The organism is Methylomonas defluvii (assembly GCF_033949435.1).
GTDB classification, from domain to species: domain Bacteria; phylum Pseudomonadota; class Gammaproteobacteria; order Methylococcales; family Methylomonadaceae; genus Methylomonas; species Methylomonas defluvii.
Window position 1 is genome coordinate 1 of sequence record NZ_JAXARY010000028.1, and the last position, 57,671, is coordinate 57,671.

Annotated in this window: 49 protein-coding genes (1 of these 49 running past the window's edge); 20 read left to right on the top strand and 29 right to left on the bottom strand. The window is 52.2% G+C overall.

Annotated features, from left to right (window positions below; translation table 11 throughout):
- Positions 1-125: 125 nt before the first annotated feature.
- From QLH52_RS21615 to QLH52_RS21625, 3 genes are all read right to left on the bottom strand, one after another.
- Positions 126-1,289, bottom strand: coding sequence for a two-component system response regulator (locus QLH52_RS21615; protein WP_319962921.1), 1,164 nt, complete (start codon positions 1,287-1,289; stop codon positions 126-128).
- Positions 1,282-5,355: a response regulator gene (locus QLH52_RS21620; protein ID WP_319962922.1), complete on the bottom strand. Its 4,074-nt coding sequence runs from the start codon at positions 5,353-5,355 to the stop codon at positions 1,282-1,284. Before QLH52_RS21620 ends, QLH52_RS21615 begins: the two co-directional genes overlap by 8 nt.
- Before the next feature lie 244 nt (positions 5,356-5,599).
- Positions 5,600-6,145 carry a DUF1415 domain-containing protein gene (locus tag QLH52_RS21625; protein WP_319962923.1) on the bottom strand — a complete coding sequence of 182 codons (546 nt, stop codon included), beginning with the start codon at positions 6,143-6,145 and terminating at the stop codon, positions 5,600-5,602.
- A gap of 14 nt (positions 6,146-6,159) precedes the next feature.
- Here QLH52_RS21625 and QLH52_RS21630 point away from each other — a divergent pair, with 14 nt between their 5' ends.
- Positions 6,160-6,981, top strand: coding sequence for a thermonuclease family protein (locus QLH52_RS21630; RefSeq protein WP_319962924.1), 822 nt, complete (start codon positions 6,160-6,162; stop codon positions 6,979-6,981).
- 18 nt (positions 6,982-6,999) lie between these two features.
- Here QLH52_RS21630 and QLH52_RS21635 read toward each other — a convergent pair whose 3' ends face one another.
- The 3 genes from QLH52_RS21635 to QLH52_RS21645 form a co-directional block, all read right to left on the bottom strand.
- A complete protein-coding gene (locus tag QLH52_RS21635) occupies positions 7,000-7,311 on the bottom strand; it encodes a hypothetical protein (RefSeq protein WP_051669669.1) in 312 nt (103 codons plus the stop codon).
- Positions 7,312-8,056: 745 nt separating this feature from the next.
- Entirely contained in the window at positions 8,057-8,665 is a 609-nt protein-coding gene (locus QLH52_RS21640; RefSeq protein ID WP_319962925.1) for a response regulator transcription factor, read from the bottom strand.
- Positions 8,662-12,156 (bottom strand): PAS domain S-box protein, encoded by a 3,495-nt coding sequence (locus tag QLH52_RS21645; RefSeq protein ID WP_319962926.1) that lies wholly within the window; start codon positions 12,154-12,156, stop codon positions 8,662-8,664. Before QLH52_RS21645 ends, QLH52_RS21640 begins: the two co-directional genes overlap by 4 nt.
- 506 nt (positions 12,157-12,662) lie before the next feature.
- Here QLH52_RS21645 and QLH52_RS21650 point away from each other — a divergent pair.
- The 3 genes from QLH52_RS21650 to QLH52_RS21660 all read left to right on the top strand — a co-directional run bounded on the left by QLH52_RS21650 (position 12,663) and on the right by QLH52_RS21660 (position 16,154).
- Positions 12,663-13,472, top strand: a complete 810-nt coding sequence (locus QLH52_RS21650; protein ID WP_033155560.1) for a Crp/Fnr family transcriptional regulator — start codon at positions 12,663-12,665, stop codon at positions 13,470-13,472.
- 88 nt (positions 13,473-13,560) lie between these two features.
- Positions 13,561-15,429 (top strand): diguanylate cyclase domain-containing protein, encoded by a 1,869-nt coding sequence (locus QLH52_RS21655; RefSeq protein WP_319962927.1) that lies wholly within the window; start codon positions 13,561-13,563, stop codon positions 15,427-15,429.
- A 215-nt stretch (positions 15,430-15,644) separates the two neighbouring features.
- Positions 15,645-16,154 carry an aspartate carbamoyltransferase gene (locus QLH52_RS21660; RefSeq protein ID WP_319962928.1) on the top strand — a complete coding sequence of 170 codons (510 nt, stop codon included), beginning with the start codon at positions 15,645-15,647 and terminating at the stop codon, positions 16,152-16,154.
- Between the two features lie 189 nt (positions 16,155-16,343).
- Here the strand turns inward: QLH52_RS21660 and QLH52_RS21665 are convergent, their stop codons facing one another.
- Positions 16,344-16,847: a YkgJ family cysteine cluster protein gene (locus tag QLH52_RS21665; protein ID WP_319962929.1), complete on the bottom strand. Its 504-nt coding sequence runs from the start codon at positions 16,845-16,847 to the stop codon at positions 16,344-16,346.
- Positions 16,848-17,018: 171 nt separating this feature from the next.
- Here QLH52_RS21665 and QLH52_RS21670 point away from each other — a divergent pair, with 171 nt between their 5' ends.
- From QLH52_RS21670 to QLH52_RS21680, 3 genes are all read left to right on the top strand, one after another.
- Positions 17,019-17,204 (top strand): hypothetical protein, encoded by a 186-nt coding sequence (locus QLH52_RS21670; RefSeq protein ID WP_319962930.1) that lies wholly within the window; start codon positions 17,019-17,021, stop codon positions 17,202-17,204.
- Between the two features lie 100 nt (positions 17,205-17,304).
- Positions 17,305-17,694, top strand: a complete 390-nt coding sequence (locus tag QLH52_RS21675) for a glycine zipper family protein (RefSeq protein WP_033155556.1) — start codon at positions 17,305-17,307, stop codon at positions 17,692-17,694.
- A gap of 151 nt (positions 17,695-17,845) precedes the next feature.
- On the top strand, positions 17,846-18,403 hold the full coding sequence (locus QLH52_RS21680; RefSeq protein WP_319962931.1) for a hypothetical protein: 558 nt from the start codon (positions 17,846-17,848) through the stop codon (positions 18,401-18,403).
- A gap of 85 nt (positions 18,404-18,488) precedes the next feature.
- On the opposite strand, the gene tpx is transcribed toward QLH52_RS21680, so the two are convergent.
- The 13 genes from tpx to queF form a co-directional block, all read right to left on the bottom strand.
- Positions 18,489-18,986, bottom strand: a complete 498-nt coding sequence (gene tpx, locus QLH52_RS21685) for a thiol peroxidase (protein ID WP_319962932.1) — start codon at positions 18,984-18,986, stop codon at positions 18,489-18,491.
- 20 nt (positions 18,987-19,006) lie between these two features.
- The gene (gene der, locus QLH52_RS21690; protein WP_319962933.1) at positions 19,007-20,398 is read right to left on the bottom strand and encodes a ribosome biogenesis GTPase Der; all 1,392 of its coding nucleotides are present in this window, start codon (positions 20,396-20,398) and stop codon (positions 19,007-19,009) included.
- 4 nt (positions 20,399-20,402) lie between these two features.
- On the bottom strand, positions 20,403-21,614 hold the full coding sequence (bamB, locus tag QLH52_RS21695; RefSeq protein WP_033155552.1) for an outer membrane protein assembly factor BamB: 1,212 nt from the start codon (positions 21,612-21,614) through the stop codon (positions 20,403-20,405).
- 28 nt (positions 21,615-21,642) lie between these two features.
- Positions 21,643-22,299, bottom strand: a complete 657-nt coding sequence (locus QLH52_RS21700) for a YfgM family protein (protein WP_033155551.1) — start codon at positions 22,297-22,299, stop codon at positions 21,643-21,645.
- A gap of 33 nt (positions 22,300-22,332) precedes the next feature.
- Positions 22,333-23,619 (bottom strand): histidine--tRNA ligase, encoded by a 1,287-nt coding sequence (hisS, locus tag QLH52_RS21705; RefSeq protein WP_319962934.1) that lies wholly within the window; start codon positions 23,617-23,619, stop codon positions 22,333-22,335.
- Between the two features lie 19 nt (positions 23,620-23,638).
- Positions 23,639-24,400 carry a type IV pilus biogenesis/stability protein PilW gene (gene pilW / locus QLH52_RS21710; RefSeq protein WP_033155549.1) on the bottom strand — a complete coding sequence of 254 codons (762 nt, stop codon included), beginning with the start codon at positions 24,398-24,400 and terminating at the stop codon, positions 23,639-23,641.
- A complete protein-coding gene (gene rlmN / locus QLH52_RS21715) occupies positions 24,390-25,502 on the bottom strand; it encodes a dual-specificity RNA methyltransferase RlmN (RefSeq protein WP_319962935.1) in 1,113 nt (370 codons plus the stop codon). Before rlmN ends, pilW begins: the two co-directional genes overlap by 11 nt.
- Positions 25,477-25,908, bottom strand: coding sequence for a nucleoside-diphosphate kinase (gene ndk, locus QLH52_RS21720; RefSeq protein ID WP_033155547.1), 432 nt, complete (start codon positions 25,906-25,908; stop codon positions 25,477-25,479). Before ndk ends, rlmN begins: the two co-directional genes overlap by 26 nt.
- Positions 25,909-26,056: 148 nt before the next feature.
- Positions 26,057-27,904 (bottom strand): protein translocase subunit SecD, encoded by a 1,848-nt coding sequence (gene secD, locus QLH52_RS21725; RefSeq protein ID WP_319962936.1) that lies wholly within the window; start codon positions 27,902-27,904, stop codon positions 26,057-26,059.
- Positions 27,905-27,979: 75 nt separating this feature from the next.
- Positions 27,980-28,330, bottom strand: coding sequence for a preprotein translocase subunit YajC (yajC, locus tag QLH52_RS21730; protein WP_084153212.1), 351 nt, complete (start codon positions 28,328-28,330; stop codon positions 27,980-27,982).
- A gap of 108 nt (positions 28,331-28,438) precedes the next feature.
- The gene (asd, locus tag QLH52_RS21735) at positions 28,439-29,299 is read right to left on the bottom strand and encodes an archaetidylserine decarboxylase (RefSeq protein WP_319962937.1); all 861 of its coding nucleotides are present in this window, start codon (positions 29,297-29,299) and stop codon (positions 28,439-28,441) included.
- Positions 29,296-29,580 carry an EscU/YscU/HrcU family type III secretion system export apparatus switch protein gene (locus QLH52_RS21740; RefSeq protein ID WP_026603899.1) on the bottom strand — a complete coding sequence of 95 codons (285 nt, stop codon included), beginning with the start codon at positions 29,578-29,580 and terminating at the stop codon, positions 29,296-29,298. Before QLH52_RS21740 ends, asd begins: the two co-directional genes overlap by 4 nt.
- Before the next feature lie 6 nt (positions 29,581-29,586).
- Positions 29,587-29,976 carry a preQ(1) synthase gene (queF, locus tag QLH52_RS21745; protein ID WP_020485282.1) on the bottom strand — a complete coding sequence of 130 codons (390 nt, stop codon included), beginning with the start codon at positions 29,974-29,976 and terminating at the stop codon, positions 29,587-29,589.
- 295 nt (positions 29,977-30,271) lie between these two features.
- On the opposite strand from queF, the gene QLH52_RS21750 reads away from it, so the two are divergent.
- Positions 30,272-30,631, top strand: coding sequence for a hypothetical protein (locus QLH52_RS21750; protein WP_319962938.1), 360 nt, complete (start codon positions 30,272-30,274; stop codon positions 30,629-30,631).
- A gap of 277 nt (positions 30,632-30,908) precedes the next feature.
- On the opposite strand, the gene QLH52_RS21755 is transcribed toward QLH52_RS21750, so the two are convergent.
- The 3 genes from QLH52_RS21755 to nhaD are packed head-to-tail and all read right to left on the bottom strand — an operon-like array spanning position 30,909 to position 34,629.
- The gene (locus QLH52_RS21755) at positions 30,909-31,607 is read right to left on the bottom strand and encodes a response regulator (RefSeq protein ID WP_319962939.1); all 699 of its coding nucleotides are present in this window, start codon (positions 31,605-31,607) and stop codon (positions 30,909-30,911) included.
- Positions 31,604-33,172, bottom strand: a complete 1,569-nt coding sequence (locus tag QLH52_RS21760) for a DUF4118 domain-containing protein (RefSeq protein ID WP_319962940.1) — start codon at positions 33,170-33,172, stop codon at positions 31,604-31,606. Before QLH52_RS21760 ends, QLH52_RS21755 begins: the two co-directional genes overlap by 4 nt.
- An 8-nt stretch (positions 33,173-33,180) precedes the next feature.
- Positions 33,181-34,629 carry a sodium:proton antiporter NhaD gene (nhaD, locus tag QLH52_RS21765; RefSeq protein WP_319962941.1) on the bottom strand — a complete coding sequence of 483 codons (1,449 nt, stop codon included), beginning with the start codon at positions 34,627-34,629 and terminating at the stop codon, positions 33,181-33,183.
- A gap of 380 nt (positions 34,630-35,009) precedes the next feature.
- On the opposite strand from nhaD, the gene smc reads away from it, so the two are divergent.
- From smc to QLH52_RS21815, 10 genes are all read left to right on the top strand, one after another.
- Positions 35,010-38,510: a chromosome segregation protein SMC gene (gene smc, locus QLH52_RS21770; protein ID WP_319962942.1), complete on the top strand. Its 3,501-nt coding sequence runs from the start codon at positions 35,010-35,012 to the stop codon at positions 38,508-38,510.
- A complete protein-coding gene (locus QLH52_RS21775) occupies positions 38,510-39,247 on the top strand; it encodes a cell division protein ZipA C-terminal FtsZ-binding domain-containing protein (RefSeq protein WP_033155538.1) in 738 nt (245 codons plus the stop codon). The genes smc and QLH52_RS21775 overlap by 1 nt, the downstream gene beginning before the upstream one ends.
- Before the next feature lie 71 nt (positions 39,248-39,318).
- On the top strand, positions 39,319-41,118 hold the full coding sequence (gene lepA, locus QLH52_RS21780; protein ID WP_101054918.1) for a translation elongation factor 4: 1,800 nt from the start codon (positions 39,319-39,321) through the stop codon (positions 41,116-41,118).
- Between the two features lie 12 nt (positions 41,119-41,130).
- Entirely contained in the window at positions 41,131-41,907 is a 777-nt protein-coding gene (gene lepB, locus QLH52_RS21785) for a signal peptidase I (RefSeq protein WP_033155536.1), read from the top strand.
- Between the two features lie 96 nt (positions 41,908-42,003).
- Entirely contained in the window at positions 42,004-42,381 is a 378-nt protein-coding gene (locus tag QLH52_RS21790) for a DUF4845 domain-containing protein (protein ID WP_033155535.1), read from the top strand.
- The gene (rnc, locus tag QLH52_RS21795) at positions 42,378-43,061 is read left to right on the top strand and encodes a ribonuclease III (RefSeq protein ID WP_033155534.1); all 684 of its coding nucleotides are present in this window, start codon (positions 42,378-42,380) and stop codon (positions 43,059-43,061) included. The genes QLH52_RS21790 and rnc overlap by 4 nt, the downstream gene beginning before the upstream one ends.
- Positions 43,058-43,948: a GTPase Era gene (gene era / locus QLH52_RS21800; RefSeq protein WP_101054920.1), complete on the top strand. Its 891-nt coding sequence runs from the start codon at positions 43,058-43,060 to the stop codon at positions 43,946-43,948. Before rnc ends, era begins: the two co-directional genes overlap by 4 nt.
- Entirely contained in the window at positions 43,948-44,649 is a 702-nt protein-coding gene (gene recO / locus QLH52_RS21805) for a DNA repair protein RecO (protein WP_101054922.1), read from the top strand. Before era ends, recO begins: the two co-directional genes overlap by 1 nt.
- Before the next feature lie 73 nt (positions 44,650-44,722).
- Positions 44,723-45,466, top strand: coding sequence for a pyridoxine 5'-phosphate synthase (gene pdxJ / locus QLH52_RS21810; protein ID WP_319962943.1), 744 nt, complete (start codon positions 44,723-44,725; stop codon positions 45,464-45,466).
- Positions 45,467-45,470: 4 nt separating this feature from the next.
- Entirely contained in the window at positions 45,471-46,217 is a 747-nt protein-coding gene (locus QLH52_RS21815) for a PP2C family protein-serine/threonine phosphatase (RefSeq protein WP_319962944.1), read from the top strand.
- Positions 46,218-46,271: 54 nt separating this feature from the next.
- On the opposite strand, the gene QLH52_RS21820 is transcribed toward QLH52_RS21815, so the two are convergent.
- The 5 genes from QLH52_RS21820 to epmB all read right to left on the bottom strand — a co-directional run bounded on the left by QLH52_RS21820 (position 46,272) and on the right by epmB (position 54,064).
- Positions 46,272-47,225, bottom strand: a complete 954-nt coding sequence (locus QLH52_RS21820) for a sigma-54 interaction domain-containing protein (RefSeq protein ID WP_033155529.1) — start codon at positions 47,223-47,225, stop codon at positions 46,272-46,274.
- Between the two features lie 11 nt (positions 47,226-47,236).
- Complete coding sequence (locus QLH52_RS21825) at positions 47,237-47,962, bottom strand: sulfite exporter TauE/SafE family protein (protein WP_020485298.1); 726 nt, start codon at positions 47,960-47,962, stop codon at positions 47,237-47,239.
- 89 nt (positions 47,963-48,051) lie between these two features.
- Complete coding sequence (locus tag QLH52_RS21830) at positions 48,052-48,975, bottom strand: diguanylate cyclase domain-containing protein (RefSeq protein ID WP_033155528.1); 924 nt, start codon at positions 48,973-48,975, stop codon at positions 48,052-48,054.
- A 4-nt stretch (positions 48,976-48,979) separates the two neighbouring features.
- Positions 48,980-52,978: a PAS domain-containing protein gene (locus QLH52_RS21835; RefSeq protein WP_319962945.1), complete on the bottom strand. Its 3,999-nt coding sequence runs from the start codon at positions 52,976-52,978 to the stop codon at positions 48,980-48,982.
- A gap of 99 nt (positions 52,979-53,077) precedes the next feature.
- The gene (epmB, locus tag QLH52_RS21840; protein WP_319962946.1) at positions 53,078-54,064 is read right to left on the bottom strand and encodes an EF-P beta-lysylation protein EpmB; all 987 of its coding nucleotides are present in this window, start codon (positions 54,062-54,064) and stop codon (positions 53,078-53,080) included.
- A 73-nt stretch (positions 54,065-54,137) separates the two neighbouring features.
- Between epmB and efp the strand changes: the two genes are divergently transcribed.
- Positions 54,138-54,707, top strand: coding sequence for an elongation factor P (efp, locus tag QLH52_RS21845; protein ID WP_033155525.1), 570 nt, complete (start codon positions 54,138-54,140; stop codon positions 54,705-54,707).
- Positions 54,704-55,681, top strand: a complete 978-nt coding sequence (gene epmA, locus QLH52_RS21850) for an EF-P lysine aminoacylase EpmA (protein ID WP_033155524.1) — start codon at positions 54,704-54,706, stop codon at positions 55,679-55,681. The genes efp and epmA overlap by 4 nt, the downstream gene beginning before the upstream one ends.
- A 612-nt stretch (positions 55,682-56,293) precedes the next feature.
- On the opposite strand, the gene aspS is transcribed toward epmA, so the two are convergent.
- Positions 56,294-57,671, bottom strand: the 3' portion of a protein-coding gene (aspS, locus tag QLH52_RS21855) for an aspartate--tRNA ligase (RefSeq protein ID WP_033155522.1). Its footprint extends 413 nt past the window's final position; only the last 1,378 of its 1,791 coding nucleotides appear in the window; its start codon lies beyond the right edge, outside the window — the gene reads right to left on this strand; the stop codon is at positions 56,294-56,296.

The window sequence follows — 57,671 nt, forward strand, 5'->3', positions numbered from 1 at the left end:
AGCGCGTCTACATCAATTCTCAAGACCGGCTGAGTAACTTTACGACAGCTTGAGGGCTTCGATCATTTGGCTGACGCCAAATTTTCGGCTTAAAAAAACTTAAGTCCGACGGGCTCCTAGGTCTTTCAGGATTTAGCTGATAGCGAATGCGCTTTGGTTTCCATGGCAGGCTTGGCGTCGCCGACATCCTTGTAGCGCTGAGCGGTTTCATCGAATGCCTCGGCGATAGCCAAAAAGGCATCGGTGACATCCGGATCGAAGTGCGTTCCCCGGCCTTTAGCGATCAGCCGCACCGCTTCTTCGTGGGGATACGCTTCTTTATAAACCCGTTTGCTGATCAGAGCGTCGTAAACGTCGGCGACTGCCATCAAACGGGCGCTCAGCGGGATTTGCTCTCCCGAAAGCCCTTGCGGATAACCGGCGCCATCCCATCTTTCATGGTGGCAATAAGCGATCTCCACCGCGTAATTTAAAAACGACCAGTCACTGTCGCCAAAATCCCGCGCCGCCGACAAGATGGCAGACCTTCCCTCGGCGCAGTGCGTTTTCATAATTGTCCATTCATCCGGCGATAGTTTTCCCGGCTTAAGCAGTATCGCATCGGGAATGGCAACCTTGCCGATGTCGTGCAGAGGCGCGGATTTAAACAACAGTTCGATGTCGCCATCGGTGAGACTATAGCGAGCATTGGTGCGCAACCGTTCAGCCAACAACTGCACGTATCGTTGGGTACGGCGTATATGGTTGCCGGTCTCGTTGTCCCTGACCTCTGCCAAGGCACAAAAAGCCGCGATGATGGAGCTTTGCGCGGCGATTAGCTGCCGATCTTTGCGGAACAACTCTGCCGTGCGCTCGGCCACCAATTGCTCAAGATTTTCGTTATGCTGTTTCAGCTCGCGCCTGGTGGTGGCCAGGGCCAGATGATTACGGACCCGTGCCAACACCACCGGCGCGGATGCCGGTTTGTGAATAAAATCCTCGGCGCCCAGAGACAGACCGCACTCCTCATCAACGGCGCTATCCAAGCTGGTCAGAAAAATCACCGGAATATCGCGAGTCGCGAGGTTGGCTTTAAGTTGCTTACAAACCTCGAAGCCGTCGATGCCCGGCATGACGACATCCAGTAATATCAGGTCCGGCGCGTCGCGGCCGATCAGCGCCAAAGCCTCGGAGCCATCGCTGGCAAAGCGGGTGCTGTATCCCTTGCCCAAGATGTTGCTCAACACCTCGATATTATTTAAGGAGTCGTCTACGATCAGTATTTTCGGTCGTTTATCTTGGCTATTCATGGTCTGTCCAGCTATTGCGCTCTAAGAGTTTCTCTAATGCAATCAATGCTGCATCGTAGCGCAATTTTTGTGTCGCTTGCGCAATTTCCGCAAATTCCAAGGCGAGTTCATGATCGCCTATCTTGTCGGCGAGATCGGTGACCGAATACCGGGCATCCAGATTCTTGGTTTTCAATTGGCGAAGCAATTTCTGTAGGTCGGGCAGCAGATTGGCATGTTTAAACAGTTTTTCTGAATTAACCGATAAGGCAAGCCGCCTATCGTCAGCATCTTCTAATGACTGACTCAATAACAGGAGTGCCGCCTCGCATTCCTGAGCAAGTAGTTCCGTTTGCGCCGTCAAATTCCTCTCCTCTCCGCCTTTGAGCATCCGGCACAGTCGGTCGGCTGAGGCTTGAAGCGCGCCGAGACCTAAATTGCCGGCCTCGCCTTTCAGGCTGTGAGCGAGTAAAAACAGTTGCTCCGAATCGCCATCGGCAAGCCGTTGGTGCAATAGCGTTGCAGCGTTCCGATGCTGCTCGGCAAACGCCAGCAATAGGCGCCGGTAAAGGCCAATGTTGCCTCCCAGCCGGGCCAAAGCCGCTTGCACCGCCACGCCTGGCAGATTGCTCTCGAGTTGGGCAATCGCCTTGGTATCCGGGCGAATGTCGGCAGCTTTTTCCTGCTGCGCCGTAGCGGGTTTGGGCTTGATCCACCTCGCCAGCGCATTGGCGAGTTCTTCCGGTTCGACCGGCTTGGCGATGTGGTCATTCATGCCGGCCGCTACGCAGGCCTCTTTATCCTGATTCATCGCCGCCGCAGTCATGGCAATGATGGGCAATTCCTTTAACGCCGGCAATTGGCGAATCTTACGGGTGGCCTCCAGGCCATCCAGCACCGGCATATGCAGGTCCATCAACACCGCATCGAAATGGGATTTCTCCAGGCATGCCAAGGCCTCCAGGCCATTGTTGGCAGTCGTGACCGCCAAGCCGCCTTTAATCAGAAATTCCTGTGCCACCTGTTGATTGAGTTGATTATCCTCGACCAGCAAAATCCGCGCGCCGCGGATAGCTGCCAGCGTGGTTCGGGTGGCGTTGAATACTTCGGCGGCGGGTACAGGTTGGCTGGTTTCGTTTCGTTGTAGTTGGATCAGGGTGTTGAGCAGGTTGGAGGGCGTTACCGGCTTGGCGATGATCGCGTCCACTGGAATGTTGCCCGCCGACTTGGCCAGCGCCTCGCGCTCATAAGCCGTGATCATGATGGATATTGGCGGCCGGCTGTTATGCTCGTCGTGGGCTATGGTCTCGGCTAGTTCCAGACCGTTCATGCCGGGCATTTTCCAATCCAATAACAACAGCTCAAAGGGTTTTCCGCATCGCGCCGCTTCGGCGAACAAGCGTAAACCTGTTTCGCCCGAATCGGCCGTCGCCACTTCGAATTGCCAACTTTCCAAAATCGAGCGCAGTATCGTCAGTGAAGTTTCCTGATCGTCGACCACCAGGGTGCGCATGGGGCATAAACCCTGCAAACGCCAGCCCTGTGTCTGCTCGCTGGACGAAACGCCGGCCGGCAGGCCTAGTCTAACCGTAAAGGCAAAGGTACTGCCGGATTCGGGTTCGCTCTCCAGGGTGATTTCTCCCGCCATCAATTCCACCAGGCGTTTCGAGATCGTTAGCCCCAAGCCGGTGCCGCCGAATTTACGGGTGATGCCGGCGTCGGCTTGCGCGAAAGGCTGAAACAGTTGGCCGGCTTGTTCGGCCGTGATGCCGATGCCGGTATCTCTCACCGCAAAACGCAGGCGTATGGCATTGTCCGTTCTTTCCTGCGTCTCGACGCGAAGGTGGACTTCGCCTTGATGGGTGAATTTAATGGCGTTGCCGACCAGGTTGTTAATGATTTGGCTGAGGCGGAGCGGATCGCCCTGCAACTGATCGGGCACATCCTGTGCTATATCGATGAACAGCTCTAGGCCTTTTTCATCGGCACGGATGGAGAACAAGTCTGCCGTCGCCCGCAGTATGTCTTCCAAGCTGAATTCGATGGCCTCAATGTCTATGCGCCCGGCTTCGATTTTTGAGTAATCGAGAATGTCATTCAGAATACCCAGCAAGGCTCGCGATGAATTCAATACCTTGCTGAGATAATCGTGTTGCTTCCGGTTTAGCTCGGTATCCAGTGCCAGTTGCGTCAGGCCGATGATGGCGTTCATCGGGGTACGTATCTCGTGGCTCATGTTCGCTAAGAAATCGGATTTGGCCAGATTGGCACTTTCGGCTTGTTTCCTGGCGTCCAACAACTCCGTCGTGCGCTCGTTTACCAGGTGTTCGAGATGATTTTTGTAGTGCTCCAATTCGACTTCGTAGCGTTTGCTGTCGGTGATGTCCATACGTATGCCCAGGATACGGCTAACCATGCCGTCTTCGCCGCGCTGCACGCAGAATGCTTTAACACTGATCCAGCGATAGCTGCCGTTGGCATGGCGCATCCTGGCTTCGTAACTGTAGGCATTGGCGCGTTTCGACAGTACGGCCGCAATTTTTTCGGCGATGCCGGCTCTGTCGTCGGGATGGAGGCGCTCCAGCCATTCGTTACGATCACCGGGGCCGGGTTTTGCTTGATAGCCCAGCATCGTGAAATAAATCGGTGACATCTCGAAACTGTCCTTTTTGACATCCCAATCGAAAATGCCGATTTGTGCCACATCCATCGTCAAGCGCAGACGCTCTTCCGATGTTTTGAGCTGCTCTTCGACTTGCTTACGTTCGGTAATGTCAAGCGTAAAACCGTTGATCTGTCCGTTTTCTTCATCCAGATAAGCGGACATCGAGAACCATTTAGTTTGCCCGGTGACGAGCACCGCTTGCGCTTCAAAGCCGCGTACCTCTTTATTTGTCTGCAGCAACTGATAAAACAACTTCAATTGATCGAGATCGGCCCACAGCTTCTCGGCCGGCACATACCGTTGCAGAAAGGTATCGACGGAGTCGCAATCCAATTGGCGTGCCAAAGTGAGATTCAGAAAGCTAAACTGACCTGCAAAGTTTCTCTGAAAAATGCCGACCGGTGCATTCTCGATAATGTAGCGGTAATTTCTTTCGTCGTTCTGCCATTTCAAACGGCTGTGCCGCGCAACCAAGGCTAATACTAACGAAGCGATCAAAATGACGAGTCCGGCCGTGCCGTACCAGGCCAAATGTTTCCGCCATTCGGCCAGATAGTCCTGTTCGGCGATGGCGGCCAGCACGTACAAAGGATAATCGCCGACCCGCCGAAAACTATAGAGGCGTTTGACGCCATCGCCAGGGCCGGGCTGTAGATAGGAGCCGTGGGTCATACCCTGGGCGATGTATTGGTGCAGGGGGTGGTTAGGCATGGTTTTGCCTAGATTGGCTTCCAGATGCGGATGGCGAGCCCAAAGCCTCATCTGTTCGTCGCGGAGTAACACCGCGCCGTGTTCGCCAAGGTTCAACGTCGCGTAAAAACTTTCGAACGAACTCAATTGCACGATGACGTTAACGTATCCGGCAAAGCCGCCATCGGGAAAATCGATACGCCGGGTCAGGGAGATATGCCAGATTTCCAGAGTACGTGATATTTCCGGCGGGGAAATGTGTAAGCCAGTCTGGCGATGATCCCTATGAAATTGAAAGCTTTCTTTGTCGGCGACATTGATGGCTGGCTGAGCATCGATAGAACTGTAGATACAATCGCCGTTGGTATTGAATATCTGGATTCCGCCGATCTCGATCACCGCCGCTTGCTGAATATCGTTGGCCTTTTCCTGCAGCAAGGCTTGCATAGCATGGTTTTCAACGGCGTTATCGAATTGGCTGCTGCGCATGTCCTCGGGTCGAATATGCCCCTGAATATCTTTCAGAATCAGATCGATTTTTTGTAGGGTGGTCAGCGCATGCCCCTCCAGAACCAGAGCGATATTTGCTGTTTCGATACGCGCGTGTTCTATGTGGTTATCGCGCTCTTGCTGCAGGCTCAAGCCCATCAGCGCCACAAATCCCAAGATACCGACCAAGCCAGCGGCGATTGCCAACCCAAATGCCGATATTCTTGGAAAACGTTGTTTCATGTGCCCACTCCCGGCTATAAATTATCACCTAAATTCGGCAATTGCTAAAAAGCCGAGGACTCAAAGTGAGCCGCTGAGATGGCCGCGCATAAACCGGCGCGAGTCGAGTTCCATCGTGAACGGCTCTATGCAATCCTGACGTAACAACAATTCGAAAGACTTATTTTGCGCCGCCGCTTTGCCGTATCAGAACTCGGCTAATCTTGAAACGAGAAAACCGAACGCATACGGGTAAAGGTTTTCGCTACTGTTGGTAGCAGGCATTGACAATCGCCCGCAATTTTTCCAGGCCCAATTCACGGGTCAGCGCAATATTTTGGTCTGGAATACCCTCCGGGTCGGGATGGCCGGCGACGGCTTTTTCGATGCTGTCTTCGCGAATCAGATGCAGCATGGGGTAGGGGGAACGGTTGGTGTAATTGCTGGGGTCGTTTGTCGGTGTTTGCGCAAAGCAATAGTCCGGGTGAAAACTAGCCAATTGGTAGATGCCTTCGTAGCCTTGATCAATCAGCAATTGCTCGGCGATAGCCAGCAAATCCAGGAAATCTTCGAAGTCGGCAAACGCCTCATTAAATATCAGCAAGGTGGTTTCGGTGTCCGGCTCGGAATCGAGATGCTCGCACTCGGCAATGACCGCTTCCAGGCTATCCTGAATGCTGTTGCTCGACACGACCTGATAGCGAATACTGCCTTTCTCCTGTTCGCGGCGGGCAAACGGGCAAATATTGTATTCAATAACAAAAGTTTTTAGCCAGGCCTGCGTAGCGGCGATAATCTGTTGGTTAGTCATGGTGATCGAAAAAAATGAAGAAAAGCACTAAACACTGTCTCTGGCTGTTGGCGATATTGCCGGCTTTGCTATCTGCCGAAGTCTATCAATGGACCGATCCGCAAGGTCGCCGCCATTATGCCGATCATGGCAATGAAAACGCCAAAGTCTTAAGCATCGATCCCGGCGTCGCCTCCTATCGGGTAGAAAAGGTGTTCGATGGCGATACTATCTTACTAAGCGACGGCCAGAAAGTCCGTTTTTTGGGGATCAATACCCCGGAGGTTGCCGGCCGTAACAAGTCAGCAGAAGCCGGCGGCGAGCAGGCCAAGGCCTGGTTGAAGCAAAAGTTGGAGCATCAGAAGGTATTCCTGCAAGGCGATGTGGAAAAACAGGACAAATATCAGCGCACTTTGGCTTACGTGTTTACCGAGGACAAGGAGCATATCAATCTGGAATTGGTGAAACGCGGATTGGCCACGGTTAACATTTTTCCGCCGAATTTCAAATATCTCGACAGCTTGTTGGCGGCTCAGCGCAGTGCCGAGCAAGCCAGGCTAGGGATTTGGGGTGAACAGGCCTATGCGCCACTGGCTGCGGAACGGCTAGACGAGAACAATTACCAGGGTTGGAAGCGCTTAACCGGACGCATCCGCGCGCTCAAAAACACAGCGAAACACAGCTACTTGCAACTCTCCGATGCGGTATCTATCAGTGTCGAGCCAATATCGGCCGGCTTGTTTCCGCCGCTGGAAACCTATGTGGGTAAGGATGTGGAAGTGCGGGGGTGGGTGCGGCGCTCGAAACAGCGTTTTGCCGTGCAGCTGCGGCATCCGGCGGACATCGTGTTGCGTTGATGTTGGCAGCCGGGCCGCTTACTCTTCTTCGGCGAATAACGCTTGGATCATTTGCTTTTCCTCGTCGTCGAGGATGTGCTCTGCGGAAAACCAGCGAGTGCGTTGAAACGGGATTTCCCGCTCCGCGTCGCGCAGTCCGGCGCGACGATCAATCTCGCGGCGCTCGGCCCGCCGGCGATCTAAAACCCGCCGGTCTTGTTTTGGCCACAGCACATATTGTTGCTGAACGAAAGCGATCCACTCCGCTGAGTTGAAGGCGAACGGATTAGTCCGGCGTTCTTGCTGACGGCGCGCGCCTCGGCGGCGTGCCGAATCATCGCTAGTCATCATAGTGGCTACCACTGACCTATGCCGCCGCATACACGCATGCTGTAGAGGACAACCGGCGAATTGATGTAAAAAAAATACGACCTAAATAACATTCGACCAAAATAATAAGCTTCTCAAGAAAATCTGAGTATCTAGGTAGGGATTTTAAATGTACCGGCCCAAATGCTCAATCAAACTTAGTTTTCGGATGTCATTTTACTGGACAAAGTTCCCGGTAACCGCAGCAGTTGATCAATCATTACCTGTAATTTGGATGGCGATCCAAAAATCCGGGAGACATTTTTGGCTATGTCTTATTCCGCCGAACAACGCAGGCCTGCAAGCGCTTTTTATTGTTTTGGCGGCTATGGCGCTATGCGCCATTCGCACCTGGACAGCTCAGGGAACAATGTATTGATTAATAGCCGCGAATCGACCAGGCCTTTTTTCATGAGCGCAATCAATGTTTTATTAGTGGATCCAACCGGTACGACAGCCCATTCCTTAGGGCATTTATTCAGCAGATTTATTTGAGCAGTAGTCAGTTTTTCTCTAGCCATCGTTACACCTATTTTCGGATTTGGTATTGCTAACGGGTCTTGTATATGGGGTTTTACTTGACGCCGGCATACGGTAAGTCAAAAAACAGGATTTGTTAAATTAGTAATATTCATCAGCTCTATTAATAACGTGCATTTGGGGCTATCGGCCTTCCGCCGGCATAGAAACAAGGGTAGTGAAGGGCGGGGTAACGGGATAGATAAATTCAAAGCCGGCAGGCCGCATAGATGCGGGCGAGTTCCAGCAGATTCGGCGCGCCGGTTTTCTCCATCACTTTGGCGCGATGGATTTCAACGGTGCGGTGACTAATCCCCAAACGCCTGGCTATTTCTTTGTTGGTTAGACCAGCCACCACCATCCCCATAATCTCAAGTTCGCGTGACGTCAGCCCGCTTAGCCGATTACACAGCGCTTGTCCTTTATTGGCCTGTGCGTGAGTGTTGACTTCAAGCTGTAGCGCGGCCTGTACTCTGTCGAGCAATAGTTCGGTGCTGACCGGTTTGGTCAGAAAATCAACAGCTCCCGCCTTCATCGCGCGCACTGTCATCGGTATGTCGCCATAGGCGGTCAGGAAAATAATGGGAAGGTGGATGTGGCGGCGGATAAGTTCGGCTTGCAGTTCGTGACCATCCAGACCCGGCATGTTGACATCCAGCACCAGACAGCCTGGCTGCTCCGGAGAATAGCTTTCCAGAAAGCACTCGGCACTGGCAAAAGTTTGATACGGGAGGCCCGCGGTTTCAAATACCAAACCCAAGCTGTCGCGGACCGCATCGTCGTCGTCCACCACGAATACGCAGGGCTGAGTATTCATTTCGCAAACGGTAAGGTAAAGAACAGGCTAAGGCCGTCGCCGACATTCCGCTCCGCCCACAGTTGGCCGCCATGGGCTTGAATCAAGGCACGGCTGATGGCCAAGCCCATTCCCAGTCCCGCGGGTTTAGTCGAGTAAAAGGGTTGAAACAGCATTTTCAGGGCAGTGGCGTCCGCCAGGCCTTTACCGCTGTCACAAACACAGACTACCGCCATATCAGGATCGTCGGCGTATCGGCCGGTGGTAATGCGCAATACCTCGGATAGCTTACCGTGTTCTTGCATCGCTTCCAGACCATTAATGATCAGATTGACCAGCACCTTTTGAATTTGCAGCGCATTGACCGTGGTCTGCGGTAAGTCGGCGGCAAGGTCCAGTTCTATGTTTAAAGTGTCTAGGGTTTTGTCGTTTTTTATAAACGCGCAGGCTTCTGTCACGAGAAAGTTAATATCGACCCGTTCACCGACGGCCTCGGTTTTATTCAAATGGCTAAATAATTGTCTGATGACTTCGCCGGCACGCTGAGCTTGTTGCACACAGGCTTCCAGTACGTGGTTGAGTTTTTGGGAATCCGGTTTTTCCGATTGGTAGAGGCGCAACGCCACGTCGGCATAAGAGGAAATAGCGGCCAGGGGTTGGTTTAATTCGTGGGCAATCGCCGCTATCGTCTGCGTCGCCAACGATACTCGAAATGACTGTTCCATCCGATTTCGGCGTTCGCTCAATTCCCGGGTCAGTTTATAGTCGGTGATGTCGAAATTGATGCCCAGCAAGCGATAAGGCCGATTATTTTTATCATGCAATAAGCTGCCGCGCGAATGTATCCAGCGGTAGGAGCCATTCTTGTGGCGTAAGCGGAATTCCAGTTCGTAAGCGGATACATGCCCGGACAGGTAGTCTTTGGTGGCTGCCAGGACCCATACCCGATCATCCGGATGCAAGCGAGATTCCCATTCCTCCCAGCGGTTTTGCATCTCATGGTCGTCAAAACCGATTTGCCGTTTCCATTCCGGCGAGAGAAATAAGGTTTGCGAGACCAAATCCCAGTCCCAATAACCGGCATTCACTTCGTCGATGATCAGTGCCAGGCGGGTCTCGGTATGCCGCAATTCCGCGTGGGTGCGTTTCAGTTCGGTAATGTCTACATGGGTAATAATCATGCCCTGGAAACCTTGGGTAATGCGTTTGGCATGCATCATAAACCAAAGCTCACCCAGCGCGGTTCGACAGGGATATTCCATCATAAATTCCTGTTGATGGCCCGCTATCAGGCTCTCAAGGCCGGTCAAAGCCTTCTGTGCGTCCCGGTCGCCTGCTGCCGACGAGCGGCGGCAAACTTCAAGGTAATTGGCGCCTTCCGACAATTGACTGGACGAACCGCCGTTCTCGATAGCAAAGCAATCCCAGGGCGCGTTGACCGTCGTCACCAAGCCGCTATTATCCAGTACTGCCACATGTGCGGGCAGCGAATTCAGAACGCAGCGTACGAAAGCCTCGTTACGGCGCAGGGCGTCATCAGCGACTTTCAGCGGTGTAATGTCCAAAAATGCGCCAACGGCCCCGCGCGGCTGCCCATTATTGTCCAGCAAGGGCGATGCATTGGATACCACGGTAATCACTTTGCCGTCCGGGCGGACTATATCCAGCGTCTCGTCGCTCACCACTTCTCCCCGGCAAGCACGCTGAATCGGCAGATCTTCAGCGGCCAGCGGATAGCCGTTTTGCAATACTGTGATGGCCGGCGGGGTTGGGCTCGATAGTGAAAGTTCCGAGGTGGGGGGCACGCCCAGCATCTGCTCATTCGCCCGATTTCCGCGGATATGTTGTCCGCTATTGTCATTGGCGATGGCGAGTCCAATGGGTACCGTGTTGTAAATAACCTGCATTTCCTCCAGACGGCGTTCCAAGCGTTGGTTCAATAGGGCAATTTTCTGCTCTGACAGTTTGCGCTCTTCGATGTCGATCACATGCACCACAATACCTTTCAACCTGCCGGCTTCATCGGCATTGGGAATATAGGTCGCATGCACCCAGCGGGGTTTGCCGTTGCCATAAGGAATTTGCTGGTCAAAACTAACCGGCTCGCCCGCCAAAGCCCGCTCCAGATAAGGACGGACTATGTCCCAGGCCGCGCCACCCAGAATTTCCGGCACGGTGCGGCCGATAACCTGTTCCGGAGAGATGCCGAACCAGTGTTCATATGTCGCATTCACCCGTACATAGCGAAAATCGACATCCAAATAGGCGATCAGCGCCGGCGTGGCATCCATGATCAGTTGCAGTTCCCTATCCTGGTCGCGATAGACCGATTCAGCCTGTTTTCGCGCGGTAATATCTTGGAGATAGCCATGCCACAAAATGCTGCCGCCCTGTTCCCGCATCGGCATGGAATGACCTTCTATCCAGATTTCGCCTTTACTAGGGTGTTGGTAGCAAAAGGTGTCGCGCCAAGGCGTCAGGCTGCGCGCCGATTCGCTGATGGTTTCGTTGATCAGTTTGATGTCGTCGGGATGCACCCTGGCAAATACCGGACTAAAGTCCTCGGCTACCGCTTCGGGCGGCAGTCCGTACAAAGATTCAAGCGCCTGACTGGCATAAGGCATGCTGGCTGAGCCATCCGCAGCCAAACGAAAAGAGCAAATAACGCCGGGTACGGAAGCCGCCACTTTGGACAGTTGATCCTGTAAATGATGTTCGGCTGGTAGTGGGCTGCGTCCGTCTGCATCGCGCAGGACAAGGGAATACAAGGTTTGCTCGCCAATGTCTATCTCGGAAATGATGGCTTCCATTAGAAATTCTTCGCCGTTAGCGCGCACACCGGTCACTGTGCGAAGTTCTTTAGACTGATGATCGCTATCGCCTGTTGGTGCTAAATAAATGGCCGGAAAACCAGCCGGAATAAAGCATGCGATCGCGTTGCCAATGGCTTGATCTGCGCGGCAGCCGAACAACTTGCCGGCTGCGGGATTGCATAATACGACACGGTGTTTTGCGTCGATGCAGACAATGGCATCCCGCGCGGCTTGTATAAGTGCCGCGCACAGTGCCGGGCTTTGCGCCTGCACCGAGGATTCTGCTTGTGATTGTCGACTGGGATCGGTGAGGGTAATACGTAGTTCCGGCTGGTCGGCGAGACCGGTGAGCATCAGGCAGTCGAGTCTGGTAGGAAATGCAGCGTTATCGCCACGCAGCATTGGCAATTCGCAAGGCTGAATTTCGCTACGTTGCTGAATCTGCGATAAATGCCGTTGCCAAAAGTCGCGGCTTTGATCGGCAATCAAGCTTGAAAAATGACGGCCAATTAAGTGTTGACGCTCACCACCCAATAAGGCGGCGGCCGCAAAGTTGATGGTAGATATTCGCTGGTCCGGGCTGAGTGTGAGGCAGGCGTGCGGGGCGAAATCGTAAAGATGCTGGAAGCGGTCTCGCGCCTGAATCAGCGATTGATTTTGGGTTTCTAATTCAAGCAGTCGTACTTGCAGCTCATGCAAAATTTTCTCCGGAGCATCCAGGGAACAGTTGGTTTTGCTTGAGTTTGGGTGTCTGTTCTGAGCTTTTTGTCGAACAGTATTGTCAGGGTGTGCAGACTTACAGCGCTCGTCAGTCATGAGACATCTTCTATTTTGGACAGAATTTAGACCGCTTCAGGCATTCTTTCGATGGTTGTAACACAAGCCCTATTATACGGATGTGGCTAGCCGAGAAGCCCTGTTTCGGCAACAGCGGGAGTTGGCAACCGGGTCTTAACCCGGGCATAAGCCGAAATAGCCGGCCTTAGTTTGTGAAAATCTCTGCCTAGAGTTGGCTTCTTGCCCCAGGTCGCGCGGAAGTATGCTGGCGAAAAATTAGCCCTGTCAATCTTATCTTCAATCTAAGTAGCAGTACGTATTTTTAGCGGATAGCGGCTGTGTTAAAACGCGCTATGTTGGTATGGCTTTACCGTTTCAGCAATATGAATACTTGATTTACCCCTCGCCAAACAATCCGGAAATAACTGATGAGTGAATTGGACCATCCAAGACAAAACCAGCTTCTCGCTATGCTGCCTGAACCCGAGTATGCCCGTGTTTCAAGTTTACTGGAACGGGTTGAAATGGAGTGTGGCGACGCGCTTTGTGAACCGGATGAGTCTTTGCGTTATGTCTACTTCCCTGTGACCGGCGTGATAGCGGAGCTTTACTTTACTGAGAATGGAGCCTCCCGCGAACTGGCTTTGATTGGCAACGAAGGCATGCTGGGTATATCGCTGTTCATGGGCGGTGAATCCATACCGTATCAAGCCTTAGTAGTGATGCCGGGCTACGCCTATCGTTTGCGCAGGAGTCTGGTTGATGAGGAAATTGGGCGGATAGGCGGACAGCACAGTGGGCTGCAAGGTGTGTTACTCCGCTATACCCAGGCACTACTGACGCATATGACGCAAATAGCGGCTTGCAAGCGGCATCATTCCATTGAACAACAATTCTCGCGTTGGCTGTTGATGATCCTGGACCGGCAGAGCGGGAGCGAGATAGCAATAACGCAGCAATCCATCGCCAGTCTGTTGGGCGTGCGCCGCGAAGGCATCACCGAGGTTGCCGGGAAATTACAGCAAGCCGGGGTAATTCGGTATTGCCGTGGTCAAATCAGCGTGCTGGAGCGCGCCGGCCTGGAAGCGCAAAGTTGCGAGTGTTACCCGATCATCAAAAACGAGTTTGCTCGGCTGCTTGCTGTCAGTGCCAATCCGTCGCCGCTGTCCAAACCTATTACCGCCATTACCACTTATGGACATGCCAAAGATCTCAGGAGACGCTACGCATTTGGCTGATCAAGTCTACCGGCGCTGAAATATAGCCCCGTGGTTTTATCTGGTCAGTCCGGCTATTGAAACCCAGTCACCGATAGGGGGCGATTTTATGAACACTGCATCAGCCAAAGCCCATAGCTGCTCACTTGTTATAGACCACGATCCAGCCAGCCGGATGGCGAACAAACACTCCCTGGCGGCGTTTCGGGATCATGATGCGGCGTTTTGCGAGGGAGAACCCAGTCATCACGGTCTTAAACTCGCCGAAGACCGCCAGCCCGAACAAGTGCGCGGGGATTGGCAATCACCGGATATGCTGGATGCCGGCTACATCGCCAATCAAGTGGAAACGGTCAAACAGGCTAATGTCTCCATCCTGATGCCGATAGAATGCGATGATGCGGCCTTTGTCACGGTCCAATCTAACAACTGCGCCAGCAACGCGGACGCGGCATCGTCCACTGAAGTCAGCCGAGAGTTGCAGGGACAGCACCTGCTGGCGGAGAAAACCGAAACCCTGGCGCAATTGCGTGAGGCGGAAGCTAAGTACCGGGCCTTGGTGGAACAAATGCCGGTGATCACTTATATCGCATCGTTGGAAACGCCGGTAAAGCTGTTATATGTCAGTCCGCAAATTGCTCAATTGGGCTTGCCCGAGCAAGATTGGCTTGATGACCCGCAAGGTATACTGAAGCGGGTGCACCCGGACGATCTGGCAGTGGCGGTAGAAGCCTATGCCTATACCTATAAACATCATGCGCCGCTGAGGTGCGAATACCGATTACGTAAACAGGATGGAAGCCATCGCTGGTTTCTCGACGAAGCCAACGTAGTGAGGAATGAAGCCGGCGAAAGTTTGTTTTTGCAAGGTGTCCTGATTGATATTACCAAAGACAAAGAAACCGAACAGGAGCTGAGCTATTACCGGCAACGTTTGGAGGAGTTGGTGTTTAGGCGTACGGAACAACTGGAAAAACAATGCGCCATCCTAAAGTCCGCCAATGCCAGTCTTGACACCACTTTGGTAAAGCTCAAACACGCCAATACCGAGGCGCGCAACAGCGAGAGGCGCTTTCGCTTACTGCTGGATTCTGCCGGCGAAGGTATTGTCGGTCTTGATGTGGATGGCCGTTGCAGCTTCGTTAACCGGGCCGCGTTGCAGGTTTTGGGTTACGCCGAGATAGACGTGCTGGGACAAGACATCGTTGCCATGATAGCCGGGGATTTGATCTTAGCACTGGAAGCGCTCAAGTTGCCTGATATGGCCCGCGACATAATCGCTCAGCGTAGTACCGCTAATTTTAAACGCAAGGATGGCCGGTCATTTCCGGTCGAATATTCGTTTTATCCGGTCGCGTTGGATGGATTTGTCGATAGCTTGGTGCTGGTGTTTTGGGATATGTCGGCATCTCAAACCAAACGTCAGAGTTTGGCCTATCAGGCCAGCCACGACCCCTTGACCGGGCTGGTTAATCGGACAGCTTTTGAACAACGGGTGGCAAGGGTATTGGCTAGCACCCGCCCCGGCTATTTTCACCATGCGCTTTGTTATCTCGATCTGGATCATTTTAAGCAGGTCAACGATACCTGTGGACAAGCGGCAGGGGATGAATTACTGCGTAGAATCAGTAGCGTTTTGTCCTCCAAACTGCGGCAACGCGACACGCTGGCCCGATTGGGCGGTGACGAGTTCGCGTTGTTGCTGGAACACACCACACTTGATCAAGCGCGAAATATCGCCCATGAACTATGCAATAGCCTGCGCAATTTCAAATTCAACTGGGGTGATGCCGAATTTACGGTGAGCGCTAGCATTGGCGTAGCTGCGGTGACGTGTACCGTTCGGGATGTTGATGAGTTTTTACGTAACGCCGATAGCGCGTGCTACAGAGCCAAGGAAAAAGGCCGGAACCAGGTACATGTGTTTTTACCTGATAACGTCGAGCGCCTCGATCAATTCCTGCAATGGAAAGCTTGAGGATTTTGCTAAAACGCATTTTGTGTATGAAGAACGGAGCCAGCGAATCACTGAGTGGCAAATCCGGCTCTATTGATTACCGGCATCCCGCTCCGGCTATGTTTGTCGAAGCCAATTAGGGTGCTTCGCCAACAGGTCCGGAGCGAAAGGTATTAATCGACCGGATAAAAAAGCTCAGTGTTCAGGATGAATGTCAATCTACTCGGAGTATCGCCATGAAACACTACCTATTGATAATACTGGGTATTTTACAATGCCTGATCGTCGTGCAAGCTATTGAGCATGCGCCTGCCAAACCCATCAATCAAGAACAGTTACAGACAATAGTGCCTTACGCGGTGCAGGGGACGGTACAAACCTTTACCAAAACGGTGCACGGCGGTGTCCAGCATGTGGTGATCAAATCCACGGACAATGCCTCGCAAATCAAATTAATTCAGGGGCATTTGCAAAAAAGGGCGGAACAATACCAGGCGGGCAATTATGCGGCGACGGAGCGTTTGCATGGTGCGGAAATGCCGGGGCTGGCGCAGTTAAAAAAGGCAAAAGTCGATGATATTAAAGTTCAATATCAAGCTTTGGATAACGGCGGACAGATTCATTTTTCTACCGAATACCCCCAATTCGTTCAGGCCCTGCACGAATGGTTCGATGCCCAAGCCGAGGACCACGGCAATCCAGGCATACCTGATCACGATAGCCATCATTCGCCGGCTGCTGAATGATGGCAGAGGCGTGTCTGTTCCGGGCATCCCAGGCGCGCTATAGGGCTTACTGAGTCGGCTCGGTTCTTTGAGCGGTATGAGTCGCGGAGCCTCCGCTCTGCGGACTGGCGACTGCTACTCTTTGAGCGGCGTGTTAGGTCTTTTTACTATCAAAAACAAACCTCTGCGTGTCGGGGCTATAGCCTCGATTCAATCAGCATCCCGCTGCCAATCCGCAAACCACTCCGGCAATTCGCGCGACTCGCCTAGAGCAAGTAACCGATGATCAATGCCGTCATGGTTGCCCCACACCACTTCGCTCAGCGCGCCATCACTTACGCGCGCTTCGATGTCTTTACAGTACAGCCCCTGATCGCGCTGAACATAAAAACCGTAAGTTCGGCAAGCGATAGGGCGGTGTGCATAGACCAGGCAAGCGCCATTGGCTTTGTCCAGCAGCGGGCAGATGACTGGGCGCGCTATTTGGCCGGCCAGAGCGGCTATCTCCCCACCCATTTTCCGAAATCGCTCCGGCGTTAAGGCCATCAGGCCTTGTTGCAGACAATGCCATTCGTCCGCGGTGATCTTAGGTACTGCGGCAAGCCTGCGGCAACAGCCGTCGCAACCCTGGCGGCATAGCCAATCGGGTTGGTTGTCGCGGATGATTTTTACCCGCGTGTCGATATCTGCATGGAGTTGGGTGAGGGTTTTCATTGGAACATACTGCCTGTTTAAGCGGGGTTTGCAAAGCCTTTCCGAACATGACGCCGATTCCTGTGTGCTGAGCAGCCGGCGGCGTTTTAACCGGATTCTAATCAAAGCTTAAGTAGATTTTAAGTCGCCAAACTTAGAATTTTTCGCAAGTGAACAACTGACGGAGTGATTATGCGCGACTTGAATACTGCTATAAATCAACAGCTTGGCGAAAAACACATCGGCGGCGGCATCTATGTTGCCATTGACGGTCTTTTAAAACACTGCATCACCGCGCCCCTACTCGAGCTGCCGATAGATTTTAAGGAATGGTACATACCCGTCGGCAACAATATCTCGCAACTTTATCAACTCTAATGCGTGCCGGAGCAATCCTCCGCAGCACCAGTCGCTCAATATCTCAAACAGCAATGATGAGATTTTAGCTAAGAATTTAAACATGCCCTTTGGAGAAAAAATGACACAAAAATATTTCGGCAGTATGTTGCTACTTGCCACATTAACCAGCGGCTGCGCATCCATGAGTGGTTGGCATCCGATCATCGACCCGCGTTTGGACCAACAGCCGCAAACCACGCAACGCGACATGGTCGAGTGTAAGTCTCTTGCGGAACAAGCGTCGGATATTACCAAGGAAATCGGCATGGGCGCCGGTGTCGGTGCGGTTACCGGTGCCGCGGGCGGCGCGGCAGTCGGTGCGATAGCCGGCAGCGCCGCCACCGGCGCAGCCGGTGGTGCAATATTGGCTATCCCCGCGGGGTTGTGGGAAGGCTATAAAGCGAACGAAAGCTTTAAACGGGCATTTAAAACCTGCATGCGTCAACGCGGCCATACCCTGGTTAACTGAAGAAAATTTCTGAAAATGCCTGATTTTCACCATGGAAGGCGAGGATATTTAAAGGCCGGTTCAATTGGCCATATACTATAAATATCCTTTATCAGGCATGGGCTTGATAATATATCGCCTGGATATTTATCGAACTTAGTTAGAACCGACGATGCGTGAATTAACCGACCGAGAGCTGTATCAGGCCCTGCAATACGCCAAAAGCCAGGATGAAAATGCCGGCCGCAGCATACTTCAGCAATTCCAAACCGAGCAGAGCGCGTTGGCGCAAACGATCTTTGGCGTGTTTTCGGCTTTGATTGCCGACAAGGATAAAAATTTGGCAAATCTGTTCATGGATCTTTGTTTCGATGTGATTTGTGTATTCCGGCATGCCTTCGGCGATTTGCCGGACCAAAGGGTATTGGACATGGAATGGTTACAGAATACGGCCGCCTTACTCGATGCGGAATTGCAGGCATTCATGCCTGGCAACAAGATGGATACGAAATTTCGCGACAAATTTCAGAATCGATTTACCGAGCGCCTGACCGAGAGCGATTCGCAAGCCGGCTTGGTTAAATTCATGGATGATGCCATCAGCGCCTATGTTGCCGACAGCCCGGCGGAGCCTGATGCGGTTCGTGTTGCCAGAACCATGATTTATGTCGTTATTCAGCTATTTGGCGCGATGTATGATCGGGCGGAACGCCAAGCGACGGCTTCATGATTCCGGAGATTTAGAAAAATATTAGACTTTAGCTTGTCGCTTCGCGCCGAGTTGAAAAATCTGAACTCGGCGCTCTGTGTCACGGTTAATGCAGGGCGGCCAAGGCGCTGACGTAGTCAGGCTCGTCGGCAATTTCGCTGACCAACTGGGTGTAGATGACTGTGTCGTTTTCGTCGATGATGACGATAGCGCGGGCGGTCAAGCCTGCCAGGATGCTGTCCAACAGCTCGACGCCGTAATCGTGGGCGAAGCTGGAACGGAAGGTCGAGAGCGGCACGACGTGTTTGATGCCTTCGACTTCGCAAAACCGCACTTGCGCGAAGGGTAGGTCAGCCGATACCACTAACACCACGGTATTATGCAAATGCGCGGCTTTTTCGTTGAATTTGCGGGTCGAGGTAGCGCAGGTCGGCGTATCCAGGCTGGGGACTATGTTCAACACTTTACGTTTGCCGGCAAATTCAGCCAAACCCACGTCCTGCATTTTACGATTGGTTAATTGGAAATCCGGCGCTTGCGTACCTACCGCCGGTAAATCGCCGATAGTGTTGATCGGTTTGCCTTGGAAAGTGATGGTTGCCATGTGTTGCTCCCTGGGTGTTTTTATTTTTTGCGTTTGCTGAAATCGATCAGACGCTTGCGTTTTTTCATCTGACGATCGCTTAGCGGGTTTTTCTGGCCTTGAAACGGGTTCTCCGGCGACTTGAATACCAAGCGTATCGGCGTGCCTGTCAGCCGCAACTGATCGCGGAAATAATTCATCAAATAGCGTTTGTACGCACCGGGCAGGGCATCGGTCTGGGTGCCGTGGATCACGACAACCGGTGGATTGCGGCCACCCTGATGTGCGTACTTCAATTTGATGCGGCGACCACCGACCAGCGGCGGCTGATGCGCGGCCAGCGCGTCGGTCAAAATCCGGGTCAGCAAGGGCGTCGACATATCAGTCATCGCCGAATCGTACAAGGTATGCACCACGTCGAACAACTTGCCGACGCCGCTGCCGTGCAGCGCGGAGATCGGATGCTTTTCGGCAAAATCCAAAAACGACAATTTGATCTCGATTTGCTTTTTCACGAAATCGCGGTGTTCGGCGTTCAGGCCGTCCCATTTGTTCAAACCAATAATCAAAGCCCGGCCGGCTTCCAACACCAAGCCCAAAATGTGCGCATCCTGATCGGTGACACCCTCGCGGGCGTCGATCAAATAAATCACCACATGGGCTTTCTCGATGGCTTGCAGCGATTTGATGATGCTGAATTTTTCCACGGTCAGCGATACCCGGGAGCGGCGGCGCATACCGGCGGTATCGATTAAGGTAAATTTCTGGCCGTTGCGTTCGAACGGAATATAGATACTGTCACGGGTCGTGCCGGCTTCGTCGAACACCACCACACGTTCTTCGCCGAGCAGCCGATTCACTAAAGTCGATTTGCCGACGTTAGGACGGCCGACGATGGCAATGGCGATACCCGGATCCTGCTCTTCCAATTCGTCCTCGACTACTGGCAATAACTCGTCGATACGATCCAGTAAGTCGTGGACATTGCGGCCGTGGGTAGCGGCAATCCCGATGGGTTCGCCGAGGGCCAGGCTATAAAAATCGTTTGTTACAGTATTGCTGTCGATGCCGTCGACTTTATTCACCACCAGCACCACCGGTTTGCCCAGCTTGCGCAGCATGTCGGCGATGGTTTCGTCGGTGGCGTTCAAACCGTCGCGGGCGTCGACCAGGAAGAACACCACGTCGGCTTCCTGTAGAGCGATTTCCACCTGCTTTTTGGCGAAGACGTCTATGCCTTCCTGTTCGTCAGTGATACCGCCGGTATCGACTACCAGACAGTCGCGCTCGCCGCGTTTGACCCGACCGTACTGGCGGTCGCGGGTCAGGCCGGGATAATCGGCAACTAATGCTTCGCGACTGCGCGTCAAGTAATTAAATAGCGTAGATTTGCCCACATTGGGGCGGCCCACCAGGGCGATAACAGGTAACATGAATTTATTTTGCTCTCAAAGCGGCCAGGGTGCCGTCTTTGGCGTAAATGAAAACCGTATCGTCCACGACTACCGGCTTGGCTTCTATTGCCGCTTTACTGACCTGAATCCGGCCCAATTGGCGGCCGTCGCTATTGGACAGCCAATGTACATAACCTTCGAAATCGCCGACTACGACATAATTTTGATAAACCACCGCCGCCGTCAATTGGCGGTTGTGTAAGTCTTTTTGTTTCCACAGCGAGGCGCCGCTGCGTTGATCGAGTTGCCAGACATGGCTTTGGGTATCGCTGACATAAAGGTAACGGTAATCCAGGCTCAGGCCGGTGTAGGAAGACACCGCTTCGTTGCGCCACAGCACATCGCCGTCCACTTCGGAGACCGAAGACGCGCCGCCGGTGAAGCCGGCAATATAAATGGCGCCGCGTGCCGCGACCGGATCGACATCGAGATCGACCAAGCGTTCGACTTCGGACCGACCGCTGGGTATCGCGATAGTGGCTTCCCAGATGGATTTGCCGTCTTTCAATTGCAGGGCTTCCAGCTTGCCATTAGCCGAGCCGGCGATCACGTTGTCGTCGACAATGATGGGCGCGCCGGTGCCGCGGATGCTCAGGGCCGGTACGCTGTGTTCGAAGGTCCAGAGTTGCGCGCCATTATCTTCTTTGAGGCCGATGATTTTGCCGTCGGTGGTCCGGACGATGACAATACCGTGACTCACCACTGGAGCCGCCAATACTTCGCTGGGTACATCGATTTTCCAGCGCTGTTCGCCGTTGGCTTTGTCAAAACCTATGACTTCGCCGGTGCTGGTACCCATTACCACGGTATGCACCCCCAGACCGGGGCCGGCTGAGAAGCTGTAATCGGTGTTGTTTTCCCAGCTCAGACTACCGTTGCCGGCGCCACGCGCCTGCAAATGGCCTTTGTTGTCGCCGACGTATACAGTGCCTTCGGCGACTGCCGGTATCAGTTTCAGATATTTTTCATCCGCGCCATTACCGATTGATTCCTTCCACAGCACCTCGACTTGCACTTCCGGGGTATATTCCTGCAAGGCGGCCGGCGGATCGGCATTGTCGTCGTCGCCGGTGATATATTCCGTTAAGCCCGAGATAAAGTCGCGTCCGGCATCCAAGCCCGCGCAGCCGGCTAGCATCGGCAGGCAGGCAAGCAGCGGGAGAAGTGAGCGGTATCTGATGTTCCTGATTAACATGCTAAAGCGTGTATCCGTTGGCGTGGGCTTAATTGGCAGCCGCCGTGGCAGCGTTGCCAGGCGTTGCGACGTCGTCCAGCTTGAACTGCGTCAGCGGGGTGGCTTGACCGGTTCTGATTGCGCTTTGGTACGCGCTACGGGCTTCGTCCAAGCGGTCCAGCGCCACGTACAGGTCGCCCTGCAATTCGTCGTAACTGGCAGAAAAGCCTTCGGATTTGGCCGGATCGACCGCAGCGATCAGTTGCAAACCTTGTTCGTATTGGCCGGTAGCCAGCATCAGTTGAATCAGGCGTAGACGGGCAACATGTCTCAACTCATCGCTGTCGGCTTCCTTGATGGACTTTTCCAGAATCGCTTTAGCGCCTTCCAGATCGCCTTTTTGCACTTTGCTTTTGGCCAATTGCAGGCCGGCATAGTGGGCGTAAGCGGTGCCCGGAAATTCGATAGGCAAGCGTTCCGCCAGTTTTTCGGTGGATTCGCTGTTGTCCTTGGCCGCGCTATCCAACAATTGTTGGTACATTTGCGAGGCTTGGGCGCGTTTTTCCAGTTGGTGGTTTTGCCAGAGATTCCAGCCGCTCACCAATACTATTGCGGTGACAACACCGGCGATCAATGAAGTCTGATTGGCTTCCCACCATTTTTTCAACTGTTCCAGTTGTTCTTCTTCGGTATCGTAAATTGCCACGGTAGTTCTCTTCTATTAGCAGGTTATAAGGGATTATCGGCGGTGCCAGTCTTGCAGGGTTTGCAGGAGCTGGTCGTGATTGTGTGTGCTTTGCTCAGCGTCGATGCGCAAGGGTTTCAAGGCCACTTCGCCGCGTTGGGCTTCGTCGTCGCCAATGATGATGGCGTACTCGGCACCGGACTTATCGGCTTTTTTAAACTGGCTCTTGAAGCTGCCGCCGCCGCAATTGACTTGCAATTTCAAGCCGGGAAGCGCATCGCGAATGCGTTCCGCCAAGCGCATGCCGGCTGCTTCGGCGTTGGTGCCGACGCGAATCATGTAGACATCGGTGCTAGCTGCGACTGGGACATTATCCAGTAATTCAAGCAAGGCCAGAATGCGCTCCATGCCCATCGCAAAGCCGATGGCGTGATTGGCTTTGCCGCCCAGTTGCTCGATCAAGCCGTCGTAGCGGCCGCCAGCGCAGATGGTGCCTTGCGAGCCTAAGTGCTCTGTGACCCATTCGAATACGGTCTTACCGTAATAATCCAAGCCGCGCACCAAGCGAGTATTCAGTTGGTAGGTAATACCCAGATCGTCCAGCGTGGCTTTCAGACTATTGAAATGCGCCAAACTTTCTTCTCCAAGATGCTCAAGTAGTACCGGGGCCTGTTGCAACATAGCCTGCATATCCGGATTTTTACTATCCAGGATGCGTAGCGGATTGGTTTCCAGGCGGCGCAAGCTGTCTTCGTCTAAAACTGCCAGATGTTGTTGGAAATATTCGACCAGTTTGCCGCGATAAGCCAGACGTTCTTCGCTGGTACCCAGGGAATTGATTTGCAGCTCGACTTTATCGCGGATGCCCAGTTGCTTCCAGAGCCGGTCGGTCAGCGCGATGATTTCCGCGTCGATGTCCGGGCCGGGCATGCCGTAGGTTTCCACACCCAGTTGGTAGAACTGCCGGTAACGGCCTTTCTGTGGGCGTTCGTGGCGGAACATGGGGCCGTAATACCACAAACGGTGGCTTTGATTGTGCAATAAACCGTGTTCCAGGCAGGCGCGCAAACAGCCGGCGGTGCCTTCGGGGCGGAGGGTTAACGAATCGCCGTTGCGGTCGTCGAAGGTATACATTTCTTTTTCGACGATGTCAGTGACTTCACCGATCGAACGCTTGAACAGTTCGGTCTTTTCGACGATAGGCAATCTGATTTCCTGATAGCCGTAGGCGCTCAATACCTGTTTGGCCTGGCTTTCCAGCCATTGCCATAGAGGCGATTGTTCAGGAAGGATGTCGTGCATGCCGCGGATGGCTTGGATAGCCTGTTGTTGTTTTGCCATGATCTTATTTGTTGCCGGATTATTTGCTGATCGCGGTTTTGACTTGTTGTGCTTCTTTGGAAGCAGGAAAAGAGCTAATCAATTGCTCGCGGTATTCTTCGGATATTTTGCTGTTACCCAGCGCCCGTTCGGTTTGAAACGCGATCCACAGCGTTTCCGGGGTGTGTTTAGCAACGCCCAGGTAGCGCTCCAGAAACGCCCTGGCCGACATGAACTGACCATTCTGATAGCTGATGCGCTGCATCTCCTGCAAGGCCGGCGAGTAATCGGGCTGAGATTGCAAGGCTTGGCGAAAATACTCTTCGGCGCGCTGCATGTCGTTCTGCTTAACGTAACAAACGCCCAGATTGGTTAATGCAAACCAGGGCCGGTTGTTCATTGGCGATGCCATCGAATCTTGCAACAGAGCTATACCCTTGTCGAATTTGCCTTGCTCGCACAAGAATCGGCCGTAGTTATTCTTGATGCTGAAGTTATCCGAGTCTTTATTTAGCGCAGTTTGATAGCTGTCGCTGGCTGCTTCGGTTTGTTTGATGCGCTCGTAGAAGACCGCCAAGGCGTTATGAGTTTCCGGGTTGCTGGAATCCAGCCGCACCGCAGTTTCCAGCTTTTCCTTGGCGACGTCGAGCATGCCCATGTCCAGATAACGCGCGCCCATTTGTAGATTGAGCTTGGCTTTTTCGGCATTGCTCATCGTCTCGCGGGTGTCCGGCAGCAGGCCGCAAGCGCCTAGCAATAGGCTCATCAGCACTAATCCGCGAGCGGCTTGCCTATTGGCCATGCGAGAGTCCTTGTGCTTGCAGTTTTAAATGTCTGCGGCTTTTATCTTGTACTTGACCGACCAATTGCCCGCAGGCTGCATCGATGTCCTCGCCGCGGGTCTTGCGAACGGTAGTGACGATGCCGGCATTATGCAGAATATCCCGAAATTTCAGGATAGCGGCGTTACTGGAGCAACGGTAAGGCGATTGCGGAAACGGATTGAACGGAATCAAATTCAGTTTGGACGGCACGGTTTTCAATAGCTTGACTAAGGTGCGCGCATCTTCCGGGCTGTCGTTGATGCTGTCCAGCATCACGTATTCAAAGGTAATGTGCTTGCGCGGGCCGGTTTTGGCGTATTCGCGGCAGGCTTCCATCAATTCCTTCAGCGGATATTTGACGTTGATCGGTACGATTTGGTCGCGCAAGGCGTCGTTGGGGGCGTGCAGCGAGACGGCCACGCTGACGTCGCAGACTTCGTTCAGGCGCTTCATTGCCGGGACAATCCCCGAGGTGCTGATGGTGACGCGGCGCTTGGACAGGCCGTAACAAAAGTCATCCATCATTAAATTCATGGCTGCCACGACATTGTCGAAATTCAATAGCGGCTCGCCCATACCCATCATCACAACATTGGTGATGCGGCGTTCCGGTCCTAGTCTTTGTTGTGCCAGATAAAGCTGGCCGATGATTTCGGCGGTAGACAGGTTGCGGTTGAAGCCTTGTTTGGCGGTCGAGCAAAAGGTGCAGGCGAGTGCGCAGCCCACTTGCGAGGACACGCATAGCGTGGCGCGGCGTTCTTCCGGGATGTAAACGGTCTCCACCCGATTGCCGCAGTGCATCTGCACCGCCCACTTGCAAGTGCCGTCGGACGCCAATTGTTCGGCGACGATTTCCGGGACTTTGATTTGGCAGTGTTCTTTTAAATGATTGCGTAGCGATTTGCTCAGGTTGGTCATCTCGTCAAAATCCGAGATGCCTTCCTGATAAATCCATTTCAGCACCTGGGTGGCGCGAAACGGTTTTTCGCCGAGCTCGACAAAAAAGGCTTGCAAGCCTTTTCTGTCGAAATCCAGCAGATTAATCAATGCTGGCTTAGCGGATACGGTCGCAGAGTTCATTAGCAGAGAAGAAGTAAGCGATTTCTCTCGCGGCAGATTCTGGTGCATCGGAACCGTGTACAGCGTTTTCGTCGATGCTGACTGCGAAGTCGGCGCGAATAGTGCCGGCCGCCGCTTCTTTAGGATTAGTGGCGCCCATCAGTTCGCGGTTTTTCAGGACTGCGTTTTCGCCTTCCAATACTTGGACAACGACTGGACCAGAAGTCATGAAGCTAACCAAGTCTTTGAAAAAACCGCGTTCTTTGTGCTCGGCATAAAAGCCTTCGGCTTGCTCTTGGGTCAGTTGCAGCATTTTGGATGCGACGATGCGCAGGCCGTTTTTTTCGAAGCGGCTGACAATTTCCCCAATCACATTTTTAGCGACTGCATCAGGCTTGATGATTGAGAAAGTACGTTCGATTGCCATTGTGTAACTCCAGTGAGGATGTTGATTGAAAAATTAATTGCGCATTATAGCTTGTCAGGCAGGGTGTTGAAAAACGCCCTGCCGAATAGTGTGTTTCCGAAATTGCGGAAGCGGCCCGGTTTAAGCAGAGCCGAGACCCTAGTTTTGGCTAGATGGAAATTTTATCGCTGCGGTGATCGTTGCCGTAGAACCAGTTGACCAACATCCGGGTGCCGGTGACCGCGGTAAATACCGAAGTGGCAATCCCAATCATCAAGACCAGCGCGAAACCCTTAACCGGGCCGGTGCCGAAGCCGAACAACAATACGGCGACGATGAAGTGGGTAACGTTGGAGTCGAGAATGGTGGCAAAGGCTTTTTCGTAACCGACGTATATGCTGGCCTGCCGGCTCAAGCCGTTACGCAGTTCCTCGCGGATCCGTTCGTTGATCAATACGTTGGCGTCCACCGCCATACCCACAGTCAAGACGATACCGGCCATGCCTGGCAAGGTCAGGGTGGCTTGCAACACGGACATGATGGAGATCAGCAGTACGACGTTGAACAACAAAGCAAAGTTGGCGATCAAGCCGAACGCGCGGTAATAAGCGACCATGAAAAACACGACCAGCAGGAAGCCGGCAGTAATCGACATCATGCCTTGATCGATATTTTCCTGACCCAGGCTGGGACCGACGGTGCGTTCTTCGACGATTTCAACCGGAGCAGCCAAGGCGCCGGCTCTGAGTAATAAGGCCAAGGTGCGGGCTTCTTCGGGGCTGTCCAGGCCGGTGGTTTGGAAGCGTTTGCTGAAACTGTCGCGGATGGTGGCGACGCTGATGACTTTTTCGACTTTTTCCTTGTGTTGGACTTTTTCGCCGTTAACGACCCGGGTCTCGGATTTGTATTCGATGAACACCACCGCCATCGGCTTGCCGATATTTTCCTGGGTCATCTTGCCCATTTTTTTGGCACCGACGCCATCTAATGTGATGAATACGGCAGGTGAACCGTCTTGATCCAAGCCTGATGACGCATCGGTGATTTGGTCGCCCGTAACGATAACCGCGCGTTTCAACAGCACCGGCGCGCCGTTTTTGTCTTTATATAAGCGACTGCCGATAGGTTCGTGGCCGCCCAGGGTCGATTGCACATCATGCTCCACGTCCACCAAACGGTATTCCAGTGTGGCGGTGGTGCCTAACAATTCTTTGGCGCGGGTAGTGTCTTGCACGCCGGGCAATTGCACGACGATGCGGCTATCGCCTTGTTGCTGAATGATAGGCTCCGCGACACCCAGTTCGTTGACCCGGTTGCGCAGCGTGGTAATGTTTTGGCCCAGCGCCGATTTCTTGATTTCGCGCAGGTTGCGTTCGGGGATGTTTAACGTAAATTCATTCGGACCGCTTTCCACTAAATCCAGGCCGCGGAAGTCTTTATTGAGTACTTCTGTGGCGGCAACTCTGGATTCTTCGTTAGGCAGCACGACTTTGATGCCGCCCGCTTCCTTCGCAACCGATTGATACCGAACTTTTGCATCGCGGAAGGCCGAGCGAATGTCGTTGGTATAGCGCTCTTCCGCTTGTTTCAGCGCACTGTCCATATCCACTTCCAGCAGGAAGTGCACCCCGCCGCGTAAGTCCAAGCCGAGATGCATAGGGTTTGCACCGAAAGCGCGCAGCCAAGCCGGGGTGGCAGGCGCTAAATTCAAGGCGACTGTGGCTTTACCGGCCATTTGTTCGCGCAATAGGTCTGCCGCTTTCATTTGCTCGTCGGTATTATTGAATCGCGCCAGGATTTTGCCGTCGGCAAATTCAAAGCTTTTCAACGTGAAACCAGCGTTTTTGATGCTGGCGGCGACTGCGTCAGCCTGAGACTGCTGCAATGGCGTCGGGCTAGACGAAGCCAATTGCACTGCCGGGTCGTTGCCATAAAGATTAGGCAGCGCGTAAATCGTACCGACTAACAGCACGAAAATTACTAGGATGTTTTTCCAGACAGGGAAATGATTTTGCATGGTTATTCCATTAAAAGCAGTGACAGCCAGGCTGTTGCGAATAAAAGCGGGGTATATCGCAGGGTTAAAGCAAACTTATTCTTTGGTTTTTTTGCTGTTCAAGGTTTTGTAAGTACCTTTAGGCATCATGTTGGCGATGGCGTGACGTTGGACCTGAATAAAGCTGTTGTCAGAGACTTCCAGTTTGACGAAGTTGTCGTCCAATTCGGCCACTTTGCCCAAAATGCCGCCGGTGGTGACCACTTCGGCGCCTTTACCCAACGCAGCCAGCATTTGTTTTTGTTCCTTGTTGCGCTTGGATTGTGGGCGGATGAACAGGAAATAGAAAAATATCAGAATACCCAATGGGAACAGCATGCCTTCAAAGCCGGGTTGTACGGCGGAGGGCGCTGTTTGGGCCAGCGCATCGGAAATCAAGAAACTCATGGTAATCCTCTTATTGTTATCGTCGTTTTAATGGTCCGGCCGGGCGGACAGGCGCGCATTATGCCACACTAGCAGTGCTTATCACATTACGCTGTCAATTTGTCCGGTTTATGCTAGCGTTCGGCCAATCGCCTCGCCCAGTTGTACCGCTCTGCCGCTGGAGAAGTCGTCGTTCCAAGCTATTTTTTCTTTACCGAACAGGACGATAATCGTCGAGCCCATATTGAATCTGCCCATTTCCATGCCTTTTTCAATAATCGGCGCGTCTTTTTCATAACGCCAGGTCCTGGGAGCGCTTATGCTCGGTGGCGTGACGACGCCGTGCCAGACAGTTTCGACGCTGGACACGAAAATCGCACCCACCAAAATTAACGCCATCGGACCGGCGGCCGTGTCAAAAATACAGGCTACGCGCTCGTTGCGCGCGAATAGATTCGGCACGGCGCCAACGGTAGTGTTATTCACGCTAAACAGGCGGCCGGGAATATGTACCATTTCTTGCAAAGTGCCGGTCAGCGGCATATGCAGACGGTGGTAATCCTTAGGCGATAAGTAAATAGTGGCGAAAGAGCCATCTTCAAAGGCCCGTGCCCGTTCGGCGTCGCCGCCCAGTAATTCCAAGGCGCTGTAGTCGTGGCCCTTGGCTTGAAAAATTCGACCGTTGGTGATCCAACCGGCTTGGCTGACCGCACCGTCCGCCGGACAGACTATGGCGTCGGCGGCCGAATCAATCTGTCTGGCGCCGTCTTTTAATTCGCGGGTAAAAAAATCATTAAAGCTAGAGTAGTGATCTAGGTCTTGAAACTTGGCTTCCTGCATATTTACCCCGTACAACTGCACGATGGATTTGATGAACAGGTTTTTCCAGGTTTTGTTTTGGCAATGGGTCAGTTTGGACATCAAGCCGGAGAGTGCGTGATGCGGCAATGCGTATTGCGGCAGCACGGTAAACGTTTCTTTTAAATTCATGATTCGGAATCTGGGGTTTTGCCGCTGATGAAATACGCAAAGGCGATGACTTCGGCGACGGCAATATAAAGTTGTTGGGGGATTTCCTCGCCGAGCGGGACTTGCGCCAAAATTCGCGCCAGCTCCGGTTCGTTTTGCAGCGGTACGCCGTGTTTTTCGGCGATGGCCAGAATTTGTTGAGCGGTAAAGCCTTCGCCTTTAGCGGTAACTTTCGGCGCATTTTTGCCGTCGTACTGTAGCGCGACGGCAATGTCGCTGTTATAGAAGGTTCTGCCGCTCACGGCGATTTAAGGCAGATTGACCAATTCGGGTGCTTGCCAGCTTGGGTCGCGATGCTCGGCGATCACGGTGGTGTAAATGCCGCCGCGCACATTGAATTCGGCGCGCAAGCGCATGAAATTGGGTGAAATCGCCGCGACAATATGATCCAAAATCTCGTTGGTGACCGCTTCATGAAAGGCGCCGCGCTCGCGAAAAGTCCACATGTACAGCTTTAAGGATTTGAGCTCGACGCACAATGTGTTGGGTACGTATTCCAGAACCAGTTTGGCGAAGTCGGGTTGGCCGGTCATCGGGCACAAACAGGTAAATTCCGGGATGTCGATGCGAATCGTGAAGTCGCGCGCCGGCCTGGGATTTTCGAATGTGGTGAGGTCTGCGCTGGGTTTTGTAGTCATTGCTTGATTTGCGTTGTTAGGGATTCCGGAGTAGCGAATGGGATGTCCGCCGGTTAAGTCTGGCAATATTTTACCAGCTAAGATGCGGTAACGTATTAAGCATTTAAACTCAAGGAGTTATCTTGTTATTTTTGCGTTGGCGGTTGTGTATAGGTTCGGGTTTGGTTCTCCTGAATCGGCCGAAACAATTAACGGGTGGAATTGTCAACAACTTACGGCGAATGATGTAAACTAGTCGTTAAGGCGAATCGTAAAAACCGTTAAGATGTAAGTCCAACTTGCAGGGGAGTCGACGATGGAAATCAACACTACATACCCAAACCCAAATTCCTTGGCTAGCCAAGGTGTATCCAAAGATCAAAAAGCCGGCGGGATTGAAGCGTTGGCCGAACGCAGGAAGGCTGCCAATTCGCAAAATCAGGCCCAGAGACCAGAGCCCAGCCCGAGCGACACGGTTAGTTTGTCACAGGAATCTTTGAAATTGGCGCAGGCTGCCAGCGGACAAAATAGTGACAGTCAGGCCAGAATCAATAGCCCTGAGCAGGCGCAACAGGTGCTTGGAAGGTTGATCTCGGATATCCAAAACAATCCCGGTCAAGCGCAATCCGCTGTAGCCAATCGGCGGCCTAACAACTTAGGCGCATTGTTGAATTAGCTGCGGGCCTTTTTAGGCCTGGGCATAGACGACTAGAGCCAGTCTTGACGGATTGGCTCGCTTCTTCATAATCCGTTAAAACTACGTGGTTTTCCAGAGCCGAGTGCGTCAACAGGGCCGCCATCCTTTCAATTTCGAAAGAAATTAACCATAACGGGCTTCTCGATCAGTTTTTAGAATGCTGGATTCGTAGAATCTTGGACTCCCGCCTCAACAGGCCAGCACCGGGTGCAGTCAACAGTTTAGAGAGAACCGCTGTTACAGGCTGGGTCAAACTCTAATCGTCATCGTTAACCGCCATGCGATACCCCACCCCCACTTCGGTCAGCAAATAACGGGGCCGCGCCGGATTGACTTCCAGTTTGTGGCGCAATTGCCCCATGTAAATGCGCAGATAATGTTGATCGTGTATGTGTTCCGCACCCCAAACCTCTTGAAGCAGTTGGCGATGGGTCACGACCACCCCGGCATGACGGATTAGAATGCCGAGTAGCCGAAATTCGATAGGAGTGATGCGCACTTCGTGGTCGGCAACAAATACTTTACGCCGCGTCAGATCAACTTTTAACTGACCGCTTTCAAAAGTCTCTTGATTGCTCAGGCTGCGTGCAACCCTGCGCATTAAAGCTTGTAACCGAGCATGCAATTCGCCGCTGCCAAAGGGTTTGGTCAAGTAATCGTCGGCCCCGGCATCCAGTGCCATGATCTTGTTTTGCTCCTGGCTGCGCGCCGACAATATCAGAATGGGCAGGTCAGACAATTGCCGCAAGCGTCGCGTCACCGCGATTCCGTCCATGTCAGGTAAGCCCAGATCCAAGATCACTAAGTCGGGATTGGCATTGCTTAGCATCGCCAGGCCGGATTTGCCGCAGTCGGTTTCGATCATGGACCAGCCGCGAAGGCTGAGGCTGGTTTTTAGAAAACGTCGGGTTTGCGCATCGTCTTCTATTAATAGGATTAAAGGCGCATTAGTCATGCCAGGCCTCCAAGCGCTTCCGATTCGGCCAGCGGCGGCGGTTCGTGCAGCGGTAGTTCAATAAGAAACTCCGCGCCCTTACCGATGCGGTTTTTCACATAAATCATCCCGCCATGTGCCTCGACAATCGCCTTGCACAATGCGAGTCCCAGGCCAACCCCGTTTTGTCCGGTTTCGGTAGTGCCGCGATAAAACTTTTCGAAAATCCGAATTTGTTGGTTCTTGGCGATGCCCGGACCGTAATCCGCTACGGTTAAGCGGAATTGATCGCGCAGCGACACGGCTTCGATGTCAATTGGGCTGCCTGGCGACGTGTACTTAACCGCGTTTTCGATTAGATTGACCAACACCTGTTCTATCAGCACCGCATCTATCCAAACTAGCGGCAAGCTATCAGGCAGCAGGGTGCGGACCGGTCTGTCCTGTAATTGTCTATCCAAACGGTTCAGAGCACTGCCGACGATTTCCTCAATGGTGTTCCAGCTTCTGTGCAAAATGATTTGACCGCTACTCAGGCGGGCCATATCCAGAATTTTGCCGGTCAACTCCGACATGCGCTGCGCTTCTTCCAATACCGATTGATTCAGCTCTTGGCGTTCCGAGGCTGATAATCCGGCATCATTCTCTACAGCGGTGCCGACCGCACCAATGATGCGGGTCAAAGGCGTGCGCAAGTCATGGGAGATAGAGCTTAACAAAGCATTGCGCAAGGCTTCGGTTTCGGCTTGTAGATTAGCCTCTCGGGCCTGCGCGGCTAGCTGAAATCGTTCCAAGGTTTGCGCGATTAAGTGGCAGAAGGTGTTTACTTCCGGCGTTTGTCTAGCCAATGCTTCGGTTTGTAGGACGGCTAGAATGCCTTGCGCAGCGCTAGACCCTTGTAGTGGGTAATAGCTTAATGGGGGCTGAAGTCTGGCTTCACCTGTCTCGAAGGCCTGCTGTGCCAGTGTATGGTCGAGGCTTTGCAATGAAATGGGCAATGCTTGATTCGTTTGAATTTGCAGGCCGTTTTCGGTATTGGCAATCAGCAGAACCGAATCGGTACCAAATTCATTGTCGATATGTTCGGCAGCGATACGTGCGACGGCGTTATGATCCTGTGCCGCCGCCAGGTCGCGACTCAATCGATAGAGCGCATTGGTATGCGATTCTCGCTGTTTGGCTAACTCGGCTTGCATGCGCGATTTTTCAAGCAGACTGCCGGTGACATTCGCGACGATGATCATCACCGCCAAGCCGACGATATTTTCCAAGTCGCTAATCGCAAAGGAGAATATGGGGCGGGCAAAATAAAAGGCAAAGGTTGGTGCACTGAGTAGCGAGGCGACGATGGATGCGCTGCGGCCGTAGCGGCTGGCGACCAGAAATACGCCCAGTAAGTATGTCATCAGGATGCTGGCCGGTCCCAGCAGGTCACGCAAAGGCCAATCGATTAGCGTGCAAATGAAGGGGGCGGCGATGCCCCAGGCATGGCCGAGGAAGCGCTCGCGCTTTTGCGGGGATAGCCAAGCTTCGGATAGTGTCATTGGGGCGTCGATATTAGCGCGTGGGGTGCGGTTGTTAGCCATTCGACCGGTCAGAAAGACCCGGCATTGAACAGCATATGCGTACCGATACTGGCGAAGTAAGCCAACAGGATGACCGGGCACCATTTCATGTGGCTAGCAAAGGTGTATTGCCCCTTGGCTTGCCCCATCAAACCGATGCCCGGGGCCGAGCCGATGGCCAGCAGGCTGCCGCCGACACCGAGGGTCAAGGTCAGCAACAACCATTGGCCTTGCGGAATATCCGGGTGCATGGTTAGCACGGCAAACATAAGCGTACCGTTGTCGACGAATGCCGACGATAAACCGATCATCACATTCGCCAGAGTCGGGCTGAATTGTCCGTATAACACCTGAGAAATGGCATCAAGATAGCCGATAAAGCCCAAGCCGCCAATTCCCATCATCGCGCCGTAGAAAAACAGTAAGGTATCCCATTCCAGTCGGCCCACTTTATCGAAAATATCCAGGCGCTTGGCTTCGTTAGTCATCAAGTTCACGTCGCCGCCGCCGAAAAATAGCGAAAACTCCGACTGTCGCGGACTGCTCGGTTTATCGGATTTTTGGAGATAGAAATAAAAGAATTGCAACAAGGACAGGCCAGCCATCATGCCCGCCGCCGCCGGTAATCCCAACGCCATGTCAAAACCAACCGCCAAGCTAATGGTGACGCCGAACAAGAACAGGATGCGCTTGGCGCCGCGCGGTAACGAAATTTGCTCGGCGTCGACGATGGGTTTGTCTTTTGGCAAGGCAAAATGCATGGCTGCCGCCGGCACTAGAAAATTGACCAGGCAAGGTATGAACAATTTAAAAAACTCGGTAAAGCCCAGGATGCCATGCTGCCAAACGAACAGTGTCGATATGCCGCCCAGTGGGCTGAATGTGCCGCCGGCATTGGTGGCAATCACGATGTTCAAACAGCCCAGCGAGACAAAACGCGGACTATTTTTGCCAACGGCTACCACGACAGCGCCCATCAACAAGCCGGCGGTCAAGCCGTTGACGATACAGGAAATGAGGAAAACTAAAAAACCTGTTATCCAAAATAGTCGGCGATAGCTGAGGTCTTTACTGACCAGCCAGATCTTCAACGCATTAAAAATGCCCATGTCTTCCATCGCATTCAAATAAGTCATCGAAACCATGATGAACAAGAGTAATTCGATATACGCCTGCAAGTTACTCTTGAAGGCTGTGGTTGCCGGTAAGCTGTGGCCGTGCTGTTGATATGCCAGGACGATGACAAACCAGATTAAAGCTGCCGCCAGCAGCATGGGTTTGGATTTGCGCAGATGGGTTACATCTTCGAGCATCGCTGAGATATAGGCAACGATCATCACGACCAGCGAAAAGTAGCCAACCCAATGTTGGGTAAGGTCAAGATGAAAGGTCGGTGGCACTGCTGGCGTCGAATCGGCAGATACGAGGCCCGGAAAAATCAGTGATACCAATCCAAACAGATAAATGATCCGCAGCATGCGTTCTCCGGCTAACGAGATTAATTAAATGCCGCAAAATTGCTTGGTTTTCGGCAACTTTTGGCTATCTGCGGATTTTATTTTTAGCCGTGTAAAAAAGGCGTAAAGAGCGAGTGTTTGTGGGCAATGCCAAGGTATGCGCAAAGCTGGCGTCGACTGCAATATCGGGCGGTTTTCGGTTGCTGGATTTGGCAGTCTGACTTTTAGGTCGGCTTGGTCAAGCGATACCCGCAATCTGATTAAGTATTGATTTTCGAGACGAAATCCTGCTTTTGGTTTGAGGCCCTGTGTTAAGCCGATTTAAATTCCATTCGAATCGAAACGGCATTTCGACGATAATAGCGGGCTTTGTAAACGGTCTTGAGCGTCATAAATCAGGCATGAAGCTGGAAAAAATCAAACTTTCGGGTTTCAAATCCTTTGTCGATCCCACCACGATACCGATCAACGGCAATTTGACTGCGATCGTCGGTCCGAACGGTTGCGGCAAATCCAATATCATCGACGCGGTACGTTGGGTGATGGGCGAGAGCTCCGCCAAGCATTTGCGCGGCGGCAATATGGCCGACGTGATTTTCAATGGCTCGTCGGGCCGCAAGCCGGTCAGTATGGCGTCAGTCGAACTGGTATTCGACAACAGCGAGGGCAAGGCGGGTGGGGAGTATTCACAATACGCCACCATTTCCATCAAGCGCCAAGTCAGCCGCGACGGCCAATCGCTGTTCATGCTCAACGGCTCCAAATGTCGGCGTAAAGATATTACCGATCTGTTCTTGGGCACCGGTCTTGGTTCGCGCAGCTATGCGATCATCGAACAGGGCACTATTTCCCGAATGGTCGAAGCCAAGCCCGAAGATTTGCGGGTGCATATCGAGGAGGCGGCGGGTGTTTCCAAATATAAAGAGAGGCGTTCGGAAACCGAAACCCGCATGCGGCATACCCGCGAAAATCTGGAACGGTTGAACGATCTGCGCGATGAAGTTGAAAAGCAAATCAAGAATTTGGCCAAGCAGGCCGAAAAAGCCGAGAAATATACGGAACTGAAAAAGCAGGAACGCCAGTACAAACAAGAGTTGCTGGCGATGCGCTGGCAAAACTTTCAACGTTCCGCGCAGAAGCTGGAAGAAAAGCTGCAAAGTATCGCTGCCGAGCATAATCGTTTGTTTGTGTTATTGCGCGATACTGAAAAAGCCATGGAGCTGAAGCGCGGCGAACAAAAAGCCCAGCAGCAGCATCTGGATAGCACGCAAGCCGAATATTATGCCGTGGTCGCCGAAGTCAGCCGGTTGGAACAGACCATCAAGCACAATCAAAAAAGCCACGAAGAAACCCTGGTTGAAATCAATCGCTTGAAACTGCAAGCTGAGCAGGCGCAATCCGAATGCGAGCAGGACCGGCAGCAATTGGAGGAAATCCGTCAGACCTTGCTGGAAGCTGAAGAAACCATGATCGTGGCTCGCGAACGCGAAGAAGATTTGCTGGGCATTCAGCAAGACGCGCATCTGCAAAAGCAGCAATGGCAGCAGCAGTGGGAAGCTTTTTTGGCGGAAAACGCCGGCTACCGCGAACAAGCCGAAGTACAGCGGACCAAGCTGGTGCAGCTGGAAAATCAAAACCGGCAGTTGCAGACGCGCTTAGACAAATTAAATGGCGAACGTGGCGGTCTGGCCGACACTCAGTTGCAACTGGAATTGGAAACCCTGGATAGCAGCATCGAATTGATTGAAGCCGAACGCGAGCAATTACAGCAGCAACTGGAAGTTGTGCTGCAACGCATCGCCGAACTGCGGCCGGCCATCAAACAACTTCACGACAGCCTGCACGCCAATCGCGCCGAGTTGCAGAAGGTCAACGGTAAGATCAGTTCCTTGGAATTATTGCAGCAGCACGCGATGGGCAAGGACAAAAAAGACTTGGGCGTGTGGCTGGAGCAAGTGGGGCTGGAACAACAGCCGCGCCTTGCTGAGTTTCTGGAGGCCGAAGAAGGTTGGGAAACTGCCGTGGAAACGGTGTTGGGCAGTTACCTGGAAGCGATCTGCGTGGATAGCGCCGATTCGATATTGGGCGAGTTGCAGGATTTGACCAAGCAATCCTTGGTGGTGTTTGAAACGCATGCCAGTTCGAGCGGCGCAAGTACGGACTCGGCGGCTTTGGCCAGTAAGCTGCGCAGTCGCTGGGATTTATCCAGTCTGTTAAGCGGAATCTATTGCGCGGAAACAATGACTCAAGCTCGGCAAATGAATTTGCAGGCGCATGAGTCGGTGGTATTAGCCGACGGGACTTGGTTGGGCAAGGACTGGATCAAAATCAGCCGGGGCAGCGACAGCAAGGCCGGGGTATTGCATAGGGAAAAAGAATTACGCGAACTGAAGCAGCGGCAAAGCGAATTGCAAATGATGATTGCTGAAGACGAAGAGCAATTGGCCAACTCCGAACAGGAGTTGAAGGCCGCCGAAAGCAATCGCGAGCACTATCAACAAAAGGAAAAGTTGCTCAGCGCCGAGTTTTCCGCGAAGAGCGCCGAATACAGCGCGCAGTCGGCGCGTTTCGAGCAGCAAAAGCGCCGTCTGGAACAGCTTGATCACGAGATCGAAGAAATCAGCCTGCATCTGGCGGAAAATGCCGAAAGCATTTCCGAAGCGGAAATGATCAAGCAGGACGCCGAGCAGGCCTTGGGCGATTTGGGCGACAAGAAAACCGAATTGGAGCAATTGAATCAACAGATTCAAGCGCAACAGCAAAACACCGATGCCTCGGTCGATGAAGCGCGCCGGCACTTGCACCGCTTGCATGCGCAGATCGAATCGCTGAAGTCTTCGGAAGTGCTGACCGCCAAACAGATTGAGCGTTTGCAATTGCAACATCAGCAATCGGCTGACCGTATCGCCGAGCTGGAAAACAAATTGCATTTTTCATTAGCGCCGCTGGACGACGAGAAAATGCAGTTGGAAGAATTGTTGGAGAGAAAAGCCGAATTCGAGGACAACCTGCAGTCCGAGCGCCAGGCTCAGCAGGCTAGCGAGCAGACGGTCAGTCAGTTGGCCGAGCAATATTCACAGACTCAGCGTTCCTTGGAAAAGCAAAAAGAAGCCTTGGATCAGGTGCGTTTCGAGCAACAGGATAGCCGGGTGCGACAGCAAACGATTGCGGAGCAATTGACCGAGGTTGATGCCGATCCGGAGGCTATTCTAACTAATCTAACCGAAGGCGCGAGCGAAACGAAGTGGAAAAATGCCGTCGACGAGCTGACTGATCAAATCGAGCGGCTGGGATCCATCAATCTGACTGCCATCGAAGAGTTCAAAACCCAATCCGAACGGATGAAATTTTTAAACGAGCAGCATGACGATTTGGTCGATGCCTTAAATACTTTGGATCAGGCCATCAGTAAGATCGACAAGGAAAGCCGCCAACGCTTTAAAGAGACTTTCGACAAGATCAATAGTGGCTTGAAAGAAAAATTTCCGCGTTTGTTCGGCGGTGGCCAGGCTTATCTGGAGCTCACCGAAGACGATTTGCTGGAAGCCGGCGTCAACATCATTGCCCGGCCGCCCGGCAAGCGGAACAGTTCGATACATTTGTTATCCGGTGGCGAAAAGGCCTTGACGGCTGTGGCCTTGGTTTTTTCTATTTTTGAACTGAATCCGGCGCCATTCTGTTTGCTGGATGAAGTGGACGCGCCGCTCGACGATGCTAATGTCGTGCGCTTTTCGCAGATGGTGGAAGACATGTCGGCAACCGTACAGTTTTTGTATATTTCGCACAACAAAGTCACAATGGAAATTGCAAAACATCTGGCAGGTGTTACCATGAAGGAGCCTGGAGTATCCAGAATGGTGGCGGTTGATATTGATGAAGCAGTGAGCATGGCAGAAAGCTAATGGATAAAGAATTATTAAGAGTCGTGATTATTTTGATCGGCGTGCTGGTGATGATCGGCATGGTGTTGTGGCATTTCGTCAAGTCGTTGCGAGAAAGACGCACCCCTGACGATTATTACGACGAGGACTCTTACGACGACCGAGTGGTTGACGAGTTTTCGGTCGAGGAAGACGACGATGAGATGGATGTATTTGCGTTAGGCAACGAGTTGGTTGATGGAGATGCTCTGTTAGACGATCAAGCCATCAAGCCCAGCCCAAAACCTTCTGCCGATGCTTTGCGCAAGGATGTCGAGAAAAAACAAGCCGCAACCTTGGCTAATTCGCGGCGTTTGGAATTGCCGGCTTTGATCGAGTTCAGCATCGTTGCTCGGGCGGATCAAGGCTTTAATGGCGAAGATCTGTTCGAGGCTTTCGAACGTGTGGGCTTGCGCTATGGCAGTGTGCGGGTATTCGAGCGGGTGGATGCCAATCGCATGGTCGATTTCGCAGTCGCCAGCATGGTTGACCCTGGTACTTTCCCGGACACCGGGCTACAAGATTTTTATTGCCCCGGCATCGTGTTTTTTATGCAACCGCGCGAGGTCGATGCGCCCTTGGCGGTATTCGACGATTTCATGGAAACCATCGATACGTTGGCCGACGAACTTGACGGCGTGGTCTGGGACAACCAGCGGCAACCGCTGACTGCAGAAACCGTCGCGCAATTCAGACAAATACTGGCCAAGGCCGCCTAAAGCAGTACCTCGCGGGGGCAGGGCCGCCGCCGCATTTATTCTGTAAACCTAACGAATTAACTAGAAGCTAAGTGGATCAAAAAAATATCAGAAATTTCTCCATCATTGCCCATATCGATCACGGGAAATCGACATTGGCAGACCGATTCATTCAAATTTGTGGCGGCTTAAGCGACCGGGAAATGGAGGCGCAGGTACTCGATTCCATGGATCTGGAACGGGAACGCGGCATTACCATCAAGGCGCAAAGCGTCACCCTGGATTACAAGGCCAGTGACGGCGTCACCTATCAGCTGAACTTTATCGACACGCCAGGCCACGTGGATTTTTCCTATGAAGTTTCGCGTTCGCTGGCGGCTTGCGAGGGCGCCTTGCTGGTCGTCGATGCGGCTCAAGGCGTCGAAGCGCAAAGCGTCGCTAACTGCTACACCGCCATCGAACAAGGTTTGGAAGTCGTGCCGGTCTTGAACAAGATCGATTTGCCGTCAGCTGAGCCCGAGCGGGTGATGGAAGAAATCGAGAATGTGATCGGCATTCCGGCCGATGAAGCTTTGAAGATCAGCGCGAAGACCGGCATTGGTGTCGAAGCCGTGCTGGATCAACTGATTCAAAAGATTCCGCCGCCAGCGGGTGATGAAAATGCGCCGTTACAGGCTTTAATCATCGATTCCTGGTTCGACAACTATCTGGGCGTGGTGTCCTTGGTGCGCATCGTCAACGGTAGTTTGCGGAAAAAGCAAAAAATTACCGTCATGTCGACCGGAAAGTCATTTCTGGTTGATAAATTGGGCGTTTATACCCCCAAACAATTGGAAAAGCAGCAACTCAACACCGGTGAGGTGGGATTCATTGTCGCCGGCATCAAGGACATTTTCGGCGCGCCGGTCGGAGACACCATTACGGCTACCGACAATCCCGCCAGCGAAGTACTGCCGGGGTTTGAAAAAGTCCAGCCGCGGGTGTTTGCTGGTTTGTATCCGGTCAGTTCCGACGATTTCGGCGCTATGCGCGAAGCGTTGGATAAATTGCGCCTGAACGACTCGGCACTCAATTACGAGCCGGAAACCTCGCAAGCGCTGGGTTTTGGCTTTCGTTGCGGCTTCCTAGGCATGTTGCATATGGAGATCGTCCAGGAACGGCTGGAGCGCGAATACAACATCGATCTGATTACCACCGCGCCGACTGTTATTTACGAAGTGGAAACCCATGGCGGCGAGGTCGTTATGGTCGACAATCCGGCTAAGCTGCCGGACGTCGGCACCATTGTCGAGATTCGCGAACCGATTATTCAGGCCAATATTCTGGTGCCGCAGGCCTACTTGGGTAACGTGATCAATCTGTGTATCGAAAAACGCGGTATCCAAAAAAACATGCAATACGCCGGTAGCCAGGTCTCCTTGAGCTACGAACTACCGATGAGCGAAGTGGTACTGGACTTTTTTGACCGTTTGAAATCCTGCAGCCGCGGCTATGCGTCTTTCGATTACGAATTTTTGCGCTTCGAGCCTGCGCCGCTGGTTAAGCTGGACGTTTTGATCAACGGCGACAAAGTCGATGCCTTGTCTATTATTGTGCATCGGGATTTGAGTCAGAACCGTGGTCGAGATTTAGTCGATAAGATGAAAGATCTGATTCCGCGGCAGATGTACGAAGTGGCGATCCAGGCGGCCATTGGCGCAAAAGTCATCGCCCGCTCTACGGTCAAAGCCATGCGCAAAAATGTCACAGCCAAATGTTATGGTGGCGACATTACCCGTAAGAAAAAGCTGCTGGAAAAACAGAAAGCCGGTAAGAAACGCATGAAGCAGGTGGGTAGTATCGAGATTCCACAGGAAGCCTTCCTGGCGGTGTTGCAGGTCAATAAAGAGTAATAACGATCAATTATGGATTACGATTTTTCATTTTTTCTGGTGGTAGCCAGTTTTGTCACCGGCGTAGTCTGGGGTGGCTATAGCTTATATCTGAAGCGGGCCAATCTGCCTTATCCTACTGAGAACGAGCCGCTACTGGTCGAATATGCCCGTTCGTTTTTTCCGGTAGTGTTGATCGTATTGTTGCTGCGCTCGTTTCTGTTCGAACCTTTCCGGATTCCCTCGGGATCGATGATGCCGACATTGTTGGTCGGTGATTTTATTTTGGTGAATAAATTCAGTTATGGGGTGCGCTTACCGGTGCTGAACACCAAGGTTATAGAAATGGGTGAGCCCAAGCGCGGCGATATCGTGGTGTTCAGGTTTCCGAAACAGCCGGAAGTCGATTACATCAAACGAGTGATAGGTTTGCCGGGCGACCGCGTCGCTTACTTTGACAAAAAGCTTTACGTCAACGGCGTACCCGCCAAGCAAGTGTCGCTTGGGCGTTATCAAGGCGTCGGGCAGGGCAGCAATATGAGCGGTGCCGAGCGGCTGGAAGAGGATTTGTTGGGGGTTGAGCATTCCATCCTGGTAAGTCACGGGGCTTCGTCCGTAGAGGATGTGTTCGTCGTGCCGCAGGGTCAGTATTTCGTCATGGGCGATAACCGCGATAACAGTAATGACAGTCGTTATTGGGGTACGGTACCGGAAGCTAATCTGGTTGGTAGAGCCTTTTTTATCTGGATGAATTGGGACTGGCAAAATAACGGTATTGCTTTCGACCGGCTAGGCACAGTGCTGCGTTGAGCGGTTTGCTGCAAGATAATCCGAAAAAACAATGCTTATTGCGGTGGACTCTCAACAGTCGTCGGTTTATTTCTAATTTTTCTCGGGGGTAGTGTTATGCCGTCATCATTAAAAAAACAACGCGGTTTAACCTTTCTGTCCATTGCCTTTATTTTGGCGTTAATTGGTTTTTTTACCTTATTGATTCTAAAAATAGCGCCGATTTACATCAATCATAGCCGGGTGGTAAACGCCTTGAAAGCGGTGGAAAACACTACCGATATAGTGACTAAAACTAAGTCTGATATAAAGGGTAGCTTGGAAAAACGCTTTGATATGAATTATGTAGAGCACGTCACCAATGACAATATCAAAATTGTCGCGCAACCCGGCTATGTACGGGTTGACATAGACTATGAGCGTGTAGAACCCATCATGGGGAATTTGAGTGTGTTGGTTGAGTTCCACGAGGGATTCGAAGCTGGCAACAAGTGATTAAGAAACCTGAAATTCTTGCCGGCAAGTTGGGTTTAAGGTTTAACGATCCCAGCTTATTTACGATGGCTTTGACTCATCGCAGCATGGGGGCCAGAAACAACGAGCGTCTCGAATATTTGGGCGATTCCGTGCTGGGCTTCGTGATCGCCCAAAAACTATACGAACTGTTCCCCGAGGCGGGAGAGGGCGCCTTAAGTCGGCTGCGGGCCAGTTTGGTCAATCAGAATTCGCTGGCGGAAGTGGCCAGGCAGCACAATATCGGTGATTATCTGATTCTCGGTTCCGGCGAACTGAAAAGCGGCGGTTTCCGTAGAGATTCGATTTTGTCGGATGCGTTGGAAGCCATCATGGGGGCCTTGCTGAAAGACCAAGGCGTTGAGGTTTGTCAGCAGTGGATATTGCGATTATTCGATGACAAGCTGGCCGCGCTGAAAGTAGACGATTGGACCAAAGACCCGAAAACTCGTTTGCAGGAGTTGATGCAAGCCAGCCGTAAACCCTTGCCGATTTACGAATTGGTCAGCATGTCCGGCGCGGATCATGCCCAAACCTTTGAAGTGAAATGCACCATCGCATTAACACCGGAAACGCGCAACGGCGTGGGTATTTCCAGAAAAAAGGCCGAGCAGGCTGCTGCCGAAAATATGTTAAATTTTTTACAATCCAGGGATAAATGAACTGCGGATATGTTGCTTTAATCGGTAGGCCCAATGTCGGCAAATCGACGCTGATGAATCATTTACTGGGTCAGAAACTCAGTATCACCTCAAGAAAACCGCAAACTACCCGGCACCGAATTCTGGGTATCAAGACGACAGCCGCTGGTCAAGCCATCTTCATGGACACACCGGGCATGCACAGCGACGAAAAAAAGGTATTGAATCGTTATCTGAATAAGACTGCGGACAGCACCTTGCTGGGAGTCGATGTCGTGATTTGGTTGTTGGACGGCTTGTATTGGCACGACTACGACGAGAAGATTTTCAAAAAACTCGAGCAAGCCGGACTGCCGGTTATCTTGGCGATCAACAAGGTCGATAAAATCAAGGATAAGGATGCGGTGCTGAAGTTCTTCGCCGAGGCCCAGCAAAAATATCCGTTTCAGCATATCGTGCCGGTTTCGGCCTTGAAAAATACCAATCTTGAGCTGCTGGAACAGCACATTATGGCGTTGCTGCCCGAGGCCGAGCTCATTTATCCGGAAGATCAAATCACCGACAGGCCGGAGCGCTTTTTTGCCGCTGAAATTATTCGCGAAAAACTGACCCGGCGTTTGGGTGACGAATTACCTTATGCACTGACCGTGGAAATCGAACGCTACGAGGAGTTTCCGGAGCTTTGCAAAATATACGCGGCGATTTTGGTAGAGCGGGACAGCCAAAAAAGCATCGTCATCGGTAAACAAGGCGAAATGCTTAAAAAAGTCGGTAGCGAAGCGCGAGTCGATATTGAAAAATTGATCGCCCAAAAAGTCTATCTGGAATTGTGGGTTAAAGTGAAAAAGGGTTGGTCGGATAACGAGCGCGCCTTACAGAGTTTAGGTTTTAGCGATTTTGGCCATTAATGAGCGGCTTGGCCGTTTATTTACAGCCGGGTTTTGTTCTGCAGCATCGGCCATACCGGGAAACCAGTGTATTGTTAGAGGTTTTCACGCGGGATTTTGGCGTGATGTCCATGCTTGCCAAGGGTGTGCGTAAGGAAAAGTCGAAAATAGCCGGATTATTATTGCCTTTCAGTGCCTTGCGGCTGTCGTTTATCGATAAAAACGAACTAAAAATTCTGTCCCAGGTGGAATACGTCGACAGCTACCCTTTAGAGCGCTTGGCGCTTTACTGCGGATTTTATGTGAACGAGCTGGTGCAACTATTCGTGCACAAAGACGATCCCCAGCCCGAGATATTTAGCTGCTACGAGCGCTGCTTGAGTGGTTTATTGCTTGGTGAATGTATCGAGCAGACTCTGCGTTATTTTGAACTGGATTTATTGCAAGAAGCTGGCTACGCCGTTGCGATGGATTCGGAAGCTAACGGTAATCCCATCAAGATAGGTCAGCGCTACAATTTTTTAGCTGATTTCGGCATGGTCGCGGATAACGAAGGTTTGATTGGTGGTGAAACCTTGTCAATATTGGCCGCAAGGGCTCCGTTGGAAGGCCGCGCGCTGCTCGAAGCCAAGCTGCTCTTCAGAAAAATGCTGGATGGACATTTGCAAGGCAGACAGCTGAAAAGCAGGGATGTCCTGGCAAAAATTATTAAGTATTTATAGGCGAAAGACAAAGGTCAGGATGGATTGACCGTCTTTCATCCCTCTTTCTCATCCGCTTGCGGACTCATATTCAATGGAAAAACAAATCATCTTATTAGGTGTCAACATCGACCATGTTGCGACCTTGCGCCAGGCTAGAGGTACTCGTTATCCCGAGCCTGTGCAGGCTGCGCTGATCGCCGAGCAAGCCGGTGCCGACGGTATTACCGCGCATTTGCGCGAAGACAGGCGGCATATTCAGGACAGAGATATTTATTTGTTAAAGGATATGTTGCACACCCGGTTGAATCTGGAGATGGCCGTGACAGAAGCCATGTTGGCGTTTGCGGTTAAAGTAGAGCCGCAAGCTTGTTGTTTGGTACCGGAGCGCCGAGAGGAATTGACGACTGAAGGTGGTCTGGATGTGGCGGGCGCTGCGGATAAGATGCGTTCTGCCTGCCAACAATTGGCGGATGCGAATATAGAAGTCTCCTTGTTTATCGATCCGGATTGTCGGCAAATCGATGCGGCGGTTCAGGTGGGGGCGCCGGTGGTGGAGTTACATACCGGCCGCTATGCCGACGCTGTAAGCAAACTAGAGCGAGAGCAAGAGTTGCAACGAATCCGCACGGCTGCGGCTTACGCGCACCAAGCAGGATTGCAAGTGAATGCCGGCCACGGCTTGAATATCGCCAATGTGGAAGCTATTTGCCGGATCGAGCAGATTGTCGAGCTAAATATTGGTCATTCCTTGATTGCGCAAGCGTTGTTTTCCGGCTTGGATAGCGCGGTCAGGGATATGAAGCGCGTCATGCGGGAGTCGCGTTTACACGGTTGATGTAATGCAGAACGAACTCGAGTTTTATCAATTAACCTCGATAGGCAATCGCGAGGTCAATCAGGATTGCATGGCGCACCGGGTGTGCGCTGATTACGCATTATTTGTCGTCGCTGACGGATTAGGCGGGCATTACTCCGGCGAAAAAGCGTCACAATTTTTTTGCCGTAGCTTGATTGCTCTGGCGGAAAAATATCATGCTCATATATCTTCAGTAAAGGCAGAGACTGTCATGGCTGCCTGGATTGCGGAAGCTGTCAGGAATATGAGCGAACTATTTGCTGATGATCCGTTTGCAAGCGATGCTCACACTACCTGCGCAATTCTCTATCTGGACCAAGAACGAGCGATAGTGGCGCATTGCGGAGATTCGCGAGTTTATCGGATCAATTCCGAGCAAGTCCTATGGCGTACAAAAGATCATTCGGTGCCCCAACAACTGTTTAACGAGGGAAAAATCAGCGAATGGGAGATGGGGGTTCATCCCGATCAGCATAAGCTCACGCGAAGCATCAATGTATTGAGTGCGCCTGCGGTGGATATTGCCAGTTTCCCATCTATGAAATGCGGCGAAACCTTTCTGCTCTGTAGCGACGGTTTTTGGGAGTTTGTAAAGGAACAGGAATTGTTGGCGTTATCGCAAGAGCGCAGCGGAAAGCCGGAGTTGCAAAAGATGGCTAAAATGGCGGTATTACGCGCTCAAGGTAAAAGCGATAACGTTACTGTGCAGTGGGTCAGGCGGCGGCGTTAGCTGTTTAAGTGCAGGCTGGGGCTGAACCATGCAGCCCCCGGTAAACCGTATGGCTTAGTGTGTTGCCAAGCCGTGCTTTTGAATCCGGTAAAGCAAGGTGTCTCTGGAAATGCCCAATAAGCGCGCCGATTTGCTGCGATTGCCCTTGGTTCTGTTCAAAGCTTGCAGAATCATATCTGCTTCCAGTGCATCTAGTTGTAGACCCAACTCCGGCAAAGTAAAGTCCGAGCTGACTGTTATTGCGCTGCGGTTAAATTCGTGGGGCAGATTTTCCGGCTCGATTACTTTGCCCGCCAGCAAAATACTTAGTCTTTCGCAAAGATTGCGCAATTCACGTACATTGCCCGGCCATTTGTAGCTGCGCAGCGTTTTTATGGCTTGTCTACTGAAAGTAGGGGGTTCCAGGGAATGTGCGGCCGAGAAGTGTGTGAAAAAGTGTTTCGCCAGTATTTCTATATCTTCGGTGCGCTGATGCAATGCCGGCAATTCCAGCGGCACTACATTTAAGCGGAAATACAAGTCCTGACGAAATTGACCGTTTTCTATCAGCTTGGTGAGGTCGGCATTGGAGGCAGCAATCACGCGCACATTCACCATGTAGGGTTTGGTGCCGCCAACGGGTAAACATTCTCCCGACTCCAGAAAGCGCAAAAGTTTCGCCTGGATTCCCAAGGGTAAAGAATTGATTTCGTCCAGAAACAATGTGCCGCCATCGGCTGCCTGAAACAAACCTTGCTTGTCCGATACTGCGCCGGTAAAAGCGCCTTTCTTATGGCCGAATATTTCTGATTCAACCAGACCCTCAGGGAGTGCTGCGCAATTTAAGGCAATGAAAGGTTTATTTGCGCGCGGGCTATCCTTTTGAATGGCCGTTGCCAGTACTTCTTTTCCCGTGCCGGTTTCGCCTTTGATCAGCACGGTAACGTCGGTCGCCGCAACGATACGAGCGCTGCGAATCAATGCTTCGATTGCGGGAGATTGTCCAATAATAGGATCGAAGTTATCCACTGTAAAACCTCTCAAAACGTCATGATGTGTTCAACGCGCATCGGATAGAGCCATGGGAAGGCTGCCAATAGCGCAAAGATAATAAACAAGGCTGCCACCGCGTGTTTAAAGTGCCGGATTTTCGAAAGCCTCGCCAGTAATGAGGTCATTATACCGACACCCATTACGGCAGGTAAAGTGCCCAATCCAAATGCTAACATCGTGAGCGCGCTGTGGGTAATGCTCCCCGTGGTAACTGCTAGTGCCAATGCCGTATAAATCAGGCCACAGGGTAGCCAGCCCCACACCATACCAAACAATAAAGCTTGGGTGCGGTTTTGTACCGGAATCAATCGGCGGCCGAATGGTTCGATCAGTTTCCAGAAGCGCGCGCCCATTTTTTCTATATAGGCAAAGTACGGAAACCAGCCGCCAAGGTAAAGCCCTGCACCCGCCATCACCACGGCGGAGAGGAGTTGCAAAAATCTGTGCGCTTGACCTTGAGCAAAAGGTAAAGTTAAGAAGGCCTCCAGCACGCCAACCAAGGCACCGGCCATCGCGTAGCTGAGAACCCGGCCGATGTTGTAATTGAGCACGATGCCGAACAGACGGCGCTTATCGTTACGAAGTTCGGGTTTCAGGCTGTAAGTCAGGGTACCGATAATGGAGCCGCACATGCCTATGCAATGCAGGCTGCTGAATAAACCCATTACAAACGCGGCAAGATAGGAAGCATTAAAGTCGAGGTAAAGATGCATAAACAAAAAGCCGAGGTAATAAGGTATCGAGTGTATTAGCGGGGATTATAGACGCTTTCCGAAACGGGAACGACGCGCAGATCTCTAAACTACCTGCCGTTGGACAAGTTATTCGCGCAGATACGATTCCGCCCTTGATGCTTGGCCTGATATAACGCATCGTCCGCTGCTTTCAATAAACTGGCAACGTCGTCGAACGTGTGGGCCTGTAGCGTCGCAACCCCGAGGGATATGGTCACGAAATTGTTGGGATTGTTCTGTGTGTGCCGTATTTTCAGATTCTCTATGGCTTCGCGGTACTGCTCGGCACGCATCAGGGCGCCTATGCTGTCGGTGTTGGGAAGCAGGATGGCGAACTCTTCACCGCCCAATCTGGCTACCAAGTCTTCGGGTCTGTGGGTAATTGTTTGCAAGGCACGCGCCACCCGTTTCAGGCACTCGTCGCCCATAGGGTGGCCAAAGTAGTCGTTAAATTGTTTGAAATTGTCAATATCGGCAATTAACAACGAGAGCGGCATGCCGGTGCGTTTGGACTGGTTCCATTGGCGTTCCAGGGCGGCGTCAAACGCTCTGCGGTTGGGTATCTCGGTCAGTCCATCCAACGATGCCAGTTTTTCCAATAAATCGGATTTAGTTTTTAGCTGTATTTGAGTGCGTACTCTTGCTAAAACAATCGATGGCGAAAACGGTTTGGTGATGTAGTCGCTACCGCCGATTCGAAAACCGTGCACCTCATCTTCTTCCGAATGTTTGGCGGTCAGAAAAATAATCGGAATATTGCGGGTTTTATCCGATGACTTGAGCTGATGGCATATTTCATAACCATCCATGTCGTCCAGCATGATGTCCAGTAGGATCAGATCGGGAAGCTGGCTGGTGGCGATATGTAACGCCAGTTCGCTATGCACGGCTACTTTTACCGTGTAATGGGGTTCGAGAATATTCTTGATAAGATCCAGATTTTCCGGGCTATCATCCACGGCCAGAATGGTATGCGTGTTTCTACTTTCCATTTTCCTATATCCGATGTTCCAGTATGTGGTTGAGAGCTTGCGCGGCATCTACAAACTGGTAATTGGCAATTTGTTTTTTGATGGGCAATAAGATTTGCAGCAGAGCTTTATCATCGATATGGCGCATAATCCGCTCAAGTTGCTGGTCCGAGTCGGAATCGAAGGTTTGCAGTTTATCAATCAATATGGCCAGCTGTTGCCGAGTTTCCAGTGTCGAGTAGCGCGGTTCACCGTCGCTGTGGCTTTCGCTGTTGGCCAAATTACTGTTGATGCTGCTGATAACCTTGCTCATCTCCAGTGTTGTGGCGGCAATATTACTATCGATATACGGGACGTCGGCAATATTGGCGCGGAAATCGATTAGCGACTCTTCCAGCCGTACTAAGTGGCTTTGCAATTGTAACGCTCCGAGGGAGCCGACTAAGCCTTTCAAAGTATGGACTAATTGATAGGCCTTGTCGTACTGGTTATGTATGAAGGCTTGGCCGATTTCGTTCATGGTATCCGCATGGTTTTCAGCAAATTTTAGTAACACTTTTCGATAGACGGCTAGATTCCCGGCCGTATGTTGTAAGCCGGCGGAGGTGTCTATGCCATACAGATAAGGAAGCGGATTGCTTTCCAACTGTTCGCTGTTGGGATCGGTCTGGGGTATCCCGTCGGCTCGCGGTTTAATCCATTTTGCCAGCGTGGCGTAAAGCGTTTCCGGTAATATCGGTTTGCTGATGAAATCGTCCATATCGGCTTGAAAGCATTTGTTGCGATCATTACTCATGGCGTTAGCGGTCATCGCTATGACCGGCAAGGTTTGACAGCCGGGGAGTGTTCGTAGTTGTTTGGTGGTTTGATAGCCATCCATCACCGGCATTTGCACATCCATTAGCACGCAGTCGTAAGTGGTTTGTTGCAGTTTGCCCAAGGCGATTTCGCCGTTTTCGGCCACGTCGACTTGCAAATGTGCTTGTTCCAGCAACTCGATGGCCACAATTCGATTCACTTCGTTGTCTTCAACCAGCAATACTCGGGCGCCCCTGATATGTTGCAATTTCCCCGTATCGAGGGGGAGCTTTTGTTGGTATTGCGCGTTGCGTATCGAAGCAAGGCTGGTAATGCCCAGTTTGACGCTAAAGGTAAATGTAGAGCCCAGGTTTTCTTGGCTGGCGACGCTTATGGTTCCGCCCATTTGTTCAACCAATTGTTTGGAGATGATCAGGCCCAAGCCCGTGCCGCCGTAATGACGTGTGACGCTACTGTCGCCTTGGCTGAACGCCTGGAATAGTTTGGCTTGTTTTTCTGCATTCATGCCGATGCCGGTATCGCTGATACTAAACTGCAAACAAGTCTGTTGCGCAGAGCGCTTAAGTTCGGTGAGCGTGACTCTTACCTCGCCATGTTCGGTAAATTTGATCGCATTCCCGATCAGATTGATAAAAATTTGCCTTAGCCGTTGCGGGTCGCCGATCACCGGGAGAAAAGTTAGCGTCTTAGGTGGGCGAATCAAGGCTATGCCTTTGCTGGCGCAAAGTTCCGACATCGTGGAAAATACCTTATCCAGCATTTCTTCCAATAGAAAAGGTACGGATTCCAGTTGCATTTTTCCGGCTTCCATTTTGGAAAAGTCCAGAATGTCGTCAATGATGGTCATCAACGAGCGTGACGCGGTTTCCACTCTTTCCAGGTAGTCGCGCTGTTTGGCGGAGATGCTGCTGTTCAGACATAATTCAACCAAGCCGATAATGGCATTCATCGGCGTGCGGATTTCGTGGCTCATATTGGCGAGAAATTCCGATTTTACCCGTGTTGCCTGTTCTGCCTGCTGCTTGGCTTCCAACAGCCGTTGCTCGGTTTGCAGCCGGTCGGTGATGTCTTGCATGGTGCCTTGAACGCCAGTGGGTTTGTCATTAACGTCGCGAATAACTTGTCCGCGTTGGTGGACATGACGAATTTGGTCGTTACCGAGCACTATCCGATGTCTGAAATCGAGACTGCCGCTACTGATCGCGTTTTGCATCGATGTTTTGAAAAAGCTTTGGTCGTCCGGATGAATCAGCGTGCTTAAAATGCTGGAAAAGTTGGGGGTAAAAACAGCTTTACTGGTTGCGGTGATCCGATACATTTCGTCCGACCAGCTAAAGTGATTGTCAGGCAAATGCCAATGCCAATCGCCGATATGGGAAATGCTTTGCGCATCCAGTAAGCGCTGTTTCTGGTCTTGCAGCGCATTGATGGCGCGGCTGCGTTCCAGTTCGGCGGTAATTTGCAACGCGAATAATTTCAGGGTGTCTGTGGCAAAGGTAGTATCGGGAATGGGCCGACAGTAGGATACCGAGATAAATCCGAAACTATTTTGTTGTTTGTCGTGTAATGGAATGCCCAGATAACCTTGAATTTGTTGGCGTCGCAGCCAGTCGGCGTCGGGGAATCGCTCCGCTGCGTCGTGTTCGACACAACAAATAGTGCCGGCGGCCACCTCGCGGCAAGGCGAATTATCCAGGCTGAATTCGCGGTTACCGACAATTTTGCCTTTTGCGCAAAGCGATAGGCTGCGGGCACGTCCATTGCCCGTTGTTTCGGCAATTAATGCAAAATCGGCTCCCAGGGTTTCCACGGTCAATAGTGTCAGATTATCCAGCAGTGACGCGGCACTTTGCGGCAGGTTGCTGGAGACGATATTCCTAATCACACTGGATTGCTGACGCTGCTGAGTGATGTCACTCACCAGACCCTGATAGTCGATAATCTTGCCTTGCTCGTTGCGCACCACCATCTTGCGGTCTTGCACCCATTTTATGCCGCCGTTTTGGGCGACGGTCCGATAGGGTTGATGCGCTATTTCGGAACAGTCCGGATCGTTGCGGCAGGTGGCGATCTCGCGAAGGAAAACCCCGACATCGTCGGGATGGATCAGGTTGAGATAAAACAGATTGCCGGTAATCAATTGTTCGACACTGTAGCCGAATAGCTGGCGGGCGTTCTCAGTGGCGAACTCTATCGGTAATCCTTCGGAATTATTCCATTTCAATACCACTGCCGCGCTCTGGCTGATAATTTGATAGGCGCGTTGCAGATTATGCTCCGACTGCTTACGCACGCTGATGTCTTGGTGCGTGCCGCATAGCCGGCTTGGAGCGCCGCTGACCGGATCGTACGCGACAACGGCGCCGGAACCTTGTATCCATACCCAATGGCCGAGCTTATGGCGCATGCGAAATTCCACGACATAGGGGCGGTCGGAGGCTATATGTTTGGCAACGAACTGTTTCACTCGTTGTCTGTCGTCCGGATGCAGGCGTTTGTCCCAGTCGCTGACATAGTTATCCAGCTCGTCATGGCTGAGGCCCAACATGTCCAGCCAACGTTGATTCACGGAATGTTCGCCGCTTAGATAATTCCAATCCCAGTAGCCTAGCTGGGCGCCGTCTATGACCAGGGCCAATTGTTCTTCAATTTGTTTTCGCGGCGTGATGTCGATATGGAACTGAATTAATTCGCTGTTGTTCTGCGTGGACAGACGGGTAAGCGAGATTTGCTGCCATGTTTGATTTGGAAAGGCAAAGTCGCTGGCCTGCATAGCCTTGCCGGCCATGATATGTTGGCATAAGGGGCACTCTGTTTCGGCATGGTGGCTCGGGTGAAACCAGGCGTGTATGGTTTGTCCGACTAATTCCGCCGGGGACTTGCCCACCGACAAAGCGGCTGCCTGGTTGGCATGGCGAATAATCCCCTGATTATCGACCACGATGGCGGATTGGGCGAGATGGTCGTAAAAGTCGCCGATGGGTGCCAGTCCGGAGGATAAATGTTGCCGATTTGACAGCAGTTCGCTAAAAATCAACAAGACAGCCAGTCCGGGCAGCAAAACTATCAGTATTTTGGTCAGCTCACTCGTGCCGTTTATGTTTTGATAGAGCACAACGGTAATTTCACCTATCAACAGTAAACACACTGCGACCAGCACGAACCGGCGTATCTGATTGGCAGTATTGGCAAGTTTATCTGTCATAGTTTGCTGATGTCGGGGATCTGGCCGGGAGGGACGGGAAAAATCTTAGACCGGGTATCGGTAAATGTGAATCCATGTCGCCGGAAAACTGTCCGGTGCTCAGCAAATTGGGATTTTATAGGCTGCTCCGGCCTGTTCTTTAACCAGCTTGGGAACCAGATAACCGGGTAGATGGCTTTGTATATCTTCGAGCAATTGCCGGGCGGCGATTTCGGATACTTCAAAATGACCGGTGCCGCTGGCGTGGTCCAGCAAATGCAGGTAGTAAGGCAAAATCCCCAGATCAAATAGCTTTTCGCTCAGTTCGCAGAGAGTGCGGCCGGCATCGTTAACTCCCTTTAGCAGAACGCTTTGGTTCAATAAAGTGATGCCGTGGCGGCGTAAATCGCCGCAAATAGCTCCAACGGCAGCACTCAGCTCATTCGCATGATTGGCGTGAAATACCATCACAACTTGTTGCGACAGGCTGGAGAAAGAGTTGAGCAGTGGTTGGGTGATACGCATTGGTAACACGATGGGCACTCGGCTATGAATGCGAATACGTTTGATATGTTCAATCTCACCTAACCGTGCCAACAGTTGGCCGAGTTTTTCGTCATTTAGCAGCAAGGGGTCGCCGCCACTGAGGATGACTTCGCTGATTTCCGGATGGCTAATGATGTAGCTAAGCGCTTGTTGAACTTTTTGCGTCGACAACTGCAACTCCGTATACGGGAAATTGCGTCGAAAACAGTACCGGCAGTGCACCGCGCAAGCGCCGGTGCTGATCAACAATACCCGGCCATGATACTTATGAATGATACCTGCTTCGGCGACCGCGCCGAGGTCGCCTACCGGATCATGGCTGTAGCCGGGATAGTCGATCAGTTCGTTCTGAGTCGGCAGCACTTGTCTCAGCAAGGGGTCATTTGGATCGCCGCGGCGCATGCAATCAGCAAAGCCGCGCGGCACACGGAGCGGAAAGGCTTTGAAATCCGGCAGCATTGCCACGCTGCCTGTTGAAATATTCAAATAGTCACAAAGGGCCTCGACGCTGGTAAATGCGTCGGCCAGCGCCTGTTGCCAGCCGGCGGTTTGGGTGTTCAATGCTGCTCCGGTTTCCGATTAAAAATCTTATCCATTATAATCGTCCGACTATTATTTGTTTCACGAGGAAAAAATGGCGACTTTTAGCACCAACGAGTTCAAGGGCGGTTTGAAAATCATGCTGGACAACGACCCTTGTTCGATTATCGAAAACGAGTTTGTTAAGCCGGGTAAGGGGCAGGCGTTCAATCGGGTCAGGATCAGAAATCTGAAAACCGGCCGCGTCATCGAACGTACCTTCAAATCCGGCGATACCGTCGAAGGTGCGGACGTCGTTGATAAAGAAATGCAGTATCTGTATAGCGATGGCGAATTCTGGCATTTCATGGTGCCGGATACATTTGAGCAGTATCAAGCCGATAAAAATGCGGTGTCCGATGCGATCAAATGGCTGAAAGAGCAAGACATCTGCACGATGACCTTGTGGAACGACTCACCACTGTCCGTAACACCTCCCAACTTCGTGGAATTGGCAATTACCGAAACCGATCCTGGTTTGAAAGGCGATACTTCTGGCGGTGGCGGCAAACCGGCTACGCTGGAATCCGGTGCCGTGGTGCGCGTACCCTTGTTTGTACAAATCGGCGAAGTCATTAAAGTCGATACTCGCACCGGCGAATACGTCTCTCGCGTCAAAGAGTGACGGTAAGCTGGCAGCCGAGCTGCCCACTCGAGCATTTGCGCACTCGCGCGCAAATGCTGGCGGCGACACGGCGTTTTTTCGAGGCACGGGATGTGCTGGAAGTCGAGACGCCGCTATTGTGCCCAGCCACCGGTACCGACCCGCAGCTGGATTTTTTCAGCAGTCAGTTTAACTTCCCCCCCACCCGACCCACTCTGTTTCTGCAAACCTCGCCTGAGTTCGCGATGAAACGGTTGTTGGCCGACGGCAGCGGCAGTATTTATCAGATCTGCAAGGCGTTTAGGAACGGCGAAGCCGGGCGCTATCACAATCCGGAATTCACGATTTTGGAATGGTATCGGGTCGGCTACGATTTGCGGCAATTGATGGCGGAAGTCGCCGAATTATTGTTGCAGTTGTTGCAACCTTTTCATGCCGCATTGCCAACCAAACAAATCAGCTACCAACAATTATTTTTGGACGCCACCGGCTTGGATCCCTTGGTATTTTGCAACAGCGATTATCAAGCTTATGCGGCTGCGAATGAGCTTCCGGAGGCTGTCGACCTATGCGGCGACGATCATGCCTTGTGGCTGGATTTTATTTTTAGCCATTGTGTCCAGCGGACGATGGATAAAGATACGATTTATTTGCTGCATAGCTATCCGGCGATACAGTCTTCGCTGGCGCGCCTGCATGTTGATGATTCAAGGGTCAGTGAGCGTTTTGAGGTATTCATCAATGGTGTGGAACTGGGTAATGGTTTTTATGAGCTTGCGGATCCGCAAGAGCAGGAGGCGCGTTTTGATAAGGAAATTGCTTATCGGCTAAGCCACGACTTGCCGGTAGTTAGCAAAGATGAAGCATTTTTGCAGGCATTGAAATTCGGTTTGCCGGATTGCAGCGGGGTAGCAATTGGTTTGGATCGGCTGCTGATGATTGCTCTGGGTAGCGAGTCTATCAGTGATGTGCTGGCTTTTCCGGTCCGCGTTTGAGGCTCAATGTTGAAAGGCTTGAAAAAACTCCCCCTTCGCCGAAGGGGGATGTAGTCGGTAGGTGTACCTAAAAACGATTAATCGATTTATTTAGTAGGGCCAGCTGAGCGAGCTTTTTTGCTGGTCCGGATGGTCTGCAGCATCTAGCGCTGTTTGTATGTCGTCTACGAAAAAGCGTCTAAGGCCGCGGCCAAGGCGATGGGCTAGCACCGGCAGAGCTTGATCTTTGTCTAGGTAGGCCACGGGTTCGCGACCCTTGCGGTAATGGTGTAGCGCTCTTCTGACTGCGCCGCACAGATAGCACTCCGTGCCCTCAGGAAGAGTAGAGTTCAAATCGCGAAGTAGATGTGGAGTTATTTTATTCATAGCATCCCCCTCCTCATTCGGAGTGTTGGGCGGTAATCCTTATGCCATGCGAAGATCCGCGACCGGGATCTGTTATTTAATAAAAATAACGTGATTAACTTATCAATTTGGCAAAAAAAGTCAACGACTATTTGGGGTGCTTTTTTGACGTATATCAATACCTTGGATGACTGCTTCCCAAGGTATCCGGTGGCAAGCTTAACAAGAACAAAGGGCGGACAAGGACAGTCCGCCCTCAGATTTACCTTAATCCTGTTTTTCGGTTTTGCCGGCAGGGGTACGCAGTCTGATACCCAATTCTTTCAATTGTTCTTCGCTGACCAATGCCGGCGCATTGAATAATGGGCAAGCGGCAGTCTGGGTTTTCGGGAACGCTATGACGTCGCGGATCGAGCTGGCGCCAGTCATTAACATCACCAGACGGTCCAAGCCAAAGGCGATGCCGCCGTGCGGTGGCGCGCCGTATTTCAATGCATCCAACAGGAAGCCGAATTTTTCGCGGGCTTCTTCGTGGCCGATACCCAGAATGTCGAATACGGTTTGTTGCATCGCAGTGCGGTTGATCCGGATCGAGCCGCCGCCGACTTCAGTGCCGTTCAAAACCAAATCGTAAGCGCGCGACAATGCGGTGCCGGGGTTGGCGACCAGTTCTTCTACCGAGCAGCTGGGTGCGGTAAACGGATGGTGAATCGCCGTGTAACGTTGGGCTTTTTCGTCCCAGGCGAACATCGGGAAGTCCACGACCCACAAGGGTTTCCAAGGTCCGGTCAACAGGTTGCGGTCCAAGCCCAATTTAACCCGCAAGGCGCCCATGGCTTCGTTGACGATGCCGGCTTTGTCGGCACCAAAGAAAATCAGGTCGCCGTTTTGAGCGCCCACTTTCGCCATGACTTTGGCCCAGACATCAGCCGGAGCGAATTTGACGATAGGCGACTGCAAGCCTTCGACGCCGGCCGCCAAGTCGTTGACTTTGATATAAGCCAAGCCTTTTGCGCCGTAAATGCCGACAAATTTGGTGAGTTCGTCGATCACGCTGCGGCTCAAGTCGCCGCCTTCCGGCAATTTCATGGCCACGACGCGGCCGTTTGGATCGTTGGCGGGGCCGGAGAAGACTTTGAAATCCACGCCTTTCATTTCCTCGGCAATGTCTACCAGTTCCAGCGGGATACGCAGATCCGGACGGTCCGAACCGTAACGATTCATGGCTTCGGCATAACTCATGACCGGGAATTGGTCGCCCAAATCCACGTCGATAATGTCCTTGAACAAGCGGCGGATCATTTCTTCCATCACCGCCATGATCTCTTGTTCATTCATGAACGAGGTTTCGATATCCAGCTGGGTAAATTCCGGCTGGCGATCAGCTCGCAAATCCTCGTCGCGGAAGCAACGCACGACTTGATAATAACGGTCCATGCCGGCAATCATCAGCAACTGTTTGTAGAGCTGCGGCGATTGCGGTAAAGCAAAGAACGAATTTTGGTGGGTACGGCTGGGTACGATGTAATCGCGCGCGCCTTCCGGCGTAGCCTTGGTCAGATACGGTGTTTCGATTTCGAAAAATTCGTGGTCGTCCAGATATTGACGCAGGTTGCGGGTCACATCGCGGCGTACTTTCATTTTT

What these genes read in the sequence shown, in the direction of transcription:
- QLH52_RS21615 (WP_319962921.1), bottom strand. Translation starts at nt 1,289, where the DNA reads ATGAATAGCCAAGATAAACGACCGAAAATACTGATCGTAGACGACTCC.
- QLH52_RS21620 (WP_319962922.1), bottom strand. Translation starts at nt 5,355, where the DNA reads ATGAAACAACGTTTTCCAAGAATATCGGCATTTGGGTTGGCAATCGCC.
- QLH52_RS21625 (WP_319962923.1), bottom strand. Translation starts at nt 6,145, where the DNA reads ATGACTAACCAACAGATTATCGCCGCTACGCAGGCCTGGCTAAAAACT.
- QLH52_RS21630 (WP_319962924.1), top strand. Translation starts at nt 6,160, where the DNA reads ATGAAGAAAAGCACTAAACACTGTCTCTGGCTGTTGGCGATATTGCCG.
- QLH52_RS21635 (WP_051669669.1), bottom strand. Translation starts at nt 7,311, where the DNA reads ATGATGACTAGCGATGATTCGGCACGCCGCCGAGGCGCGCGCCGTCAG.
- QLH52_RS21640 (WP_319962925.1), bottom strand. Translation starts at nt 8,665, where the DNA reads ATGAATACTCAGCCCTGCGTATTCGTGGTGGACGACGACGATGCGGTC.
- QLH52_RS21650 (WP_033155560.1), top strand. Translation starts at nt 12,663, where the DNA reads ATGAGTGAATTGGACCATCCAAGACAAAACCAGCTTCTCGCTATGCTG.
- QLH52_RS21655 (WP_319962927.1), top strand. Translation starts at nt 13,561, where the DNA reads ATGAACACTGCATCAGCCAAAGCCCATAGCTGCTCACTTGTTATAGAC.
- QLH52_RS21660 (WP_319962928.1), top strand. Translation starts at nt 15,645, where the DNA reads ATGAAACACTACCTATTGATAATACTGGGTATTTTACAATGCCTGATC.
- QLH52_RS21665 (WP_319962929.1), bottom strand. Translation starts at nt 16,847, where the DNA reads ATGAAAACCCTCACCCAACTCCATGCAGATATCGACACGCGGGTAAAA.
- QLH52_RS21670 (WP_319962930.1), top strand. Translation starts at nt 17,019, where the DNA reads ATGCGCGACTTGAATACTGCTATAAATCAACAGCTTGGCGAAAAACAC.
- QLH52_RS21675 (WP_033155556.1), top strand. Translation starts at nt 17,305, where the DNA reads ATGACACAAAAATATTTCGGCAGTATGTTGCTACTTGCCACATTAACC.
- QLH52_RS21680 (WP_319962931.1), top strand. Translation starts at nt 17,846, where the DNA reads ATGCGTGAATTAACCGACCGAGAGCTGTATCAGGCCCTGCAATACGCC.
- tpx (WP_319962932.1), bottom strand. Translation starts at nt 18,986, where the DNA reads ATGGCAACCATCACTTTCCAAGGCAAACCGATCAACACTATCGGCGAT.
- der (WP_319962933.1), bottom strand. Translation starts at nt 20,398, where the DNA reads ATGTTACCTGTTATCGCCCTGGTGGGCCGCCCCAATGTGGGCAAATCT.
- bamB (WP_033155552.1), bottom strand. Translation starts at nt 21,614, where the DNA reads ATGTTAATCAGGAACATCAGATACCGCTCACTTCTCCCGCTGCTTGCC.
- hisS (WP_319962934.1), bottom strand. Translation starts at nt 23,619, where the DNA reads ATGGCAAAACAACAACAGGCTATCCAAGCCATCCGCGGCATGCACGAC.
- pilW (WP_033155549.1), bottom strand. Translation starts at nt 24,400, where the DNA reads ATGGCCAATAGGCAAGCCGCTCGCGGATTAGTGCTGATGAGCCTATTG.
- rlmN (WP_319962935.1), bottom strand. Translation starts at nt 25,502, where the DNA reads ATGAACTCTGCGACCGTATCCGCTAAGCCAGCATTGATTAATCTGCTG.
- ndk (WP_033155547.1), bottom strand. Translation starts at nt 25,908, where the DNA reads ATGGCAATCGAACGTACTTTCTCAATCATCAAGCCTGATGCAGTCGCT.
- secD (WP_319962936.1), bottom strand. Translation starts at nt 27,904, where the DNA reads ATGCAAAATCATTTCCCTGTCTGGAAAAACATCCTAGTAATTTTCGTG.
- yajC (WP_084153212.1), bottom strand. Translation starts at nt 28,330, where the DNA reads ATGAGTTTCTTGATTTCCGATGCGCTGGCCCAAACAGCGCCCTCCGCC.
- asd (WP_319962937.1), bottom strand. Translation starts at nt 29,299, where the DNA reads ATGAATTTAAAAGAAACGTTTACCGTGCTGCCGCAATACGCATTGCCG.
- queF (WP_020485282.1), bottom strand. Translation starts at nt 29,976, where the DNA reads ATGACTACAAAACCCAGCGCAGACCTCACCACATTCGAAAATCCCAGG.
- QLH52_RS21750 (WP_319962938.1), top strand. Translation starts at nt 30,272, where the DNA reads ATGGAAATCAACACTACATACCCAAACCCAAATTCCTTGGCTAGCCAA.
- QLH52_RS21755 (WP_319962939.1), bottom strand. Translation starts at nt 31,607, where the DNA reads ATGACTAATGCGCCTTTAATCCTATTAATAGAAGACGATGCGCAAACC.
- QLH52_RS21760 (WP_319962940.1), bottom strand. Translation starts at nt 33,172, where the DNA reads ATGGCTAACAACCGCACCCCACGCGCTAATATCGACGCCCCAATGACA.
- nhaD (WP_319962941.1), bottom strand. Translation starts at nt 34,629, where the DNA reads ATGCTGCGGATCATTTATCTGTTTGGATTGGTATCACTGATTTTTCCG.
- smc (WP_319962942.1), top strand. Translation starts at nt 35,010, where the DNA reads ATGAAGCTGGAAAAAATCAAACTTTCGGGTTTCAAATCCTTTGTCGAT.
- QLH52_RS21775 (WP_033155538.1), top strand. Translation starts at nt 38,510, where the DNA reads ATGGATAAAGAATTATTAAGAGTCGTGATTATTTTGATCGGCGTGCTG.
- lepB (WP_033155536.1), top strand. Translation starts at nt 41,131, where the DNA reads ATGGATTACGATTTTTCATTTTTTCTGGTGGTAGCCAGTTTTGTCACC.
- QLH52_RS21790 (WP_033155535.1), top strand. Translation starts at nt 42,004, where the DNA reads ATGCCGTCATCATTAAAAAAACAACGCGGTTTAACCTTTCTGTCCATT.
- era (WP_101054920.1), top strand. Translation starts at nt 43,058, where the DNA reads ATGAACTGCGGATATGTTGCTTTAATCGGTAGGCCCAATGTCGGCAAA.
- recO (WP_101054922.1), top strand. Translation starts at nt 43,948, where the DNA reads ATGAGCGGCTTGGCCGTTTATTTACAGCCGGGTTTTGTTCTGCAGCAT.
- pdxJ (WP_319962943.1), top strand. Translation starts at nt 44,723, where the DNA reads ATGGAAAAACAAATCATCTTATTAGGTGTCAACATCGACCATGTTGCG.
- QLH52_RS21815 (WP_319962944.1), top strand. Translation starts at nt 45,471, where the DNA reads ATGCAGAACGAACTCGAGTTTTATCAATTAACCTCGATAGGCAATCGC.
- QLH52_RS21825 (WP_020485298.1), bottom strand. Translation starts at nt 47,962, where the DNA reads ATGCATCTTTACCTCGACTTTAATGCTTCCTATCTTGCCGCGTTTGTA.
- QLH52_RS21830 (WP_033155528.1), bottom strand. Translation starts at nt 48,975, where the DNA reads ATGGAAAGTAGAAACACGCATACCATTCTGGCCGTGGATGATAGCCCG.
- QLH52_RS21835 (WP_319962945.1), bottom strand. Translation starts at nt 52,978, where the DNA reads ATGACAGATAAACTTGCCAATACTGCCAATCAGATACGCCGGTTCGTG.
- efp (WP_033155525.1), top strand. Translation starts at nt 54,138, where the DNA reads ATGGCGACTTTTAGCACCAACGAGTTCAAGGGCGGTTTGAAAATCATG.